Below are 57,671 nucleotides of genomic sequence, written 5' to 3' on the forward strand. Positions count from 1 at the left end.
AATAAATTCAACCTTAGTGTCAGTATGACCATTCATTTTACATGATTCATCTCCAAATTTTAAATTTGCCTCTCCATGGTTCATAAAACTCCCACTTAATTTAAATGATATTTCTGATGCCGAATCTGATGGGGTATTAATATATAGTGGTTCAGTTTTCCTAAGTCTAGGCTCTTCTCCAATAGTAGGAATTTGAGCTAATATATGTTCAACTTTTGAAGTCATCAAGTCTACATTTTCTTCTAATTCAGATATATTTCCTTCTATATCATTTATTGTATGACTGATATTTTCAAATAAAGTTTGTTGTTGTTCAGTTAATTCTGAAAAAGTTTTATCTAATAATTCATCCACATTATTCGCCAATTCACTTTGAAGAAAAATCAATTCCATTCTCAGCTGAAATGAACGCGCCGAAGCATGATTATTAAGCTGCTCCAATAAAATTGATATAGTATCCTGTATCTGTTGAATTATACCACTAACCGCAGCTGTTCCTGCTATCGTTGAAGCATTCACTGGCTTTATTGGTTGATAAAATGAACAACTTATTGAAAGAAATAAACCTAGTATCAATGCTTTGTTATATTTAATCATCTGAATCATCACAAGTTTTCAAATTGTGAACCAATTATATAAATAAAATCAGTACACCAATGTATCTATAATGATACATTCCTTTTGATTTAATAAATCTGATATCTAGCCAATTGATTTAAAACTATTTTCAAGCTACATGATGCCAGAATCCTAGCTCAATAAACATATAAAATTTATGTAACTTTACTGTGAGGTGTTCATTATTAATAGACTTAGTAGAAATAACTCCTACTCAGCCATACATGAAATATTCACATTACGATTTGATATAAGCATTGATCACTAGCTTACCTGCAGGCTCTTGTCGATGTCCCAATTGTGTTAAGGTTTCCAGCACTTTACTAGTAATCTCTTGATTAGTTGTGCCATCGTCAAGCCTGCAAGCTGGTTCTTGATTTATCGCCCTTTGCCCTTCCATGCCATCGACAACTCCAAGGACATAGATCATCGCATATTGAACCCCCCTATCCCCTTGCTCACTGATAGCAATCAGCTTGTCTGCTTTCATTCCTGTCCAGGCAACTTGGCCAAAAGAACGATAGAGAGCAGTAAAAATATCATCTTCATCATTACGCCACCAATATCGCTCGTCCATCAACACTCACCTGAAACAGCCCACATTCAGACACCAACCACTCTTCATTTCTACCAAGCATATTCAAAATCCATCTGATCATATTTGCCCCCTTCGCCTAACTTGATAGAAGCAGCCAAATGCTGGAAATAGTAATGATTTCATGTGATTTGCGTGATATTGCACAGCATAAAAAAGCTTTAAGCATATGAATTACATAAAAGAGAGATACTTCTTGTGTGACATTGCATATTGAAGCCTTAGTCTCGCAAGGGTTATTATTCATCAAAACATGACAAAGGTGAATTTTTATGAACAAAAGAGCGCCTCTACCAGCATTATTATGCGCTTTTACAGGTTCTTCTTTTGCTTCTGATTGGGATACTCACATCCTACCTTGGGAAGAGGAAAACCCACTAAGCACACTTACAATTAAAATCAAAGGCGAAGACTTTACAACCGCAACAATTGTTGGTGCAGAGGTTGCTCATTCTCATCAGGGTGCTCAACGTCTTTACATTAACTTTATCAAAATGGATAAAGCAAAAGCTTGCGACCCTTCTGATACACCTCGTACAGCAACAATACGAGTAAATAATCAACCCGTTCGAATGATTCAGACTTGCCATTTAGAAGAAGGGCTATCTTTACTACAGACTACTGCGCAATCTGATAAGGGGGTTAATTTTATAATTAATGCTTTCCGCAACTCTCCAGATACTGTGCGAATTGAACACGGGTCATTTGAAGCAGATCTTTCCGCAGTTGGCTTCACTAAAGCTTGGGAGCAAGGTGGCGGCGACGCGCTTTAACTTACAAGCTATCCGACGGGCACAGAACTACAACAACCAAAAGCATATTGAAAATAAGCCGCATAGGCGGCTTATTAATTCAGTCTCGAAATAGTTTGTAGCAGCTGTAGTCTATGCTAGCTGTTACAATTGTATCGAATACCCTAGCAATCTTGCATGTTGCTCTAAAACCCGTCGGAATTCTTTCCATCTTTCTATGTTATCAAAAGTCATTGATACTTCAGATTCTAAGTCAGAGAAAGGGCAAGGAATATAATATCCGTCCCCTACCTCGAATAGTCCCTTATCTAAAGCCGACTTTTTTTGCACTAAGCAGTTTATGAACGGGAGTGAGTTTGCTTTGCATATTCTTGCTATCAATGCCAAGTGAGGGCCATAGTTTCGTCGATAAATCCCTGTAATCGGCTCAAGAGCCGCGTAATTGATAACACGCCCGTTTATTGCGAGATCAATTAGATAAAGAAAAAGGGTAAGTTGAGCAACTGAAAGGTTTTTATTATTGAACATTGTAATCTCCTAATTGTTAATGGAGAATTCGTATACGAAAGAACCTTAACTTTTCGGGTTACACTATCAATTTATTGATAAAATCATGAAGTGCGTCACAAAAATAATTCAAGTTAATCATGCTTTGAAGCGCTCCTCGCTTAGCTGCAACTCTATATACAAGCCAAAACACAACTAATGCACATTGAGTGAACACTCCCCTTTCTCATCCACCTATAAAAACTTCGGCATCCAAATGCAAAAAAAGCAGTTATTCCATGCGATTTGCGTGATATTGCACACTTTTCGTTATTGACCAAAAGCGTCAGTCGCAGTGAAACTGATTCCATATCCATTTCTGGGGGTAATCATGAACGAAGTCGAATTCACTGAAAATGGTAGTCGTTGTACTACTGATATGTTCATTGCCAATCCGGAGAGATATCAAGGTCAGATTATCTGTATTGAATGCCGGAAAAGAGCCTGGTTTACCAAAGCCTACAAGGTAAGGGATTACGAGAGAACAGCCTGTTTTAACGCTCACCATGAAGACGGATGCTTAAAGGCCACGACTATCCTTGAAGCTGAAAATATGGAAGACACTGAGTCAGATGAGAACAGTGATAACACATCTGCAGACATCATTGTAAACCTTGATAAGACTAAGCACGGTAGCATTGAGAAAACGACTGACAGTGATAAAACGACTACTCCACCCCACAATTGGGAGCCCTCACCTCGCCCACATGTTATTGGTGGCAAGTCAGGCTTTCCAATGGATAGATCGCTTCGTCAGATTCTAAGTTACTTAGTCCGAAATCCCCTTTATGGATCTGGTAAGTCCATACATATTCAAGCTGAATCGGGACGCACTGTACTACAAGGTATGCTCCGTGATTTCCTCGTAGATGTTCCCGATATAATAGAAAATGACTACATGACAGTTAAAATCTTCTGGGGTGAAATCAATAACTACACAGAAAAGCCAAATGGTGATTTATGGCTTAACTATGGCACACGCACGGAACCAAGTATTTTTCTCAATAAGGATTTAAAGCTTGATGTCATGGAAAAATATCGCATGAAAGATTTATCACGCTTTCATGGTTCTCATTTCATTGTGGTAGGGAACGTAGGAAAGTCCCCTAACGGCAAACCAATTATCAGAGCTTCTTACCCCAAATATATGAACTTTATTAACTATAAAGAGAAAGAGCGTTAGTACTACCGGAAGTAAAGCAATGCTGCAACTAGAAGGAATTGCAAGAAAATCGCTCCGATTAGAATGTTTAGTTTTGTCTTAAAGCTATCAACTTTTTCTTCCAGTTGCTGAATTCGATAGTTCTTATCAAACAAAACTACCCTTTTTCGGCTGTTTTCCTTGTCGATTTCTTCCTTCGTTGTTCTCAAAGCGTATGTGCCAATAACACTACCTCCAGCACCATAAAACATCACAGGAGCAATATGATCTAAGAGCTCGTATACTCGCTTGAAATCATGAAAGTCATCTGGAACCATCTCCTTAAAAGCTAGAAAAAGCTCACTGAAAAAAGCTCCTATAAAGATTAACAGAATGCCTTTTGGAAGTTGGTCAACTCGACTTTCAGAAATCCAGAGCAAGATACACAAGAAAAATGCAGCCAGTGCTGGCCCAGCAGTAAACTGGAAATCTAAGATGAGAGAGCCAACCATAACAAGAAACGAAATCGCTGCGAACAACATAAACTTTTGATGTCTTTTTAAGATATTAACCATTCAATCCTCAAATAAGCCATTTTGTTTGCGTGCATGCACATAAACATTGCAACAACCTGAATATAATAGCAAAATAACACTGTATATTAAAACAGTATTTTTAGCTTATGTCAGTTAGAAAACAAAGAGATGGAACGTGGCTATGCGAATGCTATCCCCATGGCCGACAGGGTAAACGAGTAAGAAAGAAGTTCGCGACTAAAGGGGAAGCAACTGCTTTCGAGCGCTTTACGTTACGTGAAGCTGAGGATAAACCTTGGCTTGGTACTGCTGACGACAAACGCCGGCTGTCTGACCTTATCGAGCTTTGGTATCACTACCACGGCAAGAACATCAAAACCGGTAAGTTATACCTCAAGATACTGAACAACATGTGCCGCCAAATGGGCAACCCTATTGCAGCTAAATGCAAAGCGAAGGATTATACCGAGTATCGGGCGAACCGTACCAACATCCTGATGGGTGATGGGCGCTCTGTTGCAGCTGAAACTCAGAATTTGGAACTGACCTTACTGAAGGCTGTGTTCAATGAACTTATTCGAATTAAGGAGTGGCCTTTACCTAACCCATTTGCTGAAGTGAAAAAAATTCGTTCCGATGAACGTGAACTTACTTTCCTTTCACACGAAGAAATTCGCACCCTGCTTGATTACGTCGCTACCCAGAACAATGCGGAAGACATGACCAATACCAAAGGGAAGCGTAATCGTACCGTGCCAATCTCCCCAGAGCTGTACGATGCTATCCACAAACCTGGTAACGGCCCTCTTTTCTCTGTTAATTACTTCCCTGTCTATATGCGATTACGAAAATGCTTTCCTGAACTCCCTAAAGGACAGGCTACCCACGTGCTTCGCCATACCTTCGCCAGCCACTTTATGATGAATGGCGGAAACATTTTAGTGTTGCAACGAATCCTTGGTCATCGCGACATAAAACAGACTATGGTTTACAGCCATTTCTCGCCAGATCACCTTCAAGATGCCGTGACGAAAAACCCGCTAAATTACCTCTAAGTGATTGAATTGTCGATACTCTAAGTGGCGACAAAATGGCGACAGAGAAGAAAAAACACGTCGTAAATTGCTGAAAATAGCATAATTAGGGGTTATCTAAGCCATTGATTAAGCCTGTAAATCACTGATTTAAAACAAATATATAAAAATCACTAATACTAGCGATGGTAAATATTGCCCCCTCATGTAGGGGGCCTTTTTTATTCTATCTCGCCAACCTTTTCTTTCTCACTTTCCAGAAATTAAGCCAGCAGCGACCCGTTTGGTCTCTATGTTTATTGTTACGTAGGTATCTCTCGGAGTCTGTACTCTATGCGCTGGCTAATCATCATTACCCTCTTTTATTCTCTATTATCCTTTGCCGAGGAAGCCGAACAAGCACCAGAAACCAAGCCAGACGAATTTGCCAAAATTGAGCAAATGGAAGTGGAAATGGCTGAGCTCTATAAAGAGTCACTGGATAAAGTCGGCACTGCAAAAAATATCATCGATATGCAGATGCTAAAGAAAAATGAAGATATCCGGGCAGAATTGCAAAAACTGATAAAAAACCGTACCGAACAGAATACTCCCAAAGTCACGAAGTTTGTCAATGAACAGGTCGAGTACCTTACCCTTGCCATTGATTTTCTGTCTAAACGGATCACCACTCTGCAAAATGATCTGGATGAAGTTGAACTAGAGCAAAAGCTAATAACCCAAAAAACACTCAACGAAACCAACGCGTTCTACCACACCATTTTGAGCGAACAATGGGTCAATTTTGAGTGGCTGGAGTTGCTGGGTTCGCCGGCTGATAAGAGCAAGCAGGCTCTTATCAGAGATATTGAACAGCGGCTTGATTTCTTATCCGCTAAGCTATCATTCGACAACCAGCAAGAAAGTGTGCTGGCCAGCCAAATCAAATCTGCTGCCGATGAAGAAAAAGACTCATTGCAACTACAGTATATTTTCGCCCAGCGTGACGTCTCGAGTGATATAGACAATCTGCAGTTCATCGTTGATCTCGCCAACAAAATGAAGATCGATACCACTGATTACACCAAACAGTTATTCGTGATATCTGGTAACTTGACCAATGAGTTATTAGATTACAAAGTCATTCTTTCATTATTATCCGATGGCTTGAAAGATTTTCGTGATTGGCTGGGGCAGAATACTCCGCAAGCCCTATTCAAAATATTCATTTTCCTGCTCATCATTTTTATCTTTAAGATCTTAAAGAATGTTACCCGGCATATTGTCACCCGGGCTGTTTCCCCTCCCACTCTCCGTATGTCGCAGCTAATGAAAGACTTTTTCATTTCCATCAGTGGCAACACCGTATTGTGTATCGGTATTTTGATAGCTTTATCGCAAATAGGCCTGAATCTGGCGCCAGTCCTGACCGGTTTTGGTGTGGCCGGTGTGATTATCGGCTTTGCCTTGCAGGATACGCTGTCTAACTTTGCCTCCGGTATGATGCTGCTGATCTACCGTCCATTTGATGTCGACGATTTTGTCGAGGCTGGCGGTACCTCTGGTAAAGTGAGCCACATGAGCCTGGTAAGCACCACCATCAAGACTTTTGACAACCAGATCCTCATCGTACCCAACAGCAAAATCTGGGGCGATACTATTAAGAATATCACCCACGAAAAAGTCCGCCGGGTCGATATGGTCTTTGGGGTGAGCTATGGTGATGATATCGAAAAGACCGAAACCGTGTTGGAAGCCATTTTGGCCGATCATCCAATGGTGCTACGCTCACCAGAACCGACCATCAAGCTTCATATCCTCAATTCATCCTCCGTTGATTTCATTGTGCGCCCTTGGGTAAAGACCGAGGATTATTGGGATGTGTATTGGGATGTCACCCGCGAGGTTAAAATGCGCTTTGATCGAGAAGGTATATCTATCCCATTCCCACAGCAAGATGTTCATCTGCATATGATAAAAAATGAAGACATTCCCAAGTGACTTCAAGCGGCTAGGATCACTTTGAAATAATTAAATGACGTAGGCTTAACATTTTTTCTTTTGCTGTTGTTTAAACTACTATTCTGGTTAGCGTTTAATTTTTACGCTAGGTAAAACCTAACCAAAGCTGAATATTGCAGTATTAAGTGTGTTTTTGATATTCCCTCACGCTAAAATCTGATATATTTTGTTAAATAAGATAAAAAACAACGTACAATTAATCATCTAACTTATGTATTCAGGGGAATGATACTTGGTTGGGTGATTATAATGACTTCTGGGAATTTATAATGATGAAGAAACGTTTCTTTGCTGTATTGGCCTTACCTGCCATTCTTGCCGCTTGTGCATCTAATACTGAAAGCGAGCCAACAAACTCTATGATTACCAATACTGACCTTGCTGCCTACAACTGGGTACTTAATAAAGTTGATGGTAACGAACTTGAGATCGCAGAACCGTTCCAGGTACCAAACCTACAACTTTCGACTGATCTAGGTGCCAATGGCCATGCAGGTTGTAACCGTTACTTCGGCCAAGCCGAACTTAATGAAGGCAAACTGCGTATTGAGAATATGGGGATGACGATGATGGCATGCCCAGAACCAGCAATGGAATTAGAACGTGTAATGAGCGCGACCCTGATGGATTGGAGCACGGCCACGGTTGCGGGTAACCAGCTGACGCTTACGGGTATAGAACATACGCTGACTTTTACTCGTACCGACGCTGAGTAATCACTGATCACACCATAATTCTAGAGAAGGCGCCGCTTGGCGCCTTTTTTCAATTTTATTGGGTGGGTATTTACTTTCTCGGCTTTACCGTCGCTTATTAGGATCAGGACTGAAAAATAAGCGGGAGAACATGTAAGTGAGTTCTGTGCGAAAACTCTGTGGGCTCAAGTCATCTCGGGCACAAAAGATACTGATCCTGAACAAAAAAGGGGGGGCTGGAAAATCCACGCTTGCCATTTCACTCTCTAGTGTACTCAGTCGCCACTGCCGAACGGAATTACTCGATCTCGATGAGCAACGGACTTCGCACTACTGGAGCCACAACAACGATCGGGTTGAAGGCCATCACTTCAACTTCGACCGTGGACAACTGTTTTCTTTGGCAGTCAAGGTGGATAGAGAGTGCGAGGTTATCGTCATTGATACCCCATCCAATTTTAGCGCGGTCGAGCTAGAACGTTACATTGCACTTGCCGATCGCATCGTGATCCCGGTACAGCCCACCCCCGTCGATATCCATGCGATGCTCAATTTTACCCAACAGCTCATAAACACAGCGACCAGTAAGCACAGGCGCATTCCGGTCGCTATCGTCGCCACCCGAAATGAAAAGGGGCCTCAAGGTGTCGAATTGCTCAAGCGTGTATTGGGTCACCTACGTTATCCGTTGCTTGGCTCAATGAGCAACTCCCCGATTTACCCGCAGGCGTTTGAGGAGGGCTGTAACTTTATGGATATCAACCCGTCGCTTGACGCCCAGTTATGGTCGAAAACCTGCAAATGGCTAAAACTGCCACGCTATCCGTTGCCCCAAGGAGAAAGGCTCAAAGGACCAAGTATCCTTCCGGATACTTTCAAGCTGGCTCTTGAGCGCCCAAATCGGATCTAGGCCGACGATGACCCAAATTAGTCTTATACACGAAACTGTCCTGTTTCGTGCACAATAAGAGCAAGACCGCTTGTCAGCTCTTAATTGTATGTATTACACAATTATTCAATACGTTAGATATAACTTTTGACTCAAGAAAAATTATTATGCCGCCAATCCGGTTTTATTGACAATTAGACAACTTAAAGTTTTGTAAATCCTCATGGTAATGATTTTTTATCAGCTAAGCTAAATAGACCCAAGCAGCATCAATATATACGAGCCAAGAATATCGCTTGGGCAAGAAGGCAACTCGGTACACTTTTCAATCTTGCTAAGGTAGGCTGCTATGAAAAAAATCGCGTTAATTATTGTAGGGCTATTCATTGCTAATTCAGCTGTCGCTTACGAACTTCAAGGTCGTAATGACATCAGTCAAATAACACCGCAAAAAGTAGAATACCAACCATCAAGTTATGTTCCGACCAGCAAAGAATTGCAGGGGCAAAGTGATAGAACGCATTTCCCCAAACTAAAAACCAAATTCACCAAATCTGAATACAAACCAAGCTTTGATGACATTAAAGGCCGTTCTTAACAACTAAAAAAGCCCTGGCGTTCATCCTCCAGGGCTTTGCCTTGACCACTTATTAAACATCGAGATCTGGCATTATTTCTACACGACTTTCGCTTGATACTGCTCACGCAGGGTTTTCGCGGCTTCAACCATGTTTGTCAGAGCGGCCTCTGTTTCTTCCCAACTGCGCGTTTTTAATCCGCAATCAGGGTTGATCCATAGCCTTTGTGCAGGAATTTGTGCTTCTGCCTTTTCGACTAATTCAATGATCTGCTCAACCGTTGGGATGTTCGGTGAGTGGATATCATACACACCCGGGCCGATCTCGTTTGGGTAATCAAACGCTTCAAAGGCTTTGAGCAATTCCATATCAGAACGTGATGTCTCGATGGTGATCACATCTGCATCCAGTGCGGCCACGGACTCAATCATATCGTTGAACTCGCTATAACACATATGGGTGTGGATCTGCGTTTGTGGCTCGGCACTGGCTGCAGAAATCTTGAATGCTTTCACCGCCCAGTCCAAGTATGCTTGCCATTGGCTGGCCTTGATCGGCATCCCCTCGCGAATGGCTGGCTCATCAATCTGGATGATCTTAATTCCCTTATTTTGCAAATCTGCCACTTCATCCCGTAATGCCAGTGCTATCTGATTGGCGATGGCTTCACGGCTAAGATCTTCACGCGGGAACGTCCATCCCAAAATCGTCACAGGACCGGTAAGCATACCTTTCACAGGCTTGTCCGTTAACGACTGGGCATATTGTGTCCAAGCAACCGTCATCGGTGCCGAGCGATAAATATCAGAGACAATAACGGCAGGTTTCACGCATCGCGAACCATAACTCTGCACCCAGCCAAAGCGGGTCACAGCAAAGCCTTCAAGCAACTCTGCAAAATATTCCACCATGTCATTACGCTCAGCTTCGCCATGCACCAATACGTCAAGGTCTAGCTTGTTCTGGCGCTCAATCGCATCACCGATATGGCCCTTCATCGCCGCGATATAATCTTGTTCATTCAGGCGACCTGCTTTGAAATCTCGGCGCTGGGTTCGGATTTCATTGGTTTGCGGAAATGAGCCAATGGTTGTTGTCGGCAGCAAAGGTAACCCTAAAGATTGACGCTGCTCACGGGCACGCTCTTCATAAGGCTGCTTGCGCTCTGCCAATGCATCCGTGATTGTTGCGCTGCGTTGACGCACCTGTTCATTATTCACCAAAGAGCTGGTTGCTCGGGCTTTGATCGGAGCACTGTAGTGCGCACACTCTTCAATGGCGATTTCGTTGCCATCAATAGCTTGGGCCAACAGGGTTAGTTCACGACACTTTTGCTTGGCAAATGCCAACCATTGTCGTACTTCTGGATCCACATCCGTTTCTAAGTCCAAGTCCATTGGACTGTGAAGAAGTGAACACGACGAGGCTAACCACAGGCGCTCTCCTAGTTTCGCTTTGACAGGTTTAAGGCACTCCAACAGCGCGCTCAAATCAGCTCGCCATACATTACGCCCGTTGACGACACCTGCCGATAGTACCCAATGCTCAGGCAAACGACCTACCACTTCATCCAGCTGCTCAGGAGCCGCTGAGATGTCCACATGCAAACCATCAACTTTGAGTTTGGTGATGGTATCCAGTTGATGAGTAATATTGTCAAAATACGCGGTCAGTAACAGCTTAGGTGCACCATGCAGTACTTGGTAAGCAATGTTGAATGCGTCAGCCCACTCTTTGGGTAGCTCTAATGCCAGCGATGGCTCATCAATTTGTACCCATTCGACGCCTAATGTTGCTAACTTATTGAGGATTTGCTGATAAGCCGCCAGCAGTCTTGGTAACAAAGACAACCTATCGAAATCCGCTTCTTTTTCCTTGCCAAGCCATAGGTAGGAGATTGGTCCCAGTAATACCGGTTTCACCTTGTGCCCTGCTTTTTTTGCTTCGGCGATTTCTTCAAACAGCTGCGGCCAGCTAACAGTGAATTCATCATCGGCGCTAAATTCCGGCACGATGTAGTGATAGTTAGTGTTAAACCACTTGGTCATATCGGATGCTGCACACGCACACCCTGTTGGTGCTTTACCTCTAGCGACACGAAACAAGGTATCGAGATCTGGAAAACTACTACGGTGGCGCTTGGGTAAATGACCCAGCAGCATACTGGTGCCCAATACATGATCGTACCAAGCAAAGTCACCGACGGTGACGACATCCAACCCTGCTCCTGATTGCTCCCCCCAATGGCGGTGACGCAACAGGCTTCCCACTTCCTTCAGTTCAGCTTGTGAAATTTCACCTCGCCAGTATTTTTCTTGGGCAAACTTCAGCTCACGCTGGCTGCCAATACGCGGGTAACCCAATATATGTGTTGTTGTTTTTACCGTCATTGCTGTTCCGTCCCTGCATTCTTTGCCGTTGTTGGAATAACAATGACGCACAGGCCAACCATGAGCAATTTCTTATCACTAATGTTTATCTTGAATAAAATTCATATGACAAGCCATGCTTAAGACCTTATTTAGCCATCTAGATGTTTACACCGCTATGGTTTGCAGATACAGTAAACACCGCATATTAAGGAAAGCACCGCCACAATTGGCAAAGGATAAGATTTGATTGAGATTAAGCACTTAAGAACACTGACGGTATTACGGGATACCGGTTCACTTACAGCCACTGCGACTACGTTGTGCCTAACGCAATCAGCCCTGTCCCACCAGCTGAAAGATTTGGAACAACGGCTGGGCAGCCAGCTTTTCCTGCGCAAGACCCGCCCGGTAAAGTTCACTGCAGAGGGTGATATTTTACTACGGCTAGCCGATGACCTCTTCCCTCGCCTTGCCCAGGCTGAGCATGAACTTGCCAGCCTCAAAGAAGATACTAATGGCCGACTCCATATGGCTATCGAATGTCACTCATGCTTCCAATGGCTAATGCCAGCATTGAAGGAATACCAACATCATTGGCCTAATGTGACATTGGACTTTTCATCCGGCTTTGGCTTCGAACCTTTACCTGCACTCGGTGCTGGTGAGCTAGATCTCGTCATTACTTCAGACATCCAAGCTCGCAGTGACATTCACTTCGAACCACTGTTTGATTTTGAAATGCGCTTGATCGTTGCCCCGCAATCTCCACTGGCATCTAAAGACATTATCTCCCCTGAAGATTTGGCCCAAGAAACCATGCTCAGCTATCCCGTTCAGCGAAACAGGCTAGATGTCGTGAAGCATTTCATGCAACCGGCTGGTGTAGAGCCCGCCAATTGGAAGCAAGCAGACAATACTCTCATGCTGATCCAGATGGTGTCAGCGGGCTTAGGTGTTGCAGCACTGCCTAACTGGGCGGTATTTGACTTTGCTCGCCAAGGACTGATTGTCAGCAAACCATTAGGTGATGGTCTTTGGCGACGTTTGTTTGCAGCCATAAGGGCTCAAGAGCGTGAAAGGCATTATTTATCGGCGTTCTTTGCGACAGCAAAACAGCAGTGCCAAACCCACTTAGAGGGGATCAAGGCTGCATAAAAGGCGGTTCACGCCCAAAATGCAACCGGTAAGATAATCAGAAGGTATTACTTGAATTGATTATTGATAGGATCGTAATGGTAGCCCAAATCTTCCATTTTCTGGTTCAGCTCATTAAAGTCGAGTTCATAACGGCTGACCAACTCTTCAACCGTCGAACACTCAAGGCGTAATCGCTCATTCACGATACCGAGAACGATGTTGCCATCCATGTTCAAAAGGTTACTAATCTCCATACTGCCTGCCCCTCGGTAAGTATTCACTCATGAATAAGCATAGACAGAATGAGGCGGAAAGAAAAAGCGCCGCCTCACATTTCGATAATCGTCTCGCAGCTTAAATCAATGCCACCTGCATGTTGGCAGACAGCACTAAAATTCCCGCCGCAATCACCAACTGCCAACGATTGACAGTTTTTCCTGTCAATAAGTGCATTGACCACACCAATAGGCCTGCAACCAGCAAGACCAGTGACGCCACAATGTTGGTTGTTAGCAAGGCCAATTGGCTTTCATCGAACTGGTTGGCAAGCCATAACAAACAAAGCACGCTCACCATCGCGCTGACAAAGCCAGCAAACGGCAACAGCCGGTGGAAAGCCTGAAGACGCGTTCTGGCTTGGGTGAGGAGAAGGTGCGCTAGCAATGATCCAAACAGCACAACACTCACCAAGCTCATGGCTGCCACGGGCAATGTTAATGTAAGTAGCATCGAAAACCATACGAAGAAGGCCACTACATTAGCCACATAGAAAACGTTTAGAGGGCCAGCATCACGTGTTTTGCCCGTCTTGACCTTAAGGGTGAAATACCCCAAGGCCGCTAGCGGTAAAAACGCATATGGCTGATACAGTGCAACCACCAACCATCCTAAAAGTAATACCGGCAGGGTTTTATGTACCCTTCCCCGCTGCCCCGGACAAATATCCCCTTTGGTGAGGACCAGAGTTAACACCAGCTGGGCGCCAAGCAAAGCTGGGATCAAAAAAATTAAAGCTGTGTTCATAGGGTAATCTTGATAAGGCAAAACAAAGTGCGGGGATAATAGCAATTACCCGGTTCGATACCAACAATGAAAAAACACTCATCGTTGTACAGTGAAATTTCACATCAATTCACATTGTTGATCAAACTAGGCAAAAGTGGCTTATTTTTTGGATCAATCTCACTGAATGGTAAATGCCAGTGTGGAATAATGACAATTTCTAGCAATCAAAGATCGATAGCGGTTTGGATCTAACGACTAACGGGAATTAGCAAGGGCAATCGCTATTATGACGTCTTCACTCAACTCACTGCTGAAGAAGCTCAAGCTTTACATCCCTGATCTTTGGAGTGCCCACGCCCATTCCACCAGTTTTAAAAATACCCGCAGTGGCTACCTGCGTAGTCGAATCACTATGCTGTCTTCGGTATGGGGGGGCTTGGTGATCTTATGGTTACCCTTTGACTTATTGTTTCTAGATCAAACGTATACTCTCCCAATCGCCTGCGCCCGACTGCTATTAGGCGGATTGCTTCTCTCCCTTGCATGGCAGAACCATCGGCATACTACCCTCCAGCGAGCTCAATGGTATATGAGCTTGATGGTTGCCAGCATTAACGTATTCTACCTGTATACCTCTTGGGTTCTTGGCTTCCCGACGGTATATAGCGGCTTTGTCTATGGTTACACCCTCTTACCCATTATCCATGTCGCTATTTTGACCATTCTCCCTGTCACGTTAAAAGAAAGCCTTTGCATGCTGGCAGTGACCGCTCTGACGCAGGTGTTAGTCGATTATCTGGCAGGCCGTCTGATGAGCCCAGAGACTATTGCCAGTTATTGGCTACAAAACGTCTTGGCGCTGATGGTCATTTGGTCTCAATTGTCAAAGCTGCACATGCTTATGCGGCTTTACCGCCAAGCCACGCTTGATCCCCTTACCGGTATCTATAACCGGAGAATGCTCTTGCAGCTCGCCGAAAAACACTTGGTCGCCTGTGTCCAAAGGAGACAACCTTTCTCTGTAATGTTGTTTGATATTGACCGCTTCAAGCGGATTAACGATACCTGGGGACACGGCGTCGGCGATAAGGTGTTGAAAGAGTTTGCCAACTTTATGCAAGAGCGTATTCGCAAAAACGACCTTTTCGGCCGTTTCGGCGGTGAAGAGTTTATTCTTTTTTTACCCAACTGTACGGCTTGCGATGCCGAACATATTGCTGAGCGAATGCTATCACGTATCCGCGCCTTGGAAGTGGCAACCAGTATAGATAATACCGCCATCTCATTTACCACCAGCATTGGGATAGCCAATTATAGTGGCAGCGACTCACTATCATCACTCATCGAGCGGGCCGACAGGGCACTGTATGACTGTAAGGATGCAGGCCGTGACTGTTTCCGCTTCCATCCCATCGACGACATTCCTAACCTCAGCGAAAGGCAAAAAGCCATTGCCTAGTTAGCTGGTATCCTAATTAACGGGTGTACAGCAACTTTCGTTTTTCCACATTAGCACTGATTCACGGCGAATTACGCGCTGGGAATGGTTACGCCGTCGTTAAATTGTTCCTTTTTCAATCAAACAACCACATTTGAGCGCATCCGAACGCGCGAACGCTCACAATTGTGTGGCCGATCAAATATTGCCTTCCCAAAAAGTGGCATATTACAGGGTATAGAGTAGAAGGAATTTCCCATTTCCTGATCCACGGACCAAAACAATAAGCGAAAACGAACATGAATAGTTGGTTTGAAACAGATGTTGTGATCATTGGCGGCGGCGCAACCGGTACCGGTATCATGCGTGACTGTGCCTTGCGCGGAATCCCATGCATCCTAGTTGAAAAAGATGATCTTGCATCAGGGACAACAGGAAGAAACCATGGCCTCCTCCACTCCGGTGCAAGGTACGCCGTTACCGATCAGGAATCGGCTAAAGAATGTATCCAGGAAAACCGTATCCTGAAGAACATTGCTCGCCATTGCGTTGAAGACACCCAAGGGCTGTTTATTTCTCTGCCAGATGATGATCTCGATTTTCAAAAAACCTTTATTTCATCTTGTCAGGCCGCCGACATCGATGTTGAGCAACTCTCTCCAAAAGATGCGCTTCGGCTTGAGCCAAACTGTAACCCGTCATTAATTGGGGCCGTGAAAGTCCCAGATGGTACCTTAGATCCATTCCGCCTATCGGCTTCAAATGTCTTGGATGCTGTCGAGCATGGTGCGCGTTTGTTTAATCACACCCATGTCACCGGTTTGATCAGAGACGGAGCGACAGTTCGTGGTGTTTCCTGCCTCGATATGAAGACCGGAAAGTCATTCGAAATCCACGCCAAACAAGTGATCAATGCCGCAGGGATTTGGGGCCAGCAAATTTGTGAATATGGCGATCTGTCCATCAAGATGTTTCCAGCCAAAGGATCGCTGCTGATCCTTGACTACCGCATCAACAACTTGGTGATCAACCGCTGTCGTAAACCCTCTGATGCCGACATCCTTGTTCCCGGCGATACCATTTCACTGATCGGCACCACATCCGAGCGGATCGATTACGACAAAATCGATGATCTTCATGTCAGCAGCAAAGAAATCGATATTTTGCTGGAAGAAGGCACCAAGCTTGCGCCTATCATGGCCAATACCCGTGTATTGCGTGCCTATGCCGGTGTCAGGCCTTTGGTAGCGGTCGATGGCGATACCAGCGGTCGAAATATCAGCCGCGGTATTGTGTTGCTTGATCACGCTGAACGTGATGGCCTAGACGGCTTTGTCACGATTACCGGTGGCAAGCTAATGACCTACCGAATGATGGCCGAGTGGACCACCGATCTGGTCGCGAAAAAACTGGGCAATACCGCGCCGTGTATTACCCACGAGAAACCGTTGCCAGGCTCCGAGCAAATAAAACCGAAAAAACAGGCGACAGCCAGTCTTGCCAAGCCCGTTTACCAATCCGCCTTTTATCGCCATGGCGAACGCGCAGAAAAATTCCTTGGTAACGACAAGAAAAGCCAAGCGGTGATCTGTGAGTGTGAAATGGTGACTTGTGGCGAAGTGGAATATGCCATTAAAGATTTGGATGTTCACAACCTCGTCGATCTTCGCCGCCGCACCCGTATTGGTATGGGCCCTTGCCAAGGTGAGCTCTGCTCCTACCGTGCTGCCGGGCTTTTCTCTGAATTCGGTAAAACCTCAGGCACAGAAGCGAGCCACTTACTGGAAGAGTTTCTCGAAGAGCGCTGGAAAGGGATCAAACCGGTTTTCTGGGGCGATGCATTACGTGAAGGCGAATTCACCTATTGGATCTATGAAGGACTTTTCGGCGTCAGCGACCTTCCGGAGCAACAAGCAAATGACATCGAGCGCTCATCCCAAACAAGCAAACAAGCCGTTCCAGCAACGACCCAAACTAAGCCTGCTGACGAGGTAACCCAATGAAATTTGATAGCATTATCATCGGCGGCGGTGTCGCAGGCCTGAGCTGCGCTATTCGCTGTGCCGAAGCAGGAATGAAAACGGCAGTGATTGCTGCTGGGCAAAGTGCCCTGCACTTCTCGTCAGGCTCGGTGGATGTTCTAAGCCGTTTACCCAACGGTGAGCAAGTCAACGAACCGTTCGCGTCGTTCGGCGAACTGAAAACCCAATGTCCTTCTCACCCATACAGCAAGCTGGGTGAACTGCAATGCCGAGAAGCCATTAACTGGTATCAGGATGTTATGGCACGCTGCGGTGTCTATTTAACGGCACAAGCTGATGAAAAAAATCATTACCGTGTCACCCCTATGGGGACCTTCCGCTCAACATGGTTGTCGCAGCAAACCGTGCACCAATTCCCGCAAGACAGGTTAGCAGAAGGGTTCACAGAGATCGCCTTGGTTACCGTTGATGGCTTCCGTGATTTTCAGCCTCAGCTAGCTGCGGATAACTTGTCTAAGCTCAGCGCTTTTGAAGGGGTTAAGATCAAAACAGCAGCCGTCGAGCTGCCTGATTTTGACAACATGCAGCGCAACCCATGTGAATTCCGCTCAATCGATATTTCACGGGTTCTGCGTGACGAAACTAAGCTGCACGCTTTTGCCAAATCCATGATACAGCAAGTAGGCAAAGCCGATCTCGTCGTGTTACCCGCTGTCTTTGGCAATGGCGACGGTGCTGCAACCATTAAACTGCTTGAAGGCCTCACCGGTTTCAAAATTTGTGAACTGCCAACCATGCCACCGTCACTGCTGGGGATCCGCCTCGAAGAGGCAATGAAGTCCCACTACAAACATTTGGGTGGATTGATATTAGCAGGTGATGAAGTACTCAGTGGCGAATTCGATAATCACCGCTTGGCGAAAATATTCACCCGTAATCATGAAGACATTCCACTGGTTGCCGATCATTTCTTGCTCGCCAGCGGTAGTTTTTTCAGTAAGGGCTTATCTGCGCAACGCCATGAAGTCAGCGAGCCAATCTTTGGCTTGGACATGGCCGATAGCACCCATCGTGACCATTGGTATCAGCCACAGTTTTTTACCCCACAGAGCCATCCGTTTATGAAAATGGGGATTGACTGTAATAACCAACTGAATCCGTCAATCAACAACCAGGTGATCAACAACCTGTATTGCGCCGGTGCCATTTTGGCCCATTATGATCCGGTACAGGAAGGTTCGGGCTCAGGCGTGGCCATCTCAACTGGCTACTATGTCGCCCAGCAGATGATCAACGTGCATCAGCACCAAGAACAACACCCGACAGAAACACTGCCAAAACAAGAAAGGACCACCGCATGAGCCTTCTTCAAAAAGACACCAGCTTTGACCAATGCATCAAGTGCACCGTGTGTACTGTCTACTGCCCGGTAGCCAAAGCTAATCCTGAGTATCCAGGCCCTAAACAATGCGGCCCTGATGGTGAGCGTCTGCGGATCAAAAGTCCTGACTTTTACGATGAAACACTCAAGCTGTGTACCAACTGTAAGCGTTGTGAAACCGCCTGTCCGTCGGGCGTTAAGATCGGCGATATGATTGCCGTTGCCCGTGATGAGCACGCCAAGTTGCCGATGAATATCAAAACCATCCGTGACTTTGTACTCAGCCATACCGACTTAATGGGCTCAGCCGCCACGCCATTTGCACCGATCGTCAATACCATTACGGGGCTAAAACCGGTTAAGAAGATCATGCACAAGACCATTGGCGTGCACGATCACAAGAGCTTGCCAAAATACTCTCACGGTACGTTCCGCCGCTGGTATAAACAAAACTGCACCAGCCAAGCGCTATATCCCAAACAGGTACACTATTTCCACGGTTGCTTTGTCAATTACAACCACCCGCAACTGGGTAAAGACTTTGTTAGCGTGATGAATGCAATGAGCATCGGTGTACAACTGATGGACAAAGAAAAGTGCTGTGGTGTGCCTCTGATCGCCAATGGATTTTTCGACAAAGCGAAGAAGAATGCCAAGCTGAACATCCAGAACTTTTCAGCGGCGGTCGAAAAGCATGATGCTCCGATCCTCTCCACGTCATCAACTTGCTCTTTCACTCTGAAGGAAGAGTATCCAAACGTGTTAAAGGTCGACAATAGCAAGGTGGCGAACAAAATTGAGTACGTTACCCGCTTCTTGCTAAAAGAGTTCATGAACGGACGTGCACCGAAGATGAAACCAATCAATAAGAAAGTGGTATACCACACCCCATGCCACCTAGAAAAAACCGGTGGCAGTTTGTACACCATCGAGCTTTTGAAAATGATCCCAGGCCTTGAGGTTGAGGTACTTGACAGTCAATGCTGTGGCCTCGCCGGAACTTACGGCTTCAAGACTGAAAACTATGACACATCGATGGCTATAGGCAGTAACTTATTCAATCAAATCAAACGTTCGAAAGCCGATTTTGCTATTACTGATTGTGAAACCTGTAAATGGCAAATTGAAGAAAATACCAGCCTAGAGACCATTCACCCGGTATCACTACTGGCCATGGCGATAGCATAAGCTTCAACATACCCCTCGGTCCCGAAATTTGCCTGTTCCCCACAGTTAACGCAAATTTCGGGATTTTTCCATTTCTGATCCTATAGTTGTACATGGCAAAGCATACTTTCGTGTCTATTTTTAATGACACGTTCAGCCGTTATTGGCAATAACAGGGAGAGTGAAATGCAGCCCCATTTTTTCCGAACGATAAAAGCTAAGCTTTATCTCACCAGCCTACTTTTGATTAGTGCAATGCTAGCATTTGGTGTTTTCGAAAGCCTTTCATTTATGAAGTTGGACAAGCTGCAGCTTGCCGCTCAAGAAACGGCTCATAGTAATACTGACCTACTCATCTTACGTCGCTATGAAAAAGACTTCCTTGCCCGTCTTGATGCTAGCTATGTTGAAAGATTCAACCAAAAGCAAATTGAGCTAAATGCCCGGCTAGGAAAAATAAAAGAATCACTCGCTCAGTATAACGACGCCAACAACGCTGAATTTGATCAGGTAATGGCATCGCTTAATAACTACGCTAACCAATTCAACATCATTGCCGACCAAACCACTCTGCTGGGGTTAACCCCTTCTGAAGGCTTACGAGGGAACATCCGCTCCGCCGCTAACAATACCGAAGAGTTACTTCTTACCAACAACGACGAAAAACTCTATCGGTTATTGTTAACCCTTCGCCGTAATGAAAAAGATTTCCTGATCACCAAAGATCTCAACCATGTGTCAGCCTTTAACAACAATCTAGATTCCTTTCTCTCCGCGTTGGCCACTAGCGAACTGACAGCATCACAGCAACGAGCGTTGAGACGTAGCTTAATCATGTATCAGATGATGTTTGATGAACTTGTTCAAGGCTATGCCACAGTTGGCCTTACATACAGTGAAGGGCTATACGGTGAGTTGAGATCCAATGTTCAACTTGTCGAAAATCAGATAGACCAGTTAGAGCAGGCAATCATCAACAGTATTACTGAACTGCAGTCGCAGGAAAAAGCCATTCTACTTGTTGGCGGGGTGGCGATAACCCTGATCATGACATTAGTGCTGTTAGTGATCAGCCGGACCATCAGCCATCGTCTTAGAGCAGTCAACGACATCATGCAGGACATCGCACAAGGTGAAGGTAACTTAACCGTAAGGATGAATGACCAAGGTGATGACGAACTGGCACAGTTGAGCCGGTCATTTGACCTTTTCACCAGCAAGCTCCAAGCCATCATCAATAATATTGCCGACATTTCCCAACAGCTATCTCGAGCCGCCAACGAGTCAAAGTCAGCCGCCTCGGGCAGCCTGGCCAATGCCGAGCAGCAGCAAGGTGAATCAGCCAATATCGCAACATCAATCAATGAGTTGCTCGCGACCAGCAGTGAAATAGCCAGTAATATCAACGACACGGCCACCGCAGCACGGAACGGGCAGGATAATGCGGTAAGAAGTTTGGAAATCAGCCAGCAAGCCGCAGTGTCTATCGATACACTTGCCAATGAAATTAACGCTGCCCAAAAACACATCCAGACCCTGGAGACTCAAAGCCAGAATATCAACAAGGTGACATCGGTGATCAGAGATATTACCGACCAAACCAACCTGCTCGCCCTCAACGCCGCGATTGAAGCAGCTCGAGCGGGTGAACACGGCCGCGGATTTGCCGTCGTCGCCGACGAGGTCCGTCAGCTGGCACAGCGCACCCGTAGCTCAACTCAAGAAATAGAGCAAACCATCGATCACTTACTCGAAACGGTCAGCCAAAGCGTCTCTGCTATGCAACACAGCGAGACATTGGCAAGCGATACCGTGGCGCACACCAAGCAGGCAAAAGAAGCCGCAGATTTAATTCTGGCAGCCATTACCGATATTTCAGATAGAAGCCTGCAGATCGCCTCAGCGTCCGAGCAGCAAGCAGCGGTGTCGGCGGAAATCGATCAAAACATCCACCGAATTGCTGAGCTGGCTACCCATACCGCGGCAGCGGTCAGCCAAACCAGTAGCAGCAGCCAAGACGTTGCCAATATGGCCGACCAACTCGATAGCGTGGTCAGCCAGTTCAAATACAAGTGATATCATCGTATACCCAAGTAACGTCAAGGTGCTTGGGTATACCTAGCGATGTCTATCGAAGCGTTGTCAAAATTAGCGGGGTTCTGATGGTAAAGCGCCGTCAGAGCGCCCTAGTTTGCTAACGTATAGGCGATAACATAGTGCGCCCATTAGTATATATAACACTGAGCCCCCCGCTATCACCCCGCTCCAGCCGAAATACTGCCAGCAACCAATCAAATAGAAGCCGCCTAAGCTACCGCCAGCGTAGTAGTGCACCAAATACAAAGCCGTTGCTGTTGCCTTCGCCGTTTTTGCCCTTTGACTGACCCAACCATAAGCCAAGGAATGCGTGAAAAAAGAACCAGAACTGATCAGTAATAGTCCTAGTACCATGGCATAAACAGACTCATACCATGCGACCCACATACCCATCGCACTGATACACGTGCCCAGCACCATACCAGGGGCTGCCGGAAAATGCTGAGTCCAGCGCCCACTCAATTTTGCTGATACTGTACCGCTGAGGTAACACAAAAAGATCATCGACGCCCAGCTTACCGGTACGGAGTAAGGTTCGGCGACTAGACGGAAGCCCATGACAGAGTATAAATTAACAAACAAAGCAAAATTCACACCGCCAATCATCATCGCTTGCGATAACTCAGGCGTACGCAGATGCACCAATACGCTATAGGTTTGTTGCCGAAGCTGCCCTTTTGCTGGCTTGAAATTACGTTGTTCCGGCAACAGAAAGTAGATAGCGATGGCAACCACGAGGCTGAAAATCGCCATGCATATAACGGCCCCTTGCCAGCCATAACGCTCAGATAGAAAGCCGCCTGAAATCCTCCCGGCAATCCCCCCTAGCGAATTGGCACTGATATAGCCGCCCACTGCCAGCATCAAAGCCCGTGATGTGAACTCCTCGGCCATATATGCCACGGCCACAGCAGCAAATCCCGCCAACGCGGCCCCCATCAGAGCCCGACTCAAGCTGAGCATGAGCAAGCTCTCTGCGGTCAGCATCAAAAAACCGATGACGGGCAATAAGCTTAGGCTGATTAACATCACCGGTCGTCGACCAATACGCTCAGACCACACCGCCCAAGGAACAAGGGTTACTGCCAGCGCCAAGGTCGCTGCAGCCACCAACCAATTCACTTTTGTTGCTGAAACGGCGAAGTTCTCTGCCATCAGAGGCAGCATAGGTTGGAATAAGTACAAATTGCAGAAAATCAAAAAAGAGCCTAAACACAAGGCAAAACTGGCTCTTCGATATTCGGTTGTTTGAATGTCTATCATGTTGGCTGTCAGCAAAGAAATCTGATCCAACCGTAGCAATTCGATAGGAATAGTGAAAATATATTAAAACTATAGAAGCTATAAAGGATATATATAGCAAATGGATATTCGCCAGCTCAATTACTTTGTTACGTTGGCTGAAACGGCCAATTTTACCCGGGCAGCAGCCAAGCTTCACATCGCGCAACCGGCGCTGAGCATCGCCGTTAAAAAATTTGAGCAGCAGCTCGGTATTATCCTGTTCGATCGTAACGAACGCCGTGTCTCGCTGACACCAGAAGGCGAAGTATTACTGCGTCATGCCCGCTTGATCTTACAAAGTGTCCACGACGCCACGATTGCGATGGAAGAATTGAAAGGGCTCACAAAAGGGGAAGTCAAACTCGGGGTACCAAGCTCGCTGGGCTCGTACTATTTACCTGATATTTTGATGGGTTTTAAAAGCCAATACCCTGAACTCAAATTAACCATTGTTGAAGCCGGTACTGAGACTATTCGTCAGATGTTGCTGGAAAAAGAACTCGATTTGGGCATTATCCACTGCGATCACATACCGGACAGACTTGCCACTGAGCACCTACTCACCACCCACATGGTCGCTGCCGTTCACCCAGAAAATGACTTAGCCACTCTCGATGTAATCGACTTCAAGACATTCTTTGAGCAGGACCTTGTGATGTTCAAGCCGGGCTATTTTCACCGCGAATACATCGATAGGATTTGCCAGGAAAATAACTTCAAGCCCAACATCGCCTTTGAAACTAACTTGCTGCCAATGATATTAAAGATTGTCCGCAATGATTTTGCGGTTACGGCATTGCTGGATATGGTTACGGAGAATGAGTCCGGTTTAGTTCCTATCCCATTCGAACAACCCGTGATACTGAATATTGCCATTGCATGGCGAAAAGACGGTTATTTATCCGTCGCTGATAAAGCCTTCATGGAGTATGTAAAAAACAATCGCCAATTGTAACCACTTTTACATCCTGTAACACAGCAAACCCGTTATTAACGAGTGTAAGCAATGTATTTACTGTGTTTAACTAACAATGCTCAAAACATCAACAGAACACAATCATTAACGACAATCAAACACTTGATGCGGCATGCTTTTTCATGTCTGTAGCGCAATATTAACACATCACTCAAAATTCTGTTTCAGATCATAAACTGGTCCGATTATTGTCGTTACCCCACCTCTTTTTAGGTAAATTTATCAAAAATAATGTGTAAGAGAATTTTATCAATTAACACATTATTTCTTAATTTTGTGGTTTAAGAGGATTTTTTCCATGTTGGAGCTATTGATTGGCTTGGCAGTTACGGTTGCTGTTGGCTATTTCATTATTAAAGGATACAAACCTGCGGGCGTTCTACTAACAGCAGGTTTACTGTTACTACTTATTACTGGTGCACTGGGTTATAACGTACTGCCTGAGAAAATTCAGGCAACCGGTAACTTCGTCACCGACTCATTAGAGTATGTAAAATACATGCTTCAGTACCGTGGTGGCGGCCTAGGTATGCAGATCATGCTACTTTGTGGTTTTGCGTCCTATATGACGCACATTGGTGCTAACAACGTAGTGGTAAAACAGTTCTCTAAACCACTTTCCGTCATCAAGTCACCTTATGTTCTGCTAGTAGCTGCATATATCGTTGCTTGTTTGATGTCGCTGGCTGTAAGTTCAGCAACAGGTCTGGGTGTACTTTTGATGGCCACCCTATTCCCAATGATGACCGCGATGGGTATCTCCCGCCCTGCAGCGGTTGCTATCTGTGCGTCACCTGCAGCGATCATTTTGTCGCCAACATCGGGTGACGTAATTGTTGCAGCAGAAAAATCAGGTCTACCACTGCACGTATTTGCGGTTGAAACTGTACTTCCAGTGTCTATCTGCGCCATTATCGTCATGGCAGCTGCGGCGTTCTTCTGGAACAAATACCTAGATAAGAAAGAAAATATCGTCATGGAAAAAGTCGATATTTCTGAAATCGAAGTGAAAGCGCCAGCTTACTACGCAATCTTGCCATTTCTGCCAATCATCGGCGTATTTGCTTTCAACGGTGAAACGATTCCTGGCCTATCGCTAGATATCTACACCATCGTAGTCATGTCTATCTTTATCGGCGCGATTGTTGATTTCGTGACTAAACGCTTCAAAGGTAAAGAAACACTAGAAGATCTAGAAGCGTGTTATCAAGGTATGGCTGACGCATTCAAAGGCGTTGTCATGCTATTGGTTGCGGCGGGTGTGTTCGCACAAGGTCTAATGTCTATTGGCGCTATCGACAACCTTATTGGCCTAGCAGAATCGGCTGGTGCCGGAGGCTTCGCGCTAATGTTGCTACTGACAGGCTTAACCGTTGCGGCCGCTATCGCAACCGGCTCTGGTAACGCTCCGTTCTACGCGTTTGTTGAGCTAGCGCCAGCGCTAGCAGGTAAAATGGGCCTAAGCCCTGCTTTCCTTATCATTCCGATGCTACAGGCGTCTAACCTAGGTCGTACGATCTCTCCAGTTTCAGGCGTAATCGTTGCAACATCTGGTATGGGTAACGTGAGCCCGTTCGAAGTAGTTAAACGTACTTCAGTTCCGGTTCTATTTGGCTTGCTGACCGTTATCATCGGTACGGTTGTGTTGGTTCCAATGTACAGTTAACTTACAACACTGAGTATGCTCAAATAACATCCCGGTATGGCGAACACCATACCGGGATTTTTATTACCCGTTACATACTGCCCTTAACAAGAACGGCTTTACTCTTTATCTTGGGCTGTCTTTACTGGCAAGCGACAATTTCTAGATTGTAGCTATCATCTTTGTCGCTTGGGTGGTTATAGCGAAGATAGCAGTTATCATTTTTCAATGTTGGTTTGCCACCAGTATAAATTAAGTTCGATTTATCTGTGATGATAAGTGCATTATCTTCGTCTTTTTTGGTAATCCCCCAATCTTTATTTTCTTGATAGTCTCTATTAATTCCATCAACTAAAGTGGTAATGGTATAGAAATCTGACTCAGGATAACCGTATCTAAAAATACAACGATTACTATCGTTTACATTTAGTTCGCAACCAGGAATCGGAATTGCTTCGCCAATATAACCACTTGGATCTTTTTCCCCAGAATCTAGGTTTGTAATATAGTCTCTATTTTCAAGGCCAGCCATGGCCATTTTACCGAAACCAATCTCCAAGCCAGATTCAACCGCCCCTTTCAGCCCTTCTAGCGCCGAGTTACGGGCATCAGTCTGCAAGTTTAAGAAGCGCGGAGCAGCAGTAACTGCTAAAATACCAAGAATGACGATCACCACGACTAACTCTATCAGTGTAAAACCATTTTTCTTCATTGTTAAACCTATCGAGTATCTACTCTAACACTGTCAATTTAATGACTAACACTCGACGAGTCAATGTCACTATCACTATCACTATCACTATCACTATCACTATCACTATCACTATCACTATCACTATCACTATCACTATCACTTAAAACAGCACATTTTTATTTGAATTTGGCATATAAAATAAGGTTATCTGTAACCAAATAACTTTCCCGTTAAAGTGCAGCGAGAAATATATCCCCATTACCTGGTTAATTATTCAGCATCAATAATAACCACCTCCTTAGATAACAGTTATCACTGCTATTACGGCAATTTGCACTTGAATAAAATTAACAGCTTGATCATTAATATCGCTATAAATGCGTCGAATATAACCATAATAAAGAAAGAGGCCATACCGCCCCTTAAACTGACGCATATATCAGCGCACAATCTCAATCCCTTTACTCACTCATTCTAACGATGCTCGAAACTAATATTGAAAGGAAAGTGGACCTATAATGACTAAAGACAATGTAGCAAGTTACTGAACGTCAACATTGTATAGCCCTTCCTCTGCAACCTACCTGCAGTATCACTTCCGAGCGACGAGCAAGCCCAAAGCACATAAATTACCGTAATGCAGCGTGAACATGTTAAACTCCCCTCCCTTTGTAGCCCTATACTAGGATCTAGCGTTGCGGTAGAAACCCTAGTCTTATGGGGCGAAATACATTTATATCTAATACTGGGGCATATGAGTGCAAGAGATGCCCATTGATTATTACGGGCCTTCGAGCTCACTAACGAAGCAAGGCACATTGCAAAAAGTAATGTCTCCTCTGTGTCCCCTTTTAGACATAATTTAATGTAAGATCATGATTAAAAACAAAATTAACGAATATCCAAAGTACTGGGCGGAATGCTACGGTACTGCACCTTTCCTACCTACTAGCCGTGCCGAAATGGACGCGCTTGGCTGGGATAGTTGTGACATTATTATCGTTACCGGTGATGCCTACGTTGACCACCCAAGCTTTGGTATGGCCGTCATCGGGCGTTTGCTTGAAGCACAAGGTTTCCGTGTCGGAATCATCGCGCAGCCAGAATGGAACAACAAAGATGCCTTCATGGCACTGGGGCAACCAAACCTGTTTTTCGGCATCACAGCCGGTAACATGGACTCTATGATCAACCGCTATACCGCTGATCGTAAATTGCGCCATGATGATGCCTACACGCCAAATAACGAAGGGGGCAAGCGCCCTGACCGCGCGGTATTGGTGTACTCACAACGCTGCCGTGAAGCTTACAAAGAAACCCCTATCGTTCTGGGCGGTATTGAAGCCAGCCTGCGCCGCCTTGCCCACTATGATTACTGGTCGGATAAAGTGCGCCGTTCGGTACTTCAGGATGCCAAAGGCGATATCCTGCTGTTTGGTAACGCCGAGCGTGCCTTGGTGGAAGTTGCCCACCGTCTTGCTAATGGTCAAAATATTGCTGAGCTGACAGACATTGCGGGCACGGCTGTTATGATGCGTGAATGCCCAGCGCATTATAAAGAAATAGATTCAAGCCGAATTGAAAAACCGGGCAAGGCAATGCCATTGCCTAACCCGTATGCAACAGAAGAAACCTGTGCCACCAACAAAAATGAAAAAGCACAAGAGCCTGTTGCACAACCGGTCCAAATTCAGGCTTCTCGTCACGATGCCGAAACGACCGTTGTGCGTTTGCCTTCTTTTGAAAAGCTGCGTAACGACCGAATTTTATATGCCCACGCCAGCCGTGTCATGCATCTGGAAACCAACCCTTACTCAGCACGCGCTTTGGTTCAGAAGCACGGTGATCGCGAGCTGTGGATAAACCGTCCACCCATTCCTCTGACCACAGAAGAGATGGATTTTGTGTTCGGTTTGCCTTATGCCCGTGTACCACATCCAACCTATGGCAAAGCTAAAATTCCTGCGTATGACATGATCAAGACCAGTGTCAATATCATGCGTGGCTGTTTTGGTGGTTGTTCTTTCTGCTCCATCACCGAGCATGAAGGCCGTATCATTCAAAACCGTTCACAAGAGTCGATCCTTAATGAGCTAGAAGAGATCCGTGACAAGGTACCTGGCTTTACCGGAACAATTTCTGACTTGGGCGGCCCAACAGCCAACATGTACCGATTGGGGTGCTCTGATCCTCGTGCCGAGAAGAACTGCCGTCGTCCGTCATGTATCTTCCCTGAGATTTGTAAGAAGCTAGATACCGATCATAAGCACACCATCGATCTGTACCGTAAAGCGCGAAATGTTGATGGTATCAAGAAGATCATGATTGCTTCCGGCGTACGTTACGATCTCGCTGTTGAGTCTCCGGAATATGTCAAAGAACTAGTGACCCACCACGTGGGTGGTTACCTAAAAATTGCACCCGAGCACACCGAGAAAGGCACGCTGGATCTGATGATGAAGCCGGGCATGGGTACTTATGACCGCTTTAAAGATATGTTCGAAAAGTACAGCAAGGAAGCGGGTAAGAAACAGTACCTGATCCCATATTTCATCTCGGCCCACCCGGGTTCAACGGATGATGACATGCTGAACTTGGCATTGTGGCTGAAGAAGAACGAATTCGAGTGTGATCAGGTTCAGAACTTCTATCCATCACCGATGTGTAACGCCACAGCGATGTACCACTCTGAAACTAATCCGCTGAAGCGTGTTAAATACAAAAAACGTGAAGACCTGTTTGTGGCCAAAGGAGAGCGTCAACGCCGTTTACATAAAGCAATGTTGCGCTACCACGATCCATTAAACTGGCCACTGATCCGTGAAGCTCTGATCAATATGGGCAAGAAACACTTGATCGGTGATAGAGCTAACTGTTTGGTGCCTGAAGAAGGCAGCGAAGCAGAAATGACACCCGCTCAGCGTCGCGGCTCAGGTCGCCACGGTGCCAAACGCTTTGCGACCAAACACCCCAACCAGCCTGATATCCGTAAGGATGGCAAGCGTGGTGGTCAACGTGGTGATGGTCAGCGTAAGAATGGCAGTCAAACAGGTGGTAACGCCAACGGCAGCAAGAATAATGGCTCTGCTCCCGCGTCGCGTAACGGTAAAAACACCAAGGGATCAACAAACGGATCCCAGACACAGACGAGACAAGGCGGTAATGGTAACGGGAACGGCCCACGCAATGGCAAACCCAGCCAGTCACGTGCTGGTGGCAAGCCAAACCGCTCTCGTGCACGATAGCGCCAGGTAGAAAAGCGCCTGATATAAACCTAAAAAAGCCCGCAATTGCGGGCTTTTTGTTGGGTAATGATGTCTAGCGCATCAGCTCGGATACCATCAGCCCAACAACGGCAATTGCCACCAGCACACCGAAGCCAATTAGAATTTTCTGTTGCGATTTTTCATCAAGATACTTCGTCACTAGTGCGCCTAGTAACAAGAGTATGATGATTACAGCAAGCTTAAGCATCTCAACACCACAATATAGATTGGCTAATAAATAAACCTTATCAGACGAATAACACATGTTCTGTCTAGCCAATCATGTTTTCGTTATTCTTATCAGGCTGTTTGTAACATACTGTTTAAACAGTAGATGACAACTTGGTTTTTACCGTTTTCCTTTGCCTGATACAGTGCTTTATCCGCCCTCGCTATCGACTGCTCCATGTCATCGCCCCCTTTGGCCACACCGATACTCACCTGAACGACACAACTTTTCCCGCTGAATTCAAGCTGCATTGATGAGATACTCTCGCGGATATACTCCAAAACCATTTTAACCCCGACGATGTCCTCTGCCGGAACCAGTATTGCAAACTCCTCCCCACCATAACGAGCAACAACGGTATGGCGATCACTTTCTCTTCTTAGGCAATCTGCGACCGCGATAATCACTTTGTCACCAAATAGATGGCCGTGGGTATCATTGATCACTTTAAAATCATCAATATCAACCATAGCAACGTAATATGGAGCACTGGCCTTTATGTGCTTTTCAATCTGAGCCTGCAGGTAATATTTACTTCTCAGCCCTGTCATTGCATCGGTTTGCTGTATACGTAGTGCCAGCATGACATGGCCAAGTGCACTTTGGGCATAAGTACGCAGCATATTAATCAACAGAGGCAATTCTAACCTTGGCGATGCAATATAGAGTAAACCGATCAACTGTTTATTTTTTGTCAGTGGAATACGGATACACTTTTTACCCGGCGCAATAAATGCTGAAACCATATCAGGCTGTTTTGCTGGGAGTTTGGCAAACCTACCGAGTTGAGTGGCTAAATTGCCAATGAACTCTTTCTCAGAGAGACAATGCTTACATTGGGCTGACTCAAAATCGCCGGAATAAACATTTCGCATATACAGGTGAATTGACTGGCAACCAATCACACCTTCTACCATCTGTCTCAAGGCTGTGTTCAACTCATGGATACTTTCTACTTCGCTCAACTGTCTGCCGTAAATATGCACTCGCTGAATAATATAAATAGACAGGCCAATAATAAGAATAAACACCAAGAGGGATAAGGTCACAGCACTTATACCGAACGTATGCATGATGATTTCTGACTTCGCAGCACCAGAGAGCACCACCCAACCATGAAGTGAGCGGGCATCGTAAACGCTGAATTTCTCCTCATCATTATACACGTAGGACGCAATAGTACCGGTGGATTCACCGCTATCGATTCGTGCCAGCAAATCGCGCGACACACTGCTCGACGACTTGCCAACCCGGCTGAGATCAGGGTGCATGACAATATTACCGGTTCTACGTTCTACGGCATATACGTAGCCATTATCCAAAGTCTTAAGCAGTGACAGACTCTCATACAAACTCGCCACATTGATTTCGAGGATGATTCGCACCTCTTGTCGTTGCAATGGTTCCAGCACCGACACGAGGGCAACAGCCCACCTCCCAGTACTGCCACTGAGATAAATTGGTGTGATGTAGATCTGCCCCGAAAAAGCGGGTTTATACCAGGGTCGCTTGGCTATTTCTTCAAAAGCCGCCACTTTATAAAACCCATCAGTACCGTAGTAATTACCATTGGCCAATAAGCCTACTTCTAAATATTGGCTCTTTGCACTCACAATGGTCTGTGCCGCCTCCATGACCCCTTGAATACTGTTTTTTTCCTCCCACAGCTGCTCAAGAAGATAAAGGTGACTTTCAGCAGAAACAAAGTGATGCGCTAAATACTCTCTAGCGATACGTACATTTGACGTAGCCTGTTCTATCGCCGCATTTTGGTTACTTTTATATTCGCTATAGCCTACATACACCAATAAGCTAAGAATAAAAAACACCAATGGAAATATAATGGATATCAGTAATCGCGGTTGTACATTCATGTACTTCAATAACCTTTGACGTTTGATTTTTGTCACCCAGTCAATTTTTTGACCAGGTTTTTAAGTGATATTATCCATATGTAGAAGAAAAGCGCTTTTAGTTATAGAAATCAAAGCGCTATTTAGTGATGCATTGCACAAAATAAAGCGCAGTTAAAAAAAAAAGCCGCTTAACGCGGCCATATTTTAAATTTCAAACATTGGGTAATCTTTCATCTCAGGAATGACCCTCTGCAACTCTTGTTCTTCTTCTGCAAGGCCTTCAATAGAATCACAGAGTACGCCCGCCTGCTCGGCGACTTCGCCAGAGCGCTGACGGATTTTTTCCTGTAAGCTTTTTTTCAGTTCTGATAACTGCGTTTGGAAGTCAGAAAAGTTCAGTTCACCGCTTTTCATTTCAGCTGACAATGACGCAATTATCCCAGAAATGGACTCCATACTGATATGCTTCAGTGCATCATCAAATTCTTGCTTCCAGTCTGAGCCCATCGACTCAAAGACATCAGCAGGCATCACAAATTCACCTTCAGGGTAAAACTTTTGTTTCGCTTTTTCACTGTATTCATCAACGAGTTTTTCTGCGCCAGAGAACGCGTCACTCTCACCAAAATGGGAAGATAGCTCATCAATAATATCTTGAGCGATACTCGCTCCATCATCGGCCAAATCCGCCATTTGAGGCAAGTAAGACTTAATATGCTGACTATATGACTGTAATGCTTGTGTTTGAGGTTCAGAAAGCGCAACTTGCTTACCTTCAATAAAAAGCTGGTTATCACCATCAATCAACAATTTGGCTTGTCCGCCCTGATAAATTGAGACGTGATCGCCGGCAATATGGATATCATTGGGTACATTCACCGGACAGCTTTGCGCATAGCTCCCTGCCGATAGCGCAAGTAGAGAAAGTGTAATGAGTGTTTTATTCATAGCTGACTTCGCTTTATTTATATCTGGCACTACTATATACCCAAGTGACTCCAAATTGCAGGTATCATCGCCTTACCAACGTGCTCAATTTAAAAATAATAACCGAACAAAATAGTCAGCCTGCAATATCCTGAAGAGTAAGCAATTAATCCCCCTTGAGACATGCATATTGGCGTCGCTTAAGGTTATACTACCCTTTGGCCCAACCAATAAAGAGTTAACGTGGATAAAGTCGCTATTTTTGTCGATGTGCAAAACATCTATTACACCGTCAAAGACACCTATGGTTGTAACTTTGATTACAATGCCTTTTGGGCCGAAGCAACCCAAGGCAGAGACGTTGTGGCGGCTTATGCGTATGCGATTCATCGTGGTGACGAGAAACAACGTCAGTTCCAGAATATTCTTCGAGGGATAGGTTTTGACGTCAAACTCAAACCATTTATTCAACGCAGCGATGGCTCCGCCAAGGGAGATTGGGATGTCGGTATCACTCTCGATGTGATAGAGCATGCGCCAGATGTTGACCGTGTGATCCTACTTTCTGGTGATGGCGATTTCGACCTCTTGGTTGATAAAGTACAGAGCAAATACGGTATTGATGTTGAAATATACGGGGTACCGGGTTTGACCGCGACCTCTCTGATGAACACAGCCCACTTCTTCCGCGAAATAGAAGAGACACTGCTGCTAAAGCGTTAAAGATAAAGGGTTATAAAAGGTAGGAGCTATAGCGTACTCCTACCTGAAAGTAACCAGAGTACGACACTGGATCAAAACTGAATTAACGCAGTTCAGTGAGGGCTTTGTAGTCGTCTGTTTCTCGTAACTCTTTTAATGCACCAAACATCATCTTCAACGGGACAATCACAAAGTACACGGACGCGATAACCACCATCACTGGGTCGGCATACACAGAGTAAGCAGCCAGACCAACATACTGCATCAAAATAGCCAATATAAAGCCAACCATCACAGCACCGCTGATCACCGTATCCATCATCCACTGCTTGGACTCTGCCACCACGAGATTAGACCCCGACTGATGGCCATACTTTTTCATGACCAGAAAAGTCGCCAGACAACCAATGACGTTAATTACACCAAAAAAGAGTGCTAGGCCAGCATCAATATCTCGGCCTCCATCCAATATCGCCAAAACCGCTGAACTGAATGAAATACAACACATAACGGTGATCACGAGTCCTTTGAAAGCAATAACCAATGGCTCAACCTTTTGGACTCTAGCGGCATCTTGTCGAGATGGTGAGCGAATATACGCGGCAGCGACTAGGGATAGCACGGTCAATGCTAAGCTAACCAGTGAGTACGCCCCATCGAAAAGAATAACGAGTGAACCCATCCAGAGCCCGAATCCGATCCCTAACAGGGCGAACAGCAGCGCTGAAAAAGTTGAAAATTGTAAAAGCTTACGCTCCAGTACCACATTGCATTGCATAATTACCTCAGTGCAGGACCTACCGCCTTGCTTGAATTCTTGTTTTGTTCTCACTCCTGATCATACTGGTATGAGAGCAAATACGGTAATCGCTGAGCGCCATTATTTTTGGCGCTAATGCAGATTTTCATCGCTGAATACAGGATAATGCATGAATATCTCTGTCGAGGATCCCTATGAAACTCAGTCAATTAGCACTTTTTCTTGAAACCTGTGAATCTGGTTCAATCACAGAAGCAGCCAAAAGGTGTGGTAAAAATCGCACAACGGTTAGTTCGGCAATAAGCACATTGGAAGATGAACTTGGAATATCGCTCCTCCAACGCAGCGGTAATCAGGTGCAGCTAACAGAGATTGGCGAAGCCATAAAAAACGACGCTGAGCGGATCATCATGATTGCCAATGATATCCACGCCAAATGCCAACAGCATCTCGAAGGCGTTGAAGCAGCCCTGCGGATCGCCAGAGATGATGCACTACCAGAATCGTTCTGGCGCCAACTGGTTCACGATTTGAGCGTCAATTACCCCAACAGTAGCATATCTATCTATGTTGCACCGCCTCCCGAGCTCGATGAAATGGTCGAGCAGAACATGGTGGATATGGCTTTTTGCCTACTGCCAACGACGAATAACCTACCCAATAACCAATATACCCAGCTAGGACAAATTCGGATGATGGCGGTAGCCCATGCTGATCACCCTCTTAACCAACTCAGTGACGTGGTCAGCGACGATTTGGCCCATGCGACTGAATTTGTATTGGCAGCCATCAAAGATCAGAGCTTGACCGCCGTTTCGCCAACCTCTAGCAACTATATCGCTCTCACCTTTTACGAGCATCTGCGCAATGCGGTGCTCGACGGTAATGGTTGGTCAACCGTACCATCGGTACTGATCAACAGCTACTTGAGAGACGGTACATTACAAGTGCTAAACCATTACCAATCAATGCGCTGGCAGCCCTATGGCGTGATCTACGGCAAGCATATCCAACTGGGCCGAATATCCCGGTGGCTTTCAGCACAGCTAGAGGCCTATATCGATAAAGAAGCCCACTAGTGTCAGTGTTGAGCCACTGTCTTACGACACGCTTCCTATACTCTATGAAGTTTTGTGACCCTTCAGAGGTAGGCCTAGATGATAAAAAAATTAGTGGCCGAGTTTATCGGTACGTTCTGGTTAGTACTCGGCGGGTGCGGCAGCGCAGTGCTAGCGGCAGCTTTTCCTGATGTTGGAATTGGTTTACTGGGTGTGTCGCTGGCGTTTGGCTTGACCGTGGTCACCATGGCCTACGCCATCGGCCATATTTCGGGCTGTCATCTTAATCCGGCGGTGACCGTGGGGCTTTGGTCTGGCGGGCGTTTTCCGGCGGCTGAAGTCGTCCCTTATATCATCTTTCAGGTACTCGGTGCGATTGCCGGGGCGTTTGTGCTCTATCTCATTGCCAGTGGACAAGCTGGGTTCAGCCTTGCTGGCGGCCTCGCCTCTAATGGTTACGGCGACCATTCTCCCGGAAATTACAATATGGTGTCTGGATTTATGACTGAATTTGTCATGACCTTCATGTTCCTGATTGTGATCCTCGGGGCGACCCATAAGCTTGCTTCTCCTGCAATGGCAGGGTTGGCTATCGGGCTAGCATTAACACTGATTCACCTGATCAGCATTCCAGTGACCAATACCTCGGTCAACCCTGCCCGCAGTACAGGCCCTGCGGTACTGGTTGGTGACTGGGCGATGGGCCAACTATGGCTGTTCTGGGTAGCGCCGCTACTCGGGGCCCTAGTTGCTGGTCTGGTTTACCGCTGGCTATCCCCCGATGAATAGTGAGCTCGCAGACCTAAACAAAAAATGCGGCTTAATGCCGCATTTTTATCTTTGTTGATTAGACGATGGTATTACCTACCGACTGCTCAAAATCCGCAACAACACCTGTACCGGATGCTTCATTTTACTCTGTTCAAGGCGCTTGGCCTGACTGCGACAGGAGTAACCAGTAGCTAAACAACGGTCGACATCCAGATTGGCAAGGTTAGGCTGCCAGCTCAAGGCATACACCCCCTTTGATGTCTCGAGTTTGTCTTTTTCATGACCGAATGTACCCGCCATACCGCAACAGCCTACAGAAACAGGGATCAGGTTCGCACCAAAATGATGGAAGATTGTCCCCCACTCTTTTTCAGCGTTCGGCAATTTTGTCTTTTCGGTACAGTGCGCGAACAAATACCAATCATCGCCTTCAATTTTTGGTGATGCCGGTTTATCGTTCAGCACAGGCAACAACCATTCATGGGCGGTCAGTACAGTGAATTCTCCGCGTTTATTCCCCAACACTTCATCGTATTCGTCGCGATAACAGAGCACGAGTGCCGGATCAACGCCCACCATGGGGATACCCAATTGGGCCAGTTGATTGAGAAACTCTGCCGTGCTCTTGGCTGTTTTAGCGAATTGACGCAAGAAGCCCTTCACGTGCTGCGCTTTGCCATTGGGTTTGAAGGGTACCAACATCGGTTTTTTACCGAGTCTTTCAGCAAGGAAAACCAAGTCACGCACCACTTCAGCATCGTAATAGCTGGTAAATGGGTCTTGAACGATCAAGACGTAATCCTGTCGCTCCCGCTCAGACAGTGCCTGCAGCCACTGCAGGTCAAAACGGGTGGCATGGTGGCCATCCAAGCTCTCGAACAGAGTCGGCACAGACAACGCCGGCATATCAACATAACCAACCGCTTTTGCTGTTAAGCTCTTCGACCAGTTAGGCCGCATAATCGCATTAAAGGTCGCTGGGGCTTTGGCCATTATCGGCAAATAACTTTCGACATAAGCGACGAGGTAATCTTTCACCGGGCGCTGGTAGCGGCTGTAATACATATTCATAAAGCGCGAACGGAAACTCGGTACATCCACCTTGATTGGGCATTGGCTGGCGCAGGCTTTACACGCCAAGCAACCATTCATTGCCTCCATGACTTCATGGGAAAAGTCATATTCATTACGCTTGGCGCCAAAGGTATTTCTGAAGCGGTCGATGATCTGCTTCACTGATGGCGAGCTCTCCATCAAGGTATTCTCAAGCTCGACGGGGTCGATACCTTGCTCAGACAATAAACGGAGCCACTCACGTACCAGGCCCGCACGTCCCTTCGGCGAATGGCGACGATCTGCACTGATTTTCATCGACGGGCACATCGGTGAACTGGTATCGTAATTAAAGCAAAGCCCGTTGCCGTTGCACTCCATTGCCTGCTTGAAACTATCCCGCACCTTTACCGGGATCTGCCGGTCGTAGTAACCACGTTTAACCCCATCAACCTTCACCAACTCGTCGTCATTTTCGAGCGGTATGCAGATTTTACCGGGGTTCATCCGATTGTCAGGGTCAAACGCCGCTTTAATTCTCCGCAGCTCGGTATACAGCTCTTCTCCGAAGAACGCAGGCCCATATTCAGAACGATAACCTTTACCATGCTCGCCCCACATCAGGCCGCCATATTTCGCCACTAAGACGACGACCTGGTCGGAGATCTGCTTCATCAAGCGTTCTTGTTCAGGATCGCACATGTCTAACGCAGGCCTGACATGCAGTACCCCCGCATCAACATGACCAAACATACCGTAATCTAGCTGGTTCTCATCTAACAACTGACGGAACTCACCAATAAAGTCAGCTAAATTTTCTGGTGGTACGCAGGTATCTTCAGCAAAGGGAACCGGCTTCTTGCTGCCTTTAGCCGCGCCCAGCAAGCCCACCGCTTTTTTGCGCATGTTATAGATTTTTTGGATATCAGCGAGCGCATGACACACCTGGTAGCCAATAATGCCATGCTGTTTGTTTGCCAACATCACATCCAGCTGCTGGCACAGTGCGGTCACTTGCTGCTGGTTCTCTTGAGGATCGTTACTGGCATACTCGACAATATTGATACCCAACATGTCTTGATTAGGCACATCGGTAATCAAATCACTGACCGTATGCCAAACAATGTCTTGCTTGGCCAAGTTCAATACCCGTGAGTCCACCGTCTCCACGGATAATGCCCTCGCTTCGACCATCATCGGGGCATTACGCAACGCCGAATCGAAACTGTCGTACTTGATATTAACCAAGGTACGAGCTTTAGGTATGGGGGTAAGATTGAGTTTGGCCTCAGTAATAAAAGCCAATGAGCCTTCCGAGCCACAGAGCAGACGAGTGATATCAAACTGGTTGAGCTCATCATCGAACACATTCTTTAAATCGTAGCCGGTGAGGAAGCGGTTAAGTGGTGGGAACTTAGCGACAATTTGCCCTCGCTTGTCTCGGCAAACCCGCTCAGACACCTTCAACGCTCGAGTTGCCAGTCCATCGCTATCAGCCAGTGAATGAATAGCCTCACTCTGCTGTGGCTCGGTATCCAATACCGAACCATCAACCAACACCGCCTTTAGCCCCAACACATGATCAGATGTCTTACCGTACTTAAGCGAGCCTTGACCTGACGCATCGGTATTGATCATACCGCCAATCGTTGCCCGGTTACTGGTCGATAAATCCGGCGAGAAGAAGAATCCATATGGACGCAAAGCATCATTTAGCTGGTCTTTAACTACCCCGGTTTGAACCCTGACCCAGCCTTCTTCAGCATTGATCTCCAGCACCTTGTTCATATGGCGAGATAAATCAACCACGATACCCGGTGTTAGCGACTGACCATTGGTTCCCGTCCCCCCGCCCCGAGCAGAGAAAGTAATGCTTTTATAGGCGTCAGATTGTGCCAGCTGACCAAGTATAATTAGGTCTTGATTTTGGGTAGGAAATACCACGGCCTGAGGCAACTGTTGATAGACGCTATTATCCGTTGCCACCGCAAGGCGACTGGCATAGGTGCTTTCCATATCCCCACAAAAGCCTGCTTTTTCGAGCTCTTGCAGGAACGACAGTACGACATCTTCAGTACCGTTTGGGTGTGTCAGTGCAGGTAACATTGCTCTCCTTTTCCAGTATCACGCCGTATCCTACGACGACTGGCCTCTCTATGTGTTGTTATTTGGTTGTCGTCACACTTTACCCTACCGGTATCGGGAAAAAAAGCGTCTGATTCAAACCACTACTCCCATGGCCATGCTAACGACTCACCAGAGCCCTTACCCAAGAAGAGCCAGCAAGCAGCCACGCCCCAAGAACAAGGTAACCGACACCTTTAATTCCCAGCACTATCAAACTAACGGTTTGCATTGATGACAACACGGCAATGACGCCATTAATAGCAAATGCCCCTGCTAATACACAGACACAGGCAATGAGCTGGCGAACAAATGGCATGTCAGGGGTGTTTTGATCAACTTGCTCGGCGTAGTCGATGGTCAAGACGACCCCGAGCAACACAGCAAACAAGTAAGCTTGGCCCGGTACAAGAGATATCCCAGCCGTTACGCCAACGATCACACTCAGGCCAAGCCAGAACCAACGGTTGGTTAATTGGTGTTGGAAGACAGTAAACTCGTAATTGCGCCAGGCAATAAATATCGCGACGATAACGATACCGAGCATCAAACTCAACACAGCATCACTGATGAAATGGGCACCGAACCAGACTCGCGCCACGCACTGACCGAGTATCAATAGCACCGTGACAACAGCAATCAACCGTTGTTGTCCAGCAGATGAGAAACGTCGCCGCAGGAAATGGCTCAAAATGCCGCATATCAATGTCGTCAGTAAAATATGTCCGCTCGGAAAGCCAAAGCCATACGCATTGATTTTTTGCAGTTCAGGGACAATAAAAAATGGGCGAGGCAGCGTCAGACCATGCTTGAGCAAGGAAGCACAATACAAAGAGACCACTATCAAAAAAGCAACCTCAAGGAATAATGGCGTACGGAAATAACCGGCAAAAAGTACGGCCATAAGAAAGACAAACCAAGGCTCCCCTATAATACTGATACTCCGCATCACCCCAGTGAACAACCATTGTGCTGGTGTTGACCAGGTCGAAGTGTAGAACTGGAACTGTTCAATCAACCCCAGCTCGTATTGATGCAGTATATTGGGCTCTGTGTCAAAACGCTCGTAGATGATTACGTCGCTTTCCGGGGTGACGGAAAGCCACTGAGGTAGTAATGGCATATCTTCTGCGTAGCGGTATTCCTGTTCATCAATAGCCGTTGGGTCGATGAGATAGGTACGTTCAACTTCTGTTGCAAAATGCTTGGAAAACCATGAAGCAACAATCGGATACCCTCTACTGTCTTTGAACGACGAGACCGGAATTGGCGATGTTGCCTGGCACGCATATATGGCCGCTCGTCCTCGGTATTGAATAAGGTGCTTGACCTCTACCACTATCCCCGTTTCTTCAAGCGCTTCGCGTGCAGCGGCTTGCTCGGGGGTATCACCTTTGTCAATATAGCCACCGGGCAGTGAAAACTTCTTGGTGATCACTTCCGATAGCAGTACTAAGTTATCACCGTTACGGATCACACAAACAGCACCCACGATATCATCAGCCAGGGCATTCGCTGAAGCTGGCCGTTGTTCAGCCAAAGTACTAAAACTCAAGAGTGATAATATAAGGTACCCTAAATAGAGGATGATTGGGTTTGTTTTCACCGAAATAGCCAATTGATGTTAAAAGAGGGTTCAATGCCAATACTACCAACAAAGATATATCTAAACCATTGAAATTAAATGATGATATATTTATACATTACCCTACCTATACCAATAACCCATAATGCAATATGAATGGATCAGCCGCTTTGCCTGAATTACCACAGACTTATTACCACGATAACTTTCTGTGTTTGATCAATACCGTCAATGACATGTACGGTGATCTGTTAAGTCGTCATGAAAAGCAATGGTACGATTCCTTCATTGCGCTCAGTAAGGCAGCGCAGTGTCTATATATCCGCCTGCTAACCCGGAAAGGGCCTTACTTCCGCTACGATAAGATCCATTATCCAGAAATTGAGTCACTCTCTACCGCTTTCATTGAATTAGAACAGGCTAAGATGATCAGCCTCGCTCCAAAAGATATTGGCTATGACGCCTTTTGTACCCTCTACAGCAAGCCTGAGCTGATTCAATTTTTTGATTTTCTAAGCACCCATAAACAGGCTAAAAAAGGCGAAATTGTCGCCCAAGTGATCAACCACCATCCTGACATCAGTACGCATTCGACCCGACTGATAGAGGTCTACCATAACCATCATCTCTCCGTCTTTTTCTTATTGTTCTTTGGCAACAGCCATCAAGATCTTAGTCAATTTGTCTTAACGGATCTTGGCCTGCAGCTATTTGAGGACTATCCGATAGATCCAAATTACAGGTTGTTTCACCAAAGGCTGCATATCGATCAATGGCTCCAGCTATCCGCTCTCAACGAGCAATATTGGCGATACAAAGAAGCAAAAGATCTAGCCGCTATAGCTGAGCTGTCAGAAGCTTTGCCTGATCGTTTTGACTGGCCTCCGTTAGAGCGAAAAAGGCAGCAGCTTATTAATCACATTGGCCGGGATACCGAAAGGCTGGGCAGCAAAGATCCTGAAAAGCTTGAGCACGCTCGTTTACTTTATCAACATAGTGAGAGGCCACCGTCAAGAGAAAGGCAAATAAGGATCCTCGACAAGCAAGGCGGTACTGAGCAAGCACTGGCATTGGCCCTGCAGATGCAGGATTCCCCTACCAACGAAGAGGAAGCCGATGTAGCGGGTATACTCACCCATCGCCTGCTCAATAAGCTTGGTAGCAAGCAGCCGCCGCGTAAAAGGCCCAAATTTGACAGCGAGATCCTTCTCCTTGCCCAGCAACATGCCAGTGTTGAACTGGATGTTTCTGCTTACTACCAGCAGCGAGGTTGGCAAGCCTATTTCCTTGAGAACACCCTGCTGTGTGGCTTATTCGGCCTCGCGATGTGGGACATCATTTTTTCAGCTCAGCAAGGCGCTTTCCTCAACCCGTTTCAACGTTCACCCAAAGATATGTTTTCCCATAAATTTTACCTACACCGTCAACCACAGATAGACGAGCGTTTGGCGGCACTGGAGTCGGGAGACTGGCAATATTGGCTAGAGATCTACCGAGCCAAGCAAGGTATCAGCAATGACTGGGTCAACTGGGGAACACTAACTGAAGCGATTATCCATCAGGCCGCTACGACAATTCCGGTAACGGCTTTAGTTGCGATCTTCAAGAGGATATTGTTCGATCCGAAAAACAACCGCAATGGCTTTCCCGATTTGATTCTGTTTAAAGACGGACAATACTGCTTTGCAGAGGTGAAAGGTCCTGGCGACACACTGCAAAATAACCAAATACGATGGCTGAAGATGTTCCAACAGCACCAGATTTCGGCCAAGGTAGTGTATGTGAAATGGGTGTAGGGCTTCCTTTTTGAAGGCAGCTCACATTACGTGATTTAATTCAGACTAGTAGATATAAAGTTCAGAAAATAGTTTGTAATAAATTATTTCATCGAACGTTTTACTCTGTATTAAATACGAACAAAACAAAGCATTAAATCGCAGCAAAATAACATTTTAAAAACAGACATCAATAAATCAGTCAAAGCAACATTCAATAGGTTAAATGATGACTAAAGCATGGTTCACTGAGAATAACCACAACTGAACATAGCGAAACACAAACAACAAGCATAACAGTATTTCATTGCCATTAAATTAAAATAAAATCTAATAAATCACTATAAAAACAACAGATTAAAAATAAAAACCAATCTGCACCGATAATTAAACAATCCAAAATAGAGTTTTTACTTTATTTCAAGATGGTATTGAGGTATAAATAAATATAGTAAACCACCTCAAACACCCTCCCTCGAATATATATAACAACACCAACATCCTGACAACAAAATTAATTAACTGGTCAGATTTGTTATATTTCAACCCCCACCTAGAATCCCCACGATTTATGCGCATGCATTAATCGAAATATACCCAATTAACTTCAGGTACTTGGGTATAAATCTAATCACATAAATAAAAAAGAATTCTACATGTTCAAGAAGCGTTTGTTATCCTGTGCTGTATTAACAGCACTTTCTCTTGCGTCTACACAAAGCATGGCTGCAGGTTTCCAACTTAATAGCCAATCAGCAACCGGTCTTGGTCGTGCTTTTGCTGGTGATGCTGTTATTGCCGACAATGCCTCAGCGATGGCCCGTAACCCTGCAACCATGGCTATGTTCAAAGAAACCAGCATGTCACTGGGTTTCACTGTTATTGATACTGACGTACGTATTAAAGACGGTACTTATAACCAAATGAAGCTGCTTGAAGGCCTGCCAATTGGGACTAATGAGTTCGATATTTCGGGTACTGATGGTATCGGTAGCACCGCTGTAGTCCCTAACTTCTACCTTGTTGTCCCAGTAAACGATCAGTGGGCATGGGGCCTCTCCGCTTACTCTAACTTCGGTACTGGTACCGAGTTTAAAGATGACTTTGCCGCCTCTGTATTTGGTGGTACAACCGATATCAAGAGCATGAATTTAGGTGCCAGTGTTTCATACCGCCTGAACGAGCAATGGAGCTTGGGGGCAGGTCTGGATCTGATCTACGGTATCGGAAAGCTTAAGCGCGATATCGATTTTGAATACTGTCAAAACGTAAGTAGTGGTTGGATTCCTAATATTCAATGTAGCGATCAAAAATTCAACGCCCTTGATGTCGATGCGTCTGGCTTTGCTGTCGGTGGTAACATCGGTGTGGTTTACGAGCTGAATGACAACCACCGTTTTGGTCTTTCCTACCGCTACAGCCCAACCGTCACAGCCAAAGGTGACGTCAATACGATTACCGGCAATAGCGACAAGATGGACATGCCACTACCGGACATGGCCGAGTTCTCTGGTTACCACCGCCTAGCCAATAAATTTGCCGCGCACTATAGTGTCCAGTGGGTACAATGGAGTGCTTTCGATACACTGCAAATGGCCGGTATTGAAAAGGAATATGCCTGGAAAGATGCAGGCCACATCTCGGTCGGTGGTACTTACTACCTAAACAATGACTGGACGCTGCGCGCCGGTTACATGTATGACGTAGCCGCTACGGACGAAATCAAATCAATTTCGATCCCTGACTCGGATCGCCAATGGCTCTCAGCCGGCTTTACCTACCATATTAACTCTCGTTCAAATATCGACTTTGGTGCGACCTACTTGATTGGTAAAGACACCCAAGTTGATGAGTTCATGGGGATTGAAGTTGAGGGTGTGCCAATTGGTACCAGCGTGTCAGCCACGACCCGCGCAGATGCAATCCTCGTCGGTCTGCAATACAGCCGCAGCTTCTAATTTCCAGCAACACCTAAAAAAAATAAAAGCGGAAACCATTCGGGTTTCCGCTTTTTAAACACCGTGCTTACTGAGTGATAGATTTGTTACCTAGGAAAGTAATCAAACAAAATCTCTTCACCAATAAGTCCATCACAAAGGCCACCGTAACTGCTCAGGCCTGCATCTTGCGCTGGGTTATATGCTCTATCCCAATCCACTTGCTCAACAAACTTACCCTCAGCATTGATCATCAATACCCTGTCAGTATTGTCAGCACTGTTACGATAGTATTCATCGAACAACGCATCGGTAAACCAAACTCGTGACATGGTGTTCATCAATTGACGATCTTGCTTGTTCGGATAAATTTTCTCACCTGCAATGTTCACCGCCTTGTTAAAAACAAACGGCAACTCCGAGGCATGACACGCTTTGCCGGTACCATTAGTGTTGCTACAACTCAGTGCAGCCAAATCACCTATGGTGCCATGGCCAAATGGCCATATATTGATGCTCGAAGTGTAATCATAGTGGTATAGCGTCGTATTCTTGTCAGTCTGAATTTGATTATCTACGACATTACGCGCAGCACAGGTAAACAACAGGTCATTCGCTAATTTCCGAATTTGGCCGATATTACCTAACGCCCCTTTCTCACCGTCAACACCGTTGCCTGTTAAGGTTTTATCATCAAACGCAGCATAGTCGCTATATGCTAAAACATTATTTGCCGTTTGGTTTTGAAGCCCCAAAACTAAGCGGGTAATGATCGGATACAGATTCTGCCGGGTAATTACATCATCAGGCATGGCTTCAAGCTCTTTTTGAATCGCTTTCATTTTAGCTGCCAATTCTCGGTCAACAGCCCAAATTGCCCAATAGTATTGCTTGATTAATGAAATAACGTCTTCTTTCGGCGCGCTTATATCAACGGTGCCATCCTGAGAAACCCCCGGCATGATCAAAGGCACCCGTTCGCCAGTCTCCGGGTCAACGGTTGTGATATTGTAGAGGAACAGCCAATCCAGCATCGAAGTGAAAATATTCGCTTCATCGGTGTTAAAACCAACGACCGTAGGAACACTAAACTGGGTATGGATAGGCTGCCCAACAACATGGTAACCTTTAATAGCTCCCCCGCCGATAATACTCTTTTCCCTGCTCTCAATATAAGGAGCAAACGGCAAGAAACCCGACGTCGCAGGAAAAGAAGTAACAAGCCCTGTCACCAATTGCACCGGTTCTTTGGCATAGGTCTGGATTACCTTCAACTCATCTAGACTGAGTTCTGCCAGTGGTTTATTGAACTGCTCCAATGCCTGAGTTTCAAGCTGCGCTTCAAGACGCTTGGCCGAACCATAATCTTTGTAGGCAATTCCGTACGGATTGCTCTGCATGATCGCACGCTGGTAGTATGGACCAGCGACCTTTGTGTCTTGCTGCAAAATACCAATCGACATCGCACCGGCGCTCTCACCGAAAACGGTCACATTGGTATCATCGCCACCAAACTGGGAAATATATTTATTAACCCACTCCAAAGCGCTCTTCTGATCACCGATACCGAAGTTGCCGCCCCGAGGTTGATCTTCGACATCAACCCACTTACTTCCTAACAAACCAACGCGGTAGTTCAGTGAAACGGCAATAAATGGTTTTCCGCGCTCGCCCATCGCGGTATCTGAAATACTCTGTGCAACAACGGTATCAGCTTGGTTTAAGGCTGATGATCCCGCACCACTTTCAAATGAGCCGCCGTGAATGAAGACATACACAGGTAGATTGGCTTGCTGATCAACCCCAGCAGGCCGCCAGATATTTAGGCTAAGGCAGTCTTCCGACTGTTCGATTTCCGTGTTACCCAGCTGCGGGCAAATGGCCCCAAACCCAGTGGCATCAATATCCCCGGTCAGATTGGCCAGCGTACTGTGCTCAAAGCGTTCAGCGCTGGCAAAACGAATACCTTTAAATGCCTCGATATCAACGGTTTCAACCTGACCAACCCCATTTCTAATGGTATTTTTTTCGATCAAACCGGTAACCTTGGCCTCGCCGACTTGGACCGTTACTTTTGACGGCGCAGTATTCTCTTTGCCAGATGTTGATGAATCATTATTACATGCAACTAAGGCCAACGCGATGCCTGTTGCAATTATAGAGCGGGAATAAAATTTCATAATTATAGTCTTTATATGCTTCTTGCATTTTATTAATAAACACCTAAGCAATAAGTAATTACCTCAGTACTTATAATTATAGGGGTTTGTATACTTTCATTATAATTATTTTACTGTGAAATTAAATCGAATATTGAACTGGTCTGACGTTTTAATAAAAGAAAAAACATGAAACCAAAAAGTTAAACCTAAAACCATAGCGCATACACAAGGCCCATTCATACCAGAGATGAATAAAACCTTTTATTAATTATAAGAAACATAGACATACAGCTATCATCCATGATAAAAAATTAGATATATCAATCCTAATATAGCTAGTTACCTTGCCGCATATCACAGCCAAAACATTGCAAATAAAAATACAAAAATCAGACATATCACACCCTGAAATAATAAAGTATAAAGATTTAACATTGGCCACCACAATATTAAAACAAGCACGTCAATTAAAACTGGTCAGAGTTGTTTAAATAAATACTCATTCTAAAATCGCAACATAATTTATGGCGATATAAATAGCCAAACTTAATAATTAAAAAGATATATAGATATGTTCAAGAAGCGTCTTTTAACAAGTGCTGTAGTTTCGGCTATTGTACTTTCGTCAACACCTTCGCTAGCGGCAGGATTCCAATTAAATAGCCAATCAGCAACAGGCCTTGGTCGTGCCTTTGCCGGTGATGCTGTGATTGCCGACAATGCCGCGGTAGCTGCCCGTAACCCTGCGGCAATGGCCCTATTTAAAGAGTCTAACTTTTCCCTTGGTTTTAATGTCATCGCGACTGACGTAAAAATGAAATCAGGTACTTACCACCAGCCCAAAGTTATCGCCAGTCCCAATGGCGAAATTCTAGGTTTAGAAACAAACAGCTATGATCTTTCAGGTACCGACGACATTGGCGGCACCTCGCTGGTCCCCAACCTGCACCTGGTAATGCCAATCAATGAAAAATGGGCGTGGGGCCTGTCCGCATACTCGAATTTCGGCACCGCAACTGAATTTGGAGACGACTTTGCCGCCTCGATCTTCGGCGGGAAAACAAGCGTTAAAAGTATGAACCTAGGGACAAGCCTGTCTTATCGCCTCAATGAGCACCTCAGCATCGGTGCAGGCCTGGACATCATCTACGGTGTCGGTGAGCTCTCCCGTGATTTTGATGCCGAGGTGTGCCCTAGCGTCATGGGCAGCCCGCTGTTCTGTACCGAGCTAAAGCAAAACGTCTTGGATGTCGATGCATCCGGTACCGCACTTGGCTGGAATGCTGGCTTGGTGTACGAGGTTAATGAAAATCACCGATTTGGCCTTAGCTACCGCTACAGTCCAACCGTTGAAGCGAAAGGCGACGTTATGGGTGGCTTGCAAACCGCAAGTTCAATGGATTTACCCCTACCCGATATTGCTGAATTTTCAGGCTACCATCGCCTTACCGACAAATTCGCCGCCCATTACAGTTTACAATGGGTTGAGTGGAGCGCTTTCGATACCCTGCATATCGGTGCGATTGAAAAAGAGTATCAATGGAAGGATGCCGGTCATATTTCTATCGGTGGCACCTATTACCTAAATAATGACTGGACACTTCGCGCTGGATACATGTACGACATCGCGGCAACCGATGAGCTGAAATCAATCTCAATTCCAGACTCTGATCGTCAATGGTTCTCTGCTGGCTTTAGTTACCACTTCAGCCAAAAGGAAAGCATCGACTTTGGTTTGACTTACCTCGTCGGCCAAGATGTCACTTTTGACGAAGAATTGAGTCCTGAGCTGGATGCTCCTTCAATCACCGGGGCAACGACACGCGCCGATGCGATCTTATTCGGCCTGCAATATAGCCGGTCTTTTTAAGCCGCCATTGATACAACTCAGAGCACAGAGCGGAAACTCTCTCGAGTTTCCGTTTTTTTATATCTCAATGCTTTTGTTTTTTTTCATAAATTACCATGGTGAAGCCCCAGTCTTGGGTCTAAGATTTATTGTATCAATTTCATGATTGCAGCATGTTTCTGTGATCTGTTTCTTGATTAGATTCCATGCTCATCGTCGCATCACGATTTTGGTCAATGCCATGAGAAAGACAAGAACCGTACAAAAAATTCGCTTTGGCACAAAGCGTGGCCTTCAAACCACTTTTATAAAACCGTCAGAACTTGAAGAGCTCAATCCGTTTGTGCAATGGGATCATTTTACCGCCAAAGCATTACTTCATGCTGAGCGGCTCGATTATCAAAGCCATTCGGGGATTGATGCTGTCAGTTACCCCGTTATTGGCAAGCTCAGCCATCATGACTCAACCGGCAACCATGTCACCCTTGCCAGCGGTGATGTGCATATCATGACTTCGGGCGACGGCGTCATTCACAAAGATATTATGACCCCTCAAAATGGGCTGGTGGAATCCTTCAGTCTCGGCACTGTCCTACCGGCAGGGAAAGTCGAAATGTCTCCGGCTAGGTGCATCAATTTGCACTCCCAGCAGATGCCATTAATTGAGGAACATGACTCGACCACCAAGATAATTATTGGCCAGTACAAAGGTGCAGCCAGTCCGGTTAAATACAGCATTCCTATGACCTTCCTCGATATTATGATCGCTCCTTACGGCTGCTGGTCTTTTGCTCCCGATCCGGTTCAACTTACCGGATTTATTTATTTACGTTCGGGGAGTGTCTACATCAGCGGCAGTCAGCTTCATCGCCTACAAATGGCAACCTTGGTCCCGTCCGCTCTACCTATAGAAATCAGAACCAGCAAGCTTGGCGCAAGAATCTTTATCGCTACAGGCAAACCCCAGCAACAACCTCTTTTTTCAAACCAATATTCTGTACACTCCTCGCCGCAAAATATGACAAAAGCGACACAAAATATCGATCATCTACTCACATCCAGAAAGTGAACGTGTTCACCCGCATCACCCCAAGGTGATCTAAATCGCAAAAATCAACACTCATTTTTTTGACGCTTTTATCCGCCAGTGACCTCATCTCGTCTCAAGATTGAGTTATTTTTGACCCGACTAATTCAAAACGTTACCAACAAATAATACCGTTTCTCTGTTGAGCAAAGTGACAATAATTTTCCGCCCTCACAAATACCAAAAGAGAATGCACCCTATACCAATATCCCCCACTACATCCCTATCACCAATACCTAAACCTGAAAACAAAAATAATATAAACCTTTAAATTTAAAGGTTTTATTTTATTATCCAGTGTCTACCCTCACCTCTTTGACCGGTCGCTAGATTATGCCAGTACCCTTTTTACGCTCAGACTTGTTTATGCTGAACCGCGGCAAAATTGTACTGCCGTTATTGGTCGGCCTATGTAGCGCAAAAGGACAAGCCAACGATCTCGAACAGTTAATGTCCATGAGCCTCGAAGAGCTCGCAATGGTCGACATCCACGTCACGTCTGCCGCCAAAAAACCACAATCACTGAGGGATATTCCGGCCGCGGTATATGTTATTTCCAATGAACAGATCCGCCGTAGCGGGGTTCGCTCAATAGCCGAAGCGCTTGCACTCGCCCCAGGTATTCAGGTTACCCGAATTTCCGAGTTCAACTGGCAGGTGTCGCTACGTGGGCTCAATGAAGTCTTGTTCAACAAATTGCTTGTCATGATCGACGGCCGCACCGTCTACAGCCCTCTGATGTCTGGTACCTTTTGGCACACCATCGACACCCTACTTGAAGACATTGAACGGATTGAAGTTATTCGCGGGGCTGCTGGCACCATGTGGGGAGGCAATGCCGCCAATGGCGTGGTCAATATCATCACGAAAGATACCCAAGAAACACTTGGTCACTATGGGGAAATGGCAGGTGGTGACTATGGATACCGAGAGCTTAACTACCGTTATGGTACCCGGTTCAATGACAACGTCACCGCTCGGGCATTTGTAAAAGGGGTCAACGGTAATTACTACATTGACAATGATGACACCTGGCGCAACCTGCGTGGCGGGATAAGGGCTGATATCAGTCAAGATAATCGAAAAATCACTCTCCAAGTAGGCGGCTACCAAACCAAATCTGAGCACCTTTGGCTTTATGCAGACTTATCCTCTGCTTATTCTGACGGCCTGTACCATCATACAGATCTTAACGTCTATTCAGAAGGAGCCTATTTCAGTGCTAACTGGCAAGAACAATACAACAACAGCTTCTATGAATTTAACCTCTGGGCCGATACCCATTCCTCTGATGAGCCTTCAGCAGCAGGCAAGTTCCATACATTAGATCTGGAAGTTCTCGCCCACCAACAGCTCAACCCCGATCACCAAATCACTTTTGGTGGGGGAAGCCGCGTTATTCACCGCCGAACAGCACCCTACCCTGATAACCACTACAAACATATTGAGCTTTGGGGACGCTACAGCCACGATCCAGTCGGTACTGACACCATTTTTAATACCTATTTTCAGCTTGAGTCCAAACTGAGTGAGACTCTGACCTCAACATTTGGCCTAAAGGTAGAGCACTTCAGTCTCAATAACAGCACTGAGCTTCAACCTCAGGCTCGCTTACTATACCAACCCAATAACAACCAACAACTGTGGCTTGGTGCCGCGCGAGCCGTGGTCACTCCGTCTTTTGTCTCCACTAAAACAGATGGGTATCGTTTATCTTCTGTATGCCTAACCACAGACTGCCAGGACAACCGCCCGGCCATTATCTACACCGCCGCCAATGACAATCTCGATACCGAGTCCGTGGTGACCCTTGATATGGGCCATCGCTATTTTGTCTCCGATAAATTAACGGTAGATAGCACTATTTTTTACAGCCAATACGATAACGTATTGATGGAAAATGACAGTCAATGGGTTTGTATTTATGGTCAATGCATGGATGGCACACAGCTACCCAGCGAGATGTTTGCATTAGTGCAGACCTACAGTGATAACTTGAAGCTGGAGAACTATGGATTTGAAACGGCCATCAACTGGTCTCCCCTGCCATCGTTCACTATCAATACCAGCTACAGCTATATTCAGACCTCTGCATCTTGTTCTGGCCATGCTAACTGTCAACCTGACGCAACGACGGGCAGCAAGCTGTTAAACGAGCACCAACCAGCGCACTTGCTCTCCTTGCAAACCCTGTGGCAAATCACGCCAGCATGGCAGCTAGACCTGTGGTTCAAACACAAGAGTGCGGTGTCGACAAACCACTCCTTACCGGAAGCGCCATCCATCAGCACACTTGATGCCAGAATCGCCTGGCATGAAAAGCCACATTGGCCCCGTATAGAATTGATTGCAGATGCCCTTGGAAAAAACCCTTATGAGGATATGCCAGGCAAAGCTCGCATCGATCAAAACGTATTCCTCAAAGCAAGTTGGGGGGTCGAATAATGCTCCGTCGATTGTACCCAGCTTTACTTTACACGATAGCTTGCTTAGCTCTGCCACTGAGCTGGGCGGCGCAAGCAAAAAACCAACACAGCCAGAGATTTTCTGAACACGATATCAAAGCGGTTTATGTCTACCGTCTGGCAAGCTTCATTCGCTGGCCAGAAGGGAAAAATAGCAACATTAAATACTGTACTCTCGGTGAAGATAGGACTACCCGCAGCTTACACGCCTTGTTTGAAAAGCCGAGCTCAAGAGGGAAACTCGAAGCTATCGCTTCGCTGACTGATGCAGCGCTGCATTGCGACCTCCTGTTCATCACCCACGATGCCATTCAGCCGATCACGCCCCTGCCGCAGTATAAGGGTCTACTCACGATTAGTGATTCACCCAATATGCTCTCCGAGGGGGGGATGATCGAATTACGGACACTGAATTATCAGATAAAGCCAATTCTTCACAAGGGCAACATACACAATGGCCTGCTTACGGTAAGTTCACAGCTTTTACGTATTGCACTTATCGCAGACGCCAAAGAGGATAAAGGGGGTAAGTATGAATAATTGGCTCAAAAACCTCACTCTCAACCAGCGCTTGTCTTTCCCTATTATGAGTTTTAACTTGCTGGTCTTGATCGGATTTCAGTTCATCAGCTACCAAAGCTACCTAGCAATCGAGCGTGACAATCTCATATCGAGGACACAAGTGCTTGCCAGAGGGGTCGGTAGCAACCTGTCGGCACCCATTTTGTTTCATGATTCTTTTACCGCCAAAGAAATTCTGTCTGCCCTGAAGGCCGATAGTCTTATCGTAAAAGCCCGGCTCGAGTTACCGGATCATTCTCGGTTTGCAACGTTCGAAAACAAACTACTGACTTACGTCGATCCAAGTGACATGCAGCAGCAAAAAATCCGTCAGAATGGATACCATTTTGGTAAAGACAACCTCTACCTCATTGTGCCAGTCACCATTGACGGTGAAGAAATTGCCCATATCCATCTCGCGATTTCACTGGACAAAATCAAGGCGATCCAGACAACCCACCTCAAGATCAGCCTGTTTCTGTTTCTCATATTAATTATTACCAGTATGTATTTTATCAATCGGATCCAGCACTGGGTGGTTACGCCTATCACCAAGCTCAATAAAGGCATTCGGCGGCTGATCAAAGGGGATGAACACCGACCGATCCACCACAGCCATCTGACCAATGACGAACTAACTGAGTTAACCCTTGGGTTTAACAACATGGTAAAAACCATCAACCAGCGTAACAAAGAACTTCGTAATGCCATGCAAAAACTCGCGATGGAAAAAGCGTTTGCCGACGAGGTAATCGAAACAGTGCAACACGCGCTGATCGTTGTCGATAGCAAAGGGGTGATCACGCTAGCAAATGAAGCCTGTCAGAACATGTTCGAACTCTCATCCTTTCAGCTATTCAATAAACCGCTGATCGATATTCTGCAACCCACTGAACGAGGCGCTTTCCAGTTACTATTAGATAACAACCTCAATAAACACCAAGGGATTGAGCATTTGGTCATTGAAAGCCTTGCTTACTCTCAAGAAATGCGAGTATTTCAACTGGTGAGCCGACCACTTCGAAATAAACAGCAAGCGCTGTTTGCCATTGAAGACGTGACTGAGTGCCAGCGTGCTGATAGACAACAAAAACTCGTCACCAAAGTCTTCGACAACAGTCAGGATGCTATTTTACTGTTTGATCGTAACGCTAGGATCACCATGGTTAATACGACGTTTGTCCGTCTATCGGGGTTCAGCGAGGACGCTATTTTAGGCCGACATTATCAATGTATTATCGACAAGGATAAATTCGCGCCTGTTATCCCCTTGATAAAAGAAGCACTGGCTACCCAGACGCAATGGCATGGCGAAATCAATCTCCTGACCAATGATGGCCAGGAACTTCCCCTGTATATCCGAATCAGCCAAATCAACGAACCCCATAGCCATGATCAGCAAACCGTCGTTATTGGTTCCGATCTACGCTCCATGAAAAAAATGAAGCTACTCGAGTACCAAGCCAACCATGACATACTGACGAACTTGCCAAATCGCGGAAAGTTATACCAAACCCTTTACGACAAGCTTCGTGAACAGCAACGGTCTGGGTTCTCCTTCTGCGTACTGTTTCTTGATTTGGATGGGTTTAAAAGTGTCAACGACAACTTTGGCCATAATATTGGCGATCAAGTGTTGATCACTATTGCCAATCGCCTCACCGAAGCGGTTAATGAGCAAGATGTTGTCGCACGCATCGCCGGTGATGAGTTCGTGGTTGTTTTATCCGAAGGCCAAGAACCATCGACAATACAACGCACCTGCCAGCAAATTATGCGGTCCATTTCGGCCCCAATAAAGGTCGATAATTATCACCTGAACATCGGAGCCAGCATTGGCAGCTACCTCGTTCAAAGTAATGAGTATCAGAATATCAACGATATTCTAAGGCGGGCAGACAAAGCGATGTATAAAGCAAAACTGAAAGGAAAAGGTCAGCTCATTCACTACCTGCCTTCCCAGCATCTTGAGCAAGAAACGGGGGCAGGTGGCAAATGAGTATATCCCCAAGCTACTTCAAACTGCAGGGTTAGAAGCGGTGTGGGCGTCTAGCGGTTAGCCAAACGGAAGGTCCCTTTAGAGCTAAACCAAACAACTTGTGTTTTTTTACGGCCTAGCAGCATCGGGCCATCATCAAAGAACAAGAAGTTTTTCCAGTTGCGCTTGAACACGCCCCATTTGGTTTCGATCACATTGTACTTTTCGTAGCAGAAGTACACGGTCGTGTTATCTTCCCAATCCAGAAACGTCAACATATCTTCCGGTAACTCAGGTTCATCACTATCCCAGGCCGCTTGCCAGTCAATATCTTCCGACCAAATCTTGTCATTATTCGCCCAATCACCTTTTTCGAAATGATCGGCATCAGGACTTTGACGGCTAATATGCTCTCCCCAAATCTGGGAAGATCGCGCTTGAGTGTATGGCTTGATTAGCGCCAGGTCTGATTCGGCAACAGGCATGGATGCGTGGGTAAAAATCCACTTTCGGGAATAGTTATCTAACTCTACGTAGTTCATGGGACGACCTAACAATTTAAGACGGGAGAAATGTACCTGAGTCGCCCCCTTTGTGCCAGCAAATATCAGAATTAAAGACTAATTACTGCACTCTATATCGAGCGGTGAGATGCCGCTCGATGATGTATCTGACTATTTTTTCTGATCCCACAAATTACTCACCCAGCCACCAACGGCATCGTCATAATGGCAATTGGTATAGTGCTTATCGGCTAGCGTGGGCTCTTGCTTGTTGGATTCAATCAATTGAGAAATGTGGCAGGCCATTGGGTCACCGCCGGTCGTCAAACGTCGACGAGTCGCAACTTCTTTAATAATCTGTAAGCGGTAAGCCGAGTTCATTTTCTTCATTTTTACACACCTCTATTGATTGAGCCCAAATAAAAATAGGAGGCGTTAAGAAAATCGTCAAATATCGAACTTATAAAGCTCATAAACAGCCGCTATGTACGTGTTTTTATACCCTTATATTTCAAGGTGTTATTATAAAGGTCAAAATTACATTTCTTTGACCTTTCACACCACCAACTTAAATGCCTGAATTATAAGAAAATAATATATCATTAAAAATTAATGGTACCGACAAAAAAGATTCACTTTTAGGGGGTTAACCAATATCGATAATCTCATCTAGATTGTTGGACATCCCAATACACTCACCCTCTGAGGTGTAGCAATGTGCCAACGCTGTGGCTGATAGCATTGGCAACTGAGCAGCTTGATAAAGCTCTGAATCCTGCAACTTGAACTCACTTGGGTATGGCTGTTACCTCAGTGAAGACTTACAATAAAATACTAATACCTACAAGAAATAAGTATATGTACAACTTAGCCACCAACCTTGAACGCAATGCCGAGTTCCGCGGAAACGACACGGCTTTGATATTCAACGACGAAAAGATCAACTTCAGGGCACTGGATCAAATGGTCAATGCCATTGCCAACCACCTGTGTAACATCGGCATCAAGCCCGACGACAAAGTCGCTATCTCTTGTCCTAATATGCCAGCCTTTATCATCGGCTATTACGCAATCCAAAAAGTAGGCGCTGTTACTGTCCCTCTGAATATTATGCTCAAGGGGCCGGAGGTGGCTTATCACCTCAATGACTCCGACGCAGTTGCCATTATTAGTTTTCAGGGCAACAGCGCCTTACCGAGTGGGGAATACTGCTTCGAAGGATTTAGCCAAACGCCAAGTTGCCAGCACTTTATTTCTATTGAATCAGGCAGTGATGAACCACTACCTGAAGGTGCCCATAGCTTTAACCAATGGCTTCAGTCAGGCAGTCACCAATTTGAAGCTATATATCGCCGGGCTGAAGATACCTGCGTGATCCTATATACCTCGGGGACCACTGGGCGAGCGAAAGGAGCAGAACTGAGCCAGAGCAACATGTTGTGTAATGCTCAAGCCTGCCAAGCACTGACTAATCAAAAAGGCTCGGATGTCAGTATTGCGATATTGCCGCTATTCCATACCTTCGGCCAATCACTGATCATGAACACGTCAATCCTTACTGGCAGTGCACTCGTTCTAATCCCGCGCTTTGTACCGAAGCACGTTCTCCAGCAAATGCATACCCATAAAGTCACCCATATGGCGGGGGTACCGACCATGTTTATGGGCTTACTTGCCTTTGCCGAAAAACATGGCAGCGATAATCTCGACGAAATCGCCGCCAACCTCAAAGTGGCTATCTCGGGAGGCGCCTCTATGCCCGTCGAGATCCTTAAGCAATTCGAAGAAAAGCTCAAAGTACCGGTCATCGAAGGCTACGGTTTATCCGAATCATCCCCTGTTGCGGCTTTCAATCATTTGGAATATAAGCGTAAGCCGGGCAGTATTGGGCAACCCTTGCCAGGCGTGGCAATGAAAGTGGTGGATGATAAAGGACAGGAGCAACCTCGCGGTAAAGAAGGCGAGTTGCTTATCCGTGGTCATAATGTCATGAAAGGGTATTACAAAAAGCCAGAAGAAACGGCTAAGACCATTGTCAACGGCTGGTTGCATACTGGCGATATTGTCCGTATGGATGATGAAGGCTATGTATACGTGGTCGACCGACTTAAAGAAGTGATTATCCGGGGCGGATTTAATATCTACCCGCGCGATATTGAAGAAACCTTTATGACCCATCCTGATGTTCAGATGATTGCGGTTATTGGTGTTCCTCATAAAACCTATGGTGAAGAAGCAAAAGCATTTGTGATTTTAAAGGATAACGCGTCAACAACCAGCAAAGAGTTGGTTGCATGGGGTAAGGAACGCTTGGCCGATTACAAATACCCGCGCCTGATCGAGGTTGTCGAAACGCTACCGTTGACGGCGACAGGTAAAATCCTCAAACGCCTACTCAAATAAGCCATACGATAGCCCACGTCCCCTCAAGGTGTTTGAATATGCACCATTGGCCTGTTG

44 protein-coding genes (1 of these 44 cut by a window edge) are annotated in these 57,671 nt (G+C 45.8%); 27 read left to right on the plus strand and 17 right to left on the minus strand.

The window, feature by feature from the left end:
- Both C9I99_RS07915 and C9I99_RS07920 read right to left on the minus strand, forming a co-directional pair.
- On the minus strand, positions 1 to 606 hold the 5' end (the start) of the coding sequence (locus C9I99_RS07915; RefSeq protein WP_107348306.1) for a hypothetical protein. The gene continues 756 nt to the left of window position 1, outside the view; only the first 606 of its 1,362 coding nucleotides appear in the window; it begins with the start codon at positions 604 to 606; its stop codon lies beyond the left edge, outside the window.
- A gap of 250 nt (positions 607 to 856) precedes the next feature.
- Complete coding sequence (locus C9I99_RS07920; protein ID WP_107348307.1) at positions 857 to 1,195, minus strand: Rap1a/Tai family immunity protein; 339 nt, start codon at positions 1,193 to 1,195, stop codon at positions 857 to 859.
- A 290-nt stretch (positions 1,196 to 1,485) separates the two neighbouring features.
- Here C9I99_RS07920 and C9I99_RS07925 point away from each other — a divergent pair, with 290 nt between their 5' ends.
- Complete coding sequence (locus C9I99_RS07925; protein WP_107348308.1) at positions 1,486 to 1,986, plus strand: hypothetical protein; 501 nt, start codon at positions 1,486 to 1,488, stop codon at positions 1,984 to 1,986.
- Positions 1,987 to 2,109: 123 nt separating this feature from the next.
- Here the strand turns inward: C9I99_RS07925 and C9I99_RS07930 are convergent, their stop codons facing one another.
- Positions 2,110 to 2,493, minus strand: coding sequence for a hypothetical protein (locus C9I99_RS07930; RefSeq protein ID WP_107348309.1), 384 nt, complete (start codon positions 2,491 to 2,493; stop codon positions 2,110 to 2,112).
- Between the two features lie 349 nt (positions 2,494 to 2,842).
- On the opposite strand from C9I99_RS07930, the gene C9I99_RS07935 reads away from it, so the two are divergent.
- Positions 2,843 to 3,694 carry a hypothetical protein gene (locus tag C9I99_RS07935; protein WP_107348310.1) on the plus strand — a complete coding sequence of 284 codons (852 nt, stop codon included), beginning with the start codon at positions 2,843 to 2,845 and terminating at the stop codon, positions 3,692 to 3,694.
- Positions 3,695 to 3,696: 2 nt separating this feature from the next.
- On the opposite strand, the gene C9I99_RS07940 is transcribed toward C9I99_RS07935, so the two are convergent.
- Positions 3,697 to 4,227, minus strand: a complete 531-nt coding sequence (locus C9I99_RS07940; RefSeq protein WP_107348311.1) for a hypothetical protein — start codon at positions 4,225 to 4,227, stop codon at positions 3,697 to 3,699.
- A 107-nt stretch (positions 4,228 to 4,334) separates the two neighbouring features.
- Between C9I99_RS07940 and C9I99_RS07945 the strand changes: the two genes are divergently transcribed.
- The 5 genes from C9I99_RS07945 (at position 4,335) to C9I99_RS07965 (ending at position 9,405) form a co-directional block, all read left to right on the plus strand.
- Positions 4,335 to 5,243 (plus strand): phage integrase, encoded by a 909-nt coding sequence (locus C9I99_RS07945; protein ID WP_107348312.1) that lies wholly within the window; start codon positions 4,335 to 4,337, stop codon positions 5,241 to 5,243.
- A gap of 312 nt (positions 5,244 to 5,555) precedes the next feature.
- A complete protein-coding gene (locus C9I99_RS07950; RefSeq protein WP_107348313.1) occupies positions 5,556 to 7,202 on the plus strand; it encodes a mechanosensitive ion channel family protein in 1,647 nt (548 codons plus the stop codon).
- Between the two features lie 290 nt (positions 7,203 to 7,492).
- The gene (locus C9I99_RS07955) at positions 7,493 to 7,939 is read left to right on the plus strand and encodes an META domain-containing protein (protein ID WP_338069658.1); all 447 of its coding nucleotides are present in this window, start codon (positions 7,493 to 7,495) and stop codon (positions 7,937 to 7,939) included.
- Positions 7,940 to 8,075: 136 nt separating this feature from the next.
- The gene (locus C9I99_RS07960; RefSeq protein WP_107348314.1) at positions 8,076 to 8,828 is read left to right on the plus strand and encodes a ParA family protein; all 753 of its coding nucleotides are present in this window, start codon (positions 8,076 to 8,078) and stop codon (positions 8,826 to 8,828) included.
- A 328-nt stretch (positions 8,829 to 9,156) separates the two neighbouring features.
- Positions 9,157 to 9,405, plus strand: a complete 249-nt coding sequence (locus tag C9I99_RS07965; RefSeq protein WP_107348315.1) for a hypothetical protein — start codon at positions 9,157 to 9,159, stop codon at positions 9,403 to 9,405.
- A gap of 78 nt (positions 9,406 to 9,483) precedes the next feature.
- On the opposite strand, the gene metE is transcribed toward C9I99_RS07965, so the two are convergent.
- Positions 9,484 to 11,775: a 5-methyltetrahydropteroyltriglutamate--homocysteine S-methyltransferase gene (gene metE, locus C9I99_RS07970; RefSeq protein WP_107348316.1), complete on the minus strand. Its 2,292-nt coding sequence runs from the start codon at positions 11,773 to 11,775 to the stop codon at positions 9,484 to 9,486.
- Positions 11,776 to 12,000: 225 nt separating this feature from the next.
- Here metE and metR point away from each other — a divergent pair, with 225 nt between their 5' ends.
- Entirely contained in the window at positions 12,001 to 12,912 is a 912-nt protein-coding gene (gene metR, locus C9I99_RS07975) for an HTH-type transcriptional regulator MetR (RefSeq protein ID WP_107348317.1), read from the plus strand.
- A 47-nt stretch (positions 12,913 to 12,959) separates the two neighbouring features.
- Here metR and C9I99_RS07980 read toward each other — a convergent pair whose 3' ends face one another.
- Together C9I99_RS07980 and C9I99_RS07985 are read right to left on the minus strand one after the other, a co-directional pair.
- Positions 12,960 to 13,148, minus strand: coding sequence for a DUF4250 domain-containing protein (locus tag C9I99_RS07980; protein WP_107348318.1), 189 nt, complete (start codon positions 13,146 to 13,148; stop codon positions 12,960 to 12,962).
- 100 nt (positions 13,149 to 13,248) lie between these two features.
- The gene (locus C9I99_RS07985; protein ID WP_107348319.1) at positions 13,249 to 13,917 is read right to left on the minus strand and encodes a hypothetical protein; all 669 of its coding nucleotides are present in this window, start codon (positions 13,915 to 13,917) and stop codon (positions 13,249 to 13,251) included.
- Between the two features lie 268 nt (positions 13,918 to 14,185).
- On the opposite strand from C9I99_RS07985, the gene C9I99_RS07990 reads away from it, so the two are divergent.
- From C9I99_RS07990 to C9I99_RS08010, 5 genes are all read left to right on the plus strand, one after another.
- Complete coding sequence (locus C9I99_RS07990) at positions 14,186 to 15,358, plus strand: GGDEF domain-containing protein (RefSeq protein ID WP_107348320.1); 1,173 nt, start codon at positions 14,186 to 14,188, stop codon at positions 15,356 to 15,358.
- Positions 15,359 to 15,636: 278 nt separating this feature from the next.
- Complete coding sequence (glpA, locus tag C9I99_RS07995; RefSeq protein WP_243734356.1) at positions 15,637 to 17,340, plus strand: anaerobic glycerol-3-phosphate dehydrogenase subunit A; 1,704 nt, start codon at positions 15,637 to 15,639, stop codon at positions 17,338 to 17,340.
- Positions 17,337 to 18,680, plus strand: a complete 1,344-nt coding sequence (glpB, locus tag C9I99_RS08000) for a glycerol-3-phosphate dehydrogenase subunit GlpB (protein WP_107348321.1) — start codon at positions 17,337 to 17,339, stop codon at positions 18,678 to 18,680. The genes glpA and glpB overlap by 4 nt, the downstream gene beginning before the upstream one ends.
- Positions 18,677 to 19,888 (plus strand): anaerobic glycerol-3-phosphate dehydrogenase subunit GlpC, encoded by a 1,212-nt coding sequence (gene glpC, locus C9I99_RS08005; protein ID WP_107348322.1) that lies wholly within the window; start codon positions 18,677 to 18,679, stop codon positions 19,886 to 19,888. The genes glpB and glpC overlap by 4 nt, the downstream gene beginning before the upstream one ends.
- A 165-nt stretch (positions 19,889 to 20,053) precedes the next feature.
- Positions 20,054 to 21,943, plus strand: coding sequence for a methyl-accepting chemotaxis protein (locus C9I99_RS08010; RefSeq protein WP_107348323.1), 1,890 nt, complete (start codon positions 20,054 to 20,056; stop codon positions 21,941 to 21,943).
- A 72-nt stretch (positions 21,944 to 22,015) separates the two neighbouring features.
- Here the strand turns inward: C9I99_RS08010 and C9I99_RS08015 are convergent, their stop codons facing one another.
- A complete protein-coding gene (locus C9I99_RS08015) occupies positions 22,016 to 23,227 on the minus strand; it encodes an MFS transporter (protein WP_107348324.1) in 1,212 nt (403 codons plus the stop codon).
- 100 nt (positions 23,228 to 23,327) lie between these two features.
- Between C9I99_RS08015 and C9I99_RS08020 the strand changes: the two genes are divergently transcribed.
- Positions 23,328 to 24,203: a LysR family transcriptional regulator gene (locus C9I99_RS08020; RefSeq protein WP_107348325.1), complete on the plus strand. Its 876-nt coding sequence runs from the start codon at positions 23,328 to 23,330 to the stop codon at positions 24,201 to 24,203.
- A 319-nt stretch (positions 24,204 to 24,522) separates the two neighbouring features.
- The gene (gene dcuC / locus C9I99_RS08025; protein ID WP_107348326.1) at positions 24,523 to 25,890 is read left to right on the plus strand and encodes an anaerobic C4-dicarboxylate transporter DcuC; all 1,368 of its coding nucleotides are present in this window, start codon (positions 24,523 to 24,525) and stop codon (positions 25,888 to 25,890) included.
- Positions 25,891 to 26,011: 121 nt separating this feature from the next.
- On the opposite strand, the gene C9I99_RS08030 is transcribed toward dcuC, so the two are convergent.
- The gene (locus tag C9I99_RS08030) at positions 26,012 to 26,581 is read right to left on the minus strand and encodes a type II secretion system protein (RefSeq protein ID WP_107348327.1); all 570 of its coding nucleotides are present in this window, start codon (positions 26,579 to 26,581) and stop codon (positions 26,012 to 26,014) included.
- Positions 26,582 to 27,438: 857 nt separating this feature from the next.
- Here C9I99_RS08030 and C9I99_RS08035 point away from each other — a divergent pair.
- Positions 27,439 to 29,808, plus strand: a complete 2,370-nt coding sequence (locus tag C9I99_RS08035; RefSeq protein ID WP_107348328.1) for a YgiQ family radical SAM protein — start codon at positions 27,439 to 27,441, stop codon at positions 29,806 to 29,808.
- A 321-nt stretch (positions 29,809 to 30,129) separates the two neighbouring features.
- Here C9I99_RS08035 and C9I99_RS08040 read toward each other — a convergent pair whose 3' ends face one another.
- Both C9I99_RS08040 and C9I99_RS08045 read right to left on the minus strand, forming a co-directional pair.
- Complete coding sequence (locus C9I99_RS08040) at positions 30,130 to 31,932, minus strand: sensor domain-containing diguanylate cyclase (protein ID WP_107348329.1); 1,803 nt, start codon at positions 31,930 to 31,932, stop codon at positions 30,130 to 30,132.
- 186 nt (positions 31,933 to 32,118) lie between these two features.
- Positions 32,119 to 32,862 (minus strand): YggN family protein, encoded by a 744-nt coding sequence (locus tag C9I99_RS08045; protein ID WP_107348330.1) that lies wholly within the window; start codon positions 32,860 to 32,862, stop codon positions 32,119 to 32,121.
- Positions 32,863 to 33,084: 222 nt separating this feature from the next.
- Here C9I99_RS08045 and C9I99_RS08050 point away from each other — a divergent pair, with 222 nt between their 5' ends.
- A complete protein-coding gene (locus C9I99_RS08050) occupies positions 33,085 to 33,564 on the plus strand; it encodes a LabA-like NYN domain-containing protein (RefSeq protein ID WP_107348331.1) in 480 nt (159 codons plus the stop codon).
- 82 nt (positions 33,565 to 33,646) lie between these two features.
- Here C9I99_RS08050 and C9I99_RS08055 read toward each other — a convergent pair whose 3' ends face one another.
- Positions 33,647 to 34,321, minus strand: coding sequence for a cation efflux transmembrane domain-containing protein (locus tag C9I99_RS08055; RefSeq protein ID WP_107348332.1), 675 nt, complete (start codon positions 34,319 to 34,321; stop codon positions 33,647 to 33,649).
- A gap of 176 nt (positions 34,322 to 34,497) precedes the next feature.
- Between C9I99_RS08055 and C9I99_RS08060 the strand changes: the two genes are divergently transcribed.
- On the plus strand, positions 34,498 to 35,382 hold the full coding sequence (locus C9I99_RS08060; RefSeq protein ID WP_107348333.1) for a LysR family transcriptional regulator: 885 nt from the start codon (positions 34,498 to 34,500) through the stop codon (positions 35,380 to 35,382).
- Positions 35,383 to 35,463: 81 nt separating this feature from the next.
- The gene (gene aqpZ, locus C9I99_RS08065; protein ID WP_338069660.1) at positions 35,464 to 36,150 is read left to right on the plus strand and encodes an aquaporin Z; all 687 of its coding nucleotides are present in this window, start codon (positions 35,464 to 35,466) and stop codon (positions 36,148 to 36,150) included.
- Positions 36,151 to 36,225: 75 nt separating this feature from the next.
- Here aqpZ and ydiJ read toward each other — a convergent pair whose 3' ends face one another.
- Both ydiJ and C9I99_RS08075 read right to left on the minus strand, forming a co-directional pair.
- Positions 36,226 to 39,291: a D-2-hydroxyglutarate dehydrogenase YdiJ gene (ydiJ, locus tag C9I99_RS08070; protein ID WP_107348335.1), complete on the minus strand. Its 3,066-nt coding sequence runs from the start codon at positions 39,289 to 39,291 to the stop codon at positions 36,226 to 36,228.
- A 139-nt stretch (positions 39,292 to 39,430) separates the two neighbouring features.
- The gene (locus tag C9I99_RS08075) at positions 39,431 to 40,849 is read right to left on the minus strand and encodes a bifunctional NUDIX hydrolase/phosphatase PAP2 family protein (protein ID WP_166645380.1); all 1,419 of its coding nucleotides are present in this window, start codon (positions 40,847 to 40,849) and stop codon (positions 39,431 to 39,433) included.
- A 215-nt stretch (positions 40,850 to 41,064) separates the two neighbouring features.
- On the opposite strand from C9I99_RS08075, the gene C9I99_RS08080 reads away from it, so the two are divergent.
- Together C9I99_RS08080 and C9I99_RS08085 are read left to right on the plus strand one after the other, a co-directional pair.
- On the plus strand, positions 41,065 to 42,690 hold the full coding sequence (locus C9I99_RS08080) for a VRR-NUC domain-containing protein (RefSeq protein ID WP_166645381.1): 1,626 nt from the start codon (positions 41,065 to 41,067) through the stop codon (positions 42,688 to 42,690).
- A 635-nt stretch (positions 42,691 to 43,325) separates the two neighbouring features.
- Entirely contained in the window at positions 43,326 to 44,627 is a 1,302-nt protein-coding gene (locus C9I99_RS08085) for an outer membrane protein transport protein (protein WP_107348338.1), read from the plus strand.
- 86 nt (positions 44,628 to 44,713) lie between these two features.
- Here the strand turns inward: C9I99_RS08085 and C9I99_RS08090 are convergent, their stop codons facing one another.
- The gene (locus C9I99_RS08090; protein WP_107348339.1) at positions 44,714 to 46,786 is read right to left on the minus strand and encodes a carboxylesterase family protein; all 2,073 of its coding nucleotides are present in this window, start codon (positions 46,784 to 46,786) and stop codon (positions 44,714 to 44,716) included.
- Positions 46,787 to 47,339: 553 nt separating this feature from the next.
- Between C9I99_RS08090 and C9I99_RS08095 the strand changes: the two genes are divergently transcribed.
- From C9I99_RS08095 to C9I99_RS08115, 5 genes are all read left to right on the plus strand, one after another.
- Positions 47,340 to 48,638: an outer membrane protein transport protein gene (locus tag C9I99_RS08095; protein WP_107348340.1), complete on the plus strand. Its 1,299-nt coding sequence runs from the start codon at positions 47,340 to 47,342 to the stop codon at positions 48,636 to 48,638.
- 220 nt (positions 48,639 to 48,858) lie between these two features.
- Positions 48,859 to 49,686, plus strand: coding sequence for a pirin family protein (locus C9I99_RS08100; protein ID WP_107348341.1), 828 nt, complete (start codon positions 48,859 to 48,861; stop codon positions 49,684 to 49,686).
- 351 nt (positions 49,687 to 50,037) lie between these two features.
- Positions 50,038 to 52,149, plus strand: coding sequence for a TonB-dependent receptor plug domain-containing protein (locus tag C9I99_RS08105; RefSeq protein WP_243734358.1), 2,112 nt, complete (start codon positions 50,038 to 50,040; stop codon positions 52,147 to 52,149).
- The gene (locus tag C9I99_RS08110; protein ID WP_107348343.1) at positions 52,149 to 52,709 is read left to right on the plus strand and encodes a YfiR family protein; all 561 of its coding nucleotides are present in this window, start codon (positions 52,149 to 52,151) and stop codon (positions 52,707 to 52,709) included. The genes C9I99_RS08105 and C9I99_RS08110 overlap by 1 nt, the downstream gene beginning before the upstream one ends.
- Positions 52,702 to 54,729 (plus strand): diguanylate cyclase domain-containing protein, encoded by a 2,028-nt coding sequence (locus C9I99_RS08115; protein WP_107348344.1) that lies wholly within the window; start codon positions 52,702 to 52,704, stop codon positions 54,727 to 54,729. Before C9I99_RS08110 ends, C9I99_RS08115 begins: the two co-directional genes overlap by 8 nt.
- A 50-nt stretch (positions 54,730 to 54,779) precedes the next feature.
- On the opposite strand, the gene C9I99_RS08120 is transcribed toward C9I99_RS08115, so the two are convergent.
- Together C9I99_RS08120 and C9I99_RS08125 are read right to left on the minus strand one after the other, a co-directional pair.
- Positions 54,780 to 55,250: a DUF2947 domain-containing protein gene (locus C9I99_RS08120; protein WP_107348345.1), complete on the minus strand. Its 471-nt coding sequence runs from the start codon at positions 55,248 to 55,250 to the stop codon at positions 54,780 to 54,782.
- A gap of 132 nt (positions 55,251 to 55,382) precedes the next feature.
- Entirely contained in the window at positions 55,383 to 55,601 is a 219-nt protein-coding gene (locus tag C9I99_RS08125; RefSeq protein ID WP_107348346.1) for a hypothetical protein, read from the minus strand.
- A gap of 468 nt (positions 55,602 to 56,069) precedes the next feature.
- Between C9I99_RS08125 and C9I99_RS08130 the strand changes: the two genes are divergently transcribed.
- Positions 56,070 to 57,614, plus strand: a complete 1,545-nt coding sequence (locus tag C9I99_RS08130; protein ID WP_107348347.1) for a long-chain-fatty-acid--CoA ligase — start codon at positions 56,070 to 56,072, stop codon at positions 57,612 to 57,614.
- Positions 57,615 to 57,671 lie beyond the last annotated feature (57 nt).

Source organism: Photobacterium lutimaris, from assembly GCF_003025555.1.
Taxonomy (GTDB): Bacteria; Pseudomonadota; Gammaproteobacteria; order Enterobacterales; family Vibrionaceae; genus Photobacterium; species Photobacterium lutimaris.

What these genes read in the sequence shown, in the direction of transcription:
- C9I99_RS07920 (WP_107348307.1), bottom strand. Translation starts at nt 1,195, where the DNA reads ATGGACGAGCGATATTGGTGGCGTAATGATGAAGATGATATTTTTACT.
- C9I99_RS08060 (WP_107348333.1), top strand. Translation starts at nt 34,498, where the DNA reads ATGAAACTCAGTCAATTAGCACTTTTTCTTGAAACCTGTGAATCTGGT.
- C9I99_RS07965 (WP_107348315.1), top strand. Translation starts at nt 9,157, where the DNA reads ATGAAAAAAATCGCGTTAATTATTGTAGGGCTATTCATTGCTAATTCA.
- C9I99_RS07925 (WP_107348308.1), top strand. Translation starts at nt 1,486, where the DNA reads ATGAACAAAAGAGCGCCTCTACCAGCATTATTATGCGCTTTTACAGGT.
- C9I99_RS07945 (WP_107348312.1), top strand. Translation starts at nt 4,335, where the DNA reads ATGTCAGTTAGAAAACAAAGAGATGGAACGTGGCTATGCGAATGCTAT.
- C9I99_RS08130 (WP_107348347.1), top strand. Translation starts at nt 56,070, where the DNA reads ATGTACAACTTAGCCACCAACCTTGAACGCAATGCCGAGTTCCGCGGA.
- C9I99_RS07950 (WP_107348313.1), top strand. Translation starts at nt 5,556, where the DNA reads ATGCGCTGGCTAATCATCATTACCCTCTTTTATTCTCTATTATCCTTT.
- C9I99_RS08010 (WP_107348323.1), top strand. Translation starts at nt 20,054, where the DNA reads ATGCAGCCCCATTTTTTCCGAACGATAAAAGCTAAGCTTTATCTCACC.
- C9I99_RS07990 (WP_107348320.1), top strand. Translation starts at nt 14,186, where the DNA reads ATGACGTCTTCACTCAACTCACTGCTGAAGAAGCTCAAGCTTTACATC.
- C9I99_RS08110 (WP_107348343.1), top strand. Translation starts at nt 52,149, where the DNA reads ATGCTCCGTCGATTGTACCCAGCTTTACTTTACACGATAGCTTGCTTA.
- C9I99_RS08035 (WP_107348328.1), top strand. Translation starts at nt 27,439, where the DNA reads ATGATTAAAAACAAAATTAACGAATATCCAAAGTACTGGGCGGAATGC.
- C9I99_RS08095 (WP_107348340.1), top strand. Translation starts at nt 47,340, where the DNA reads ATGTTCAAGAAGCGTCTTTTAACAAGTGCTGTAGTTTCGGCTATTGTA.
- C9I99_RS08030 (WP_107348327.1), bottom strand. Translation starts at nt 26,581, where the DNA reads ATGAAGAAAAATGGTTTTACACTGATAGAGTTAGTCGTGGTGATCGTC.
- C9I99_RS08045 (WP_107348330.1), bottom strand. Translation starts at nt 32,862, where the DNA reads ATGAATAAAACACTCATTACACTTTCTCTACTTGCGCTATCGGCAGGG.
- glpB (WP_107348321.1), top strand. Translation starts at nt 17,337, where the DNA reads ATGAAATTTGATAGCATTATCATCGGCGGCGGTGTCGCAGGCCTGAGC.
- glpC (WP_107348322.1), top strand. Translation starts at nt 18,677, where the DNA reads ATGAGCCTTCTTCAAAAAGACACCAGCTTTGACCAATGCATCAAGTGC.
- C9I99_RS07940 (WP_107348311.1), bottom strand. Translation starts at nt 4,227, where the DNA reads ATGGTTAATATCTTAAAAAGACATCAAAAGTTTATGTTGTTCGCAGCG.
- C9I99_RS07955 (WP_338069658.1), top strand. Translation starts at nt 7,493, where the DNA reads ATGATGAAGAAACGTTTCTTTGCTGTATTGGCCTTACCTGCCATTCTT.
- C9I99_RS07930 (WP_107348309.1), bottom strand. Translation starts at nt 2,493, where the DNA reads ATGTTCAATAATAAAAACCTTTCAGTTGCTCAACTTACCCTTTTTCTT.
- C9I99_RS08055 (WP_107348332.1), bottom strand. Translation starts at nt 34,321, where the DNA reads ATGCAATGCAATGTGGTACTGGAGCGTAAGCTTTTACAATTTTCAACT.
- C9I99_RS08125 (WP_107348346.1), bottom strand. Translation starts at nt 55,601, where the DNA reads ATGAAGAAAATGAACTCGGCTTACCGCTTACAGATTATTAAAGAAGTT.
- C9I99_RS08020 (WP_107348325.1), top strand. Translation starts at nt 23,328, where the DNA reads ATGGATATTCGCCAGCTCAATTACTTTGTTACGTTGGCTGAAACGGCC.
- metE (WP_107348316.1), bottom strand. Translation starts at nt 11,775, where the DNA reads ATGACGGTAAAAACAACAACACATATATTGGGTTACCCGCGTATTGGC.
- C9I99_RS07935 (WP_107348310.1), top strand. Translation starts at nt 2,843, where the DNA reads ATGAACGAAGTCGAATTCACTGAAAATGGTAGTCGTTGTACTACTGAT.
- dcuC (WP_107348326.1), top strand. Translation starts at nt 24,523, where the DNA reads ATGTTGGAGCTATTGATTGGCTTGGCAGTTACGGTTGCTGTTGGCTAT.
- C9I99_RS08115 (WP_107348344.1), top strand. Translation starts at nt 52,702, where the DNA reads ATGAATAATTGGCTCAAAAACCTCACTCTCAACCAGCGCTTGTCTTTC.
- C9I99_RS08040 (WP_107348329.1), bottom strand. Translation starts at nt 31,932, where the DNA reads ATGAATGTACAACCGCGATTACTGATATCCATTATATTTCCATTGGTG.
- C9I99_RS08120 (WP_107348345.1), bottom strand. Translation starts at nt 55,250, where the DNA reads ATGAACTACGTAGAGTTAGATAACTATTCCCGAAAGTGGATTTTTACC.
- C9I99_RS08100 (WP_107348341.1), top strand. Translation starts at nt 48,859, where the DNA reads ATGAGAAAGACAAGAACCGTACAAAAAATTCGCTTTGGCACAAAGCGT.
- ydiJ (WP_107348335.1), bottom strand. Translation starts at nt 39,291, where the DNA reads ATGTTACCTGCACTGACACACCCAAACGGTACTGAAGATGTCGTACTG.
- C9I99_RS08085 (WP_107348338.1), top strand. Translation starts at nt 43,326, where the DNA reads ATGTTCAAGAAGCGTTTGTTATCCTGTGCTGTATTAACAGCACTTTCT.
- C9I99_RS08090 (WP_107348339.1), bottom strand. Translation starts at nt 46,786, where the DNA reads ATGAAATTTTATTCCCGCTCTATAATTGCAACAGGCATCGCGTTGGCC.
- glpA (WP_243734356.1), top strand. Translation starts at nt 15,637, where the DNA reads ATGAATAGTTGGTTTGAAACAGATGTTGTGATCATTGGCGGCGGCGCA.
- C9I99_RS07985 (WP_107348319.1), bottom strand. Translation starts at nt 13,917, where the DNA reads ATGAACACAGCTTTAATTTTTTTGATCCCAGCTTTGCTTGGCGCCCAG.
- C9I99_RS07980 (WP_107348318.1), bottom strand. Translation starts at nt 13,148, where the DNA reads ATGGAGATTAGTAACCTTTTGAACATGGATGGCAACATCGTTCTCGGT.
- C9I99_RS08105 (WP_243734358.1), top strand. Translation starts at nt 50,038, where the DNA reads ATGCCAGTACCCTTTTTACGCTCAGACTTGTTTATGCTGAACCGCGGC.
- C9I99_RS08015 (WP_107348324.1), bottom strand. Translation starts at nt 23,227, where the DNA reads ATGATAGACATTCAAACAACCGAATATCGAAGAGCCAGTTTTGCCTTG.